Below are 56,473 nucleotides of genomic sequence, written 5' to 3'. Positions count from 1 at the left end.
AAGTGAAACCGGGTTCGCTCGGCTACCGTGAAACTTTTGCAGATATCGCCCAGACCATCGCACACTATTTTGGCCTTTCCGAAATGGAATATGGCAAAAGCATGCTGTAAAACAGCGACCACATTTTTTCCGGGCCGACGCAGGTCGGACCCGGCTTTGATAAGGATAAAGAGTCATGGCAACCCCTCATATTAATGCAGAAATGGGTGATTTCGCGGACGTGGTACTGATGCCGGGCGATCCGCTGCGCGCTAAACACATCGCAGAAACCTTCTTTGAGAATCCGGTAGAAGTGAACAATGTGCGTGGCATGCTGGCGTACACCGGGACCTATAAAGGCCGTAAAGTGTCGGTGATGGGCCACGGTATGGGTATTCCCTCCTGCTCCATTTACACCAAAGAGCTGATCACTGATTTCGGCGTGAAAAAGATTATCCGCGTAGGTTCCTGTGGTGCCGTGCGTGCCGACGTCAAACTGCGTGATGTGGTGATTGGTATGGGTGCCTGCACTGATTCCAAAGTGAACCGCATGCGCTTTAAAGACCACGACTTTGCCGCTATCGCTGATTTCGATATGGTACGTAACGCGGTCGATGCGGCCAAAGCGCTGGGCGTTGATGCGCGCGTGGGTAACCTGTTCTCTGCCGATCTGTTCTATACGCCGGATCCGCAGATGTTCGACGTGATGGAAAAATATGGCATTCTCGGCGTGGAGATGGAAGCGGCGGGCATCTATGGCGTGGCGGCAGAATTTGGCGCAAAAGCGCTGGCGATTTGCACCGTTTCTGACCATATCCGTACCCACGAACAGACCACCGCGGCAGAACGTCAGACCACCTTCAACGATATGATTAAAATTGCGCTGGAGTCCGTGCTGCTGGGCGACAACGCCTGATAGCTTGTTTCCCCTCTCCCGTCCGGGGAGAGGGGAAGATTACCCCCATCCTGATCGCTAAACGCCTCTTCACACGCAACATCCTCCTTCAGATCCCCTTATCCGCTGGATAAATTTTTGTTCAGGTGGCGCATGGGGCTGTTGGTTCTGATGAAGCTAATGACGACCAGATCAGGAATCAGAGAGGGTGGCTTAAGGCGGCTCTCACCGGGTGCTGACGGTCAGAAAAACCGCACCATTGCCGGGTTTTCACCACCTGATCGCGAAGATTGCTGCAAAAGACGGCAATCGCATTTCACCAGGTTGAAAAGCGTTTGACGTAAAACCGGCATTAGGGTTTAATGCGCCCCGTTGCCCGGATAGCTCAGTCGGTAGAGCAGGGGATTGAAAATCCCCGTGTCCTTGGTTCGATTCCGAGTCCGGGCACCACTTACATCGCAGCGCTGGTGAGAAATAAGATTTCTGACGGGCGTCTCAGGGAAAGTGGTGTTCAGGTAGAGCTGGTTGTATAAATAAATACATGGTCCAGTGATGAACAGACTAAAGCCCTGAAAAAAGCATCAGTTAACGCTGATGCTTTTTTTTCGTCTGTATATCTTATCCGCCCGGTTACCGGGTTGCTCGCGGGTAATCGGTGTAGCCACGCGCCCCGCCCTGATACCAGGTCTCCTGGTCTGAGGCTGCAAGGGCAACGCCATGCCGGAAACGTTCAACAAGATCGGGATTGGCGATGTAAGGAGTACCAAATGACACCAGATCAGCCTCACCTCGGTTAAGCACTGCCCGGGCGCTCTCTGCGGTAAAACCCCCGTTCGCCATCAGCAAACCGTCATAGAACGGGCGAAAATATGCCGTTGTGCCCGGGTTAAGCGCGGCAACTGGCGTATCCTGCAGGTCTCCAACCGGATGCTGGAACTGCAGGTATGCAAGCTTCAGGTTTGACACCTGCGAGACCAGATATTGATAAGTGGGCAGCGTTTGTGCCGTCGGCTGCAGTCTGCCAGGACTAACACCAGGGCTCAGCTTGAGGCCGATGCGTCCCGGACGCCATTCAGCAATCATCGCTTCCAGCACCTCGAGCACAAAGCGGGCGCGGTTTTCAATACTGCCACCATAGCGGTCCTCCCGCAGATTGAACTCGTCATGTAAAAATTCCGGGATCAGATAACCCATGGAGCCGTGCAGCTCGACACCATCAAAACCGGCCTTTTGGGCCAGCCGTGTCGCATGTGCATAATCTCCAATCGTGCGCGCAATATCGCCGGGCGTCATTGCCCTGGGGATCGGGGATGTTTTGAAACCGTCCGGCGTGAACACCGGCTGTTCGACGCTGACGGCCGATGGTGCCAGCGGCAACTTGCCGCCATGCAGATCAGGATGCGAAACCGCACCACAGTGACCAATCTGTACGAAAATACGGCCGCCTGCAGCATGTACCGCCTCGGTCACCCGCTTCCAGCCTTCGACCTGCTTCTCGTTGAACAGGCCTGGCACATGAATCGCGCCAATCGCCTCCGCACTCGGCCAGGTTCCCTCAGTCAGAATCAGTCCTGCAGAGGCGCGCTGGCGGTAGTATTCAGCCTGGTACGTCCCGACAACTCAGCGCCCGCTGAGGTCGAACAGGCGCTTTCAGGTAACCTCTACGACTGTATTGTCATCGGTGGCGGCATCCGCCTGGCGCAGAACAGCGTGCCAGTTTTTGAAGCTATTCTCGCTAAGATTCGTCAGACTGCACCCGACACGCCGGTTGCGTTTAACCACTCCCCGGAAACCAGCCTTGCCGCAGCGCAGCGCTGGATTAAAGCTTCCTGACTCTCCCGCAACCGTCCCTGATTACTTTACACCGGGGACGGTTGGTTTTTCCCCCGGTCACAGCAGTTGCGGGCGACCTCAGCCAGGTTAACTATGGACGTTGCAGGTCAGATAGCGCATACATTACTGCCATGCATTTCTTTTCACCCGTCACTTTCTACGCCAGATGATGTCACCTTAGTGCAGCGACAGAGCCGTCTGAAAAACATGACGCGCAGACGCCATCCGGAAGCCGGGCTGTCTGTTTGCGTCAGGTTCGCCGCAGGCGACAGCACAACGAAATCGTGGTAAATCAGAGGAATGGAAGACGGATGAAGGCCCGTGTGCAGTCAGAGGCCAGAGACGTCTTATCACTTACCTTTACCTGAGAGATTGCCGATGCAAAATCCTCAACACCCCCTTATTGCCCAAAAACGCGCGCTGATAGCCGGGTCAGTGGGTAACTTTATTGAGTGGTACGAATTTGCGGTTTATGGTTTTCTCGCCACGCTGATCGCCCAGAATTTCTTTCGTCTGCAGGGCGAGGCGGAGCTGACCGGGATCATCCTGACCTACGCCTCCTTTGCCATCGCCTTTTTCTTTCGTCCGCTGGGCGCCATTGTTTTTGGTCGCATGGGAGACCGGATCGGACGTAAGCCGACCCTGGTGTTCGTGCTGGTGATGATGACGCTGGCCACGGTAGCATTAGGGCTGGTGCCCACTTACGCCAGCATTGGCGTGGCCGCGCCGTTGATCGTTACCGGGCTGCGTATTCTGCAGGGGCTGTTTGCCGGGGGCGAATATGGTGGGGCCGTGTCATTAATGACCGAGTTTGCACCGCGCGGCAAACGGGGCCTGTTCGGCGCCTGGCAATCATTCACGGTGGCGCTCGGGTTGCTGACCGGGGCTGGCATTGTGGCCTTGCTGTCTGCTTTGTTGAGCCATGAGGAGATGCTGAGCTGGGGCTGGCGTATTCCGTTCTTCCTGGCGCTGCCTCTGGGTGGGGTCGCTCTCTGGTTGCGCTTACATATGGAAGAAACCCCCGCTTTCCTGCAGCAGAAAAAAAACGAGGCCACCCGGCCGCAGCAAGAAAAAGCCCCGGTGGGAGATAACGTGAAAACCATCCTGAGCGGTATCTGCCGGGTGATGGTCTGGTCGGCAGCGGGCTATACCTACCTGGTGATTATGCCTACCTATCTTCAGTCTTCACTGCATACCGGATTTAACCAGGCGCTGCTAATCGCCGTTATCTCTAATCTGGGTTTTGCCACGACCATCATACCGGCAGGAATACTCAGTGATAAAATGGGTCGTCGCACGGTAATGATAGCGGCCGCCGTACTTCTGCTGGTGCTGGCGCTGCCCCTGCTTCATATTCTGCAGGCGGAATCGTCGACGCTGCTGACAAAGGGTATAGTTGTCTTTATCGCGGGCAGCCTTGTGGGGCTGCTGGCGGGGCCGGGTCCAGCCATGTTGTCAGAAATGTTTCCTACCCGCGTACGCTATACCGGACTTGGGCTGGCTTATTCACTCTCAAATGCTGTCTTTTCGGGCTGTGCCGGTCTGATTATCACCGGCCTGATTCAGCAAACCGGCAATCTGGATATCCCGGCCTGGTATGTGATGGCGACAGCCGTGGTCAGTATCGTTGCGCTGTTAACGCTGAATAAAGACGATCACCTGCGTGCGCTGGATGAAGAGACTGCCTGACAGGCAGAGGCGATAAAGGCGGCGATGAAGCGCGCAGCGCGGTGGCTGACACGCCCATCGTCACTCTTATTACAGCAACGCGCCGGCTTCCAGCCCCGTCTCAATCCGGGTGGCATCAGTGACCGCTTCTCCTTTGCGCCGCGGCACGATTTTGACTTGCAGGCTGATCGTCAGGAGCTCCTGCGCCTGGAGAGGTTCGTCGGGCGTCACCGTGACGCGCTGCCCGCCCGACAGCCAGCGGGTGCACTCTCTTTCTCTGCCGCGACACCCTTCGCCCGCCGTTGCCCAGCTTACGGGCTGACCCTTCACCATGACCTTCTTCACCGCGACGCCTTCCAGCCGTGACGGCAGCAGAAACCATACCTGCGGGCGTCCGCTTCGATCGCAGTAAACATTAAGCGCCACCTCTTTCTCCAGCGGCTGTTTTGCCTGCTCGCCCTGCAGCGTGCCGAAGTTGATATCGGGCGATGCGAACAGCACTTCGCACTCTGCCAGCACCGGTGCGCTGAGCGTCAGGCTGACCAGCGCAGCTGACATCAGCCGTACAATATTATTCAACATCCATTTTTACCCCTCTGTGGCTGCAAGCCATTCACAGCTGGCCTGCAGAGTTTCAAACATCACGCCTTGCGGCACCTTCTCTGGCAACCGGTAGCGCATCCGGCACGCACGATTTTTTCCGTCCGGGTGTACCACCAGTTCCGGGGTCGTGGTGATGTCACTGATAAACACCATCCCGTTATCCACGGCCGTAGTGACATACTCCCCGGTCGGTGTGGTCACGGCGCTGCCCCGGGTCGCTTCGCTGAGATGCAACATCACGCGCCTGCCGCTGAGCAAACGGAAACGCATTTCAGGCACCGCTGCATAGGCGGGCAGCACGCTGTAGTAGCCGTTCGCCACATCCAGCTGCGGCGGCAGGGAATCTGTATTGAGCTGCACGCTACCGCTCTGCCACGAGGCGATAGTGGGGATCACTGCGTAGCCCCAGGGATCGGTATAGGCGGGCCCCTGCAGGGTTTGTAACTCTACGCCGCTGCGGGGCGGGATTAGTTGAGCGAGACCAAAGGTATCACCAGTGTGATAAAGGGTGGCGGTCACGCCGTGGCGATGGGCTACCAGCCCGCCCGAAAGAGACAGAGAGAAATTATCGCTGTGCGAACCGTTGCGGCCAGCCGCCATACCTGCCTGGATATAGTGCAGGTTACGATTGAGGCCGACACTCAATCCGGGCTGTGCGTTACCTTGTTGCTGCTCCGCAGCGAGCGAATAGCTGCCGTTGCGTCCTGCTGCCCCCGAAACGCTCAGCCCCGTGGCCGCGCTGGCGGCGGCCTGGCGATAATAGCTGTTCACCGCGTGGCCGCCGAACGAACGCGTCCAGTTAATAAACACGCTGTCCGTGTCTGTCCGTTGCCGCGCGCTTCCGCTGTTATCGCGCGCACTGCTCTGACTGGCCACCTGATGCGCCCAGTTTACCGAGAGTGATCCCCCCAGCAGTGCATGTCCCCAGGTCAGGTTATAACTCTGGCTGTCACGGTTGTTGCCGCTGAGGGCCAGACGGCTTTGCGCCAGCGAGGCGGAAAACTGTCCCGCCTCAGGGTGACTCCAGCTGAGCCCGGCTGCATAGGTCTGGCGGCGGTAGTGCGCGACATCTTCAGTCAGCGCCTCGCCGGGATCGCGATAGCCGGAGGAATAGTTGCTCACGCTGGCGGAGAGCGACAGCCCGCGACCGGGTGGCGTCCACTGCACCCTGGCTGAGGCCTGCGTCCCCTGTTTATGATGGCGCAGATCCCGGCTGGCGGAGAGTTGCAGGTTCCACAGCAGTGATGCCTGGGTTGCCAGACTCAGCGAGGCGGCCAGATTTTGATAAGGCGGGGTGAGTACAGTGCCCGCCGAAACGCCTTTATCGGCGGATAACTGATGGCCGCCGCTCAGGGTCAGTACTGGCGGAGTCGCGCCGCGATCGTTCTGGCTGCTGTAGCGCACCTGGCCTAAGCCCAGCGTCAGGCCCGTCTGTGTCGCCGGAGCCTGACGCTGCAGTTCGGCAGCCGGGACGGTGAAATGTTGTACCGGCGCGCCGTCACCGATTACCCTGACCTCCAGGTCACTGGTCAGGCTGTTCACCGGTACATTGGGCAGGGTAAACGCGCCCGCCGGTAGCAGGGTAGAGTAGAGCAGCGCCCCGTTCTGACGTACTTCAACGCGGGAAAAGGCGACCAGTGCGGTGCCGTGAATCGGCACGCCACGCTTCTCGTTCTGCAGCGCCTGCTGAGGCACCAGCTGAAGGCCGCGAAAGGCGGGTGCAGGCACCAGACCGCCTGCCGCGTTAAGATCGCCGATTTGCAACTGCATGCCCGGACCAGGGAGATCGCGCCGGGCATAGAGATCGGTCATGGTGAACTGCCGGCGACCGTCGCTTTCCAGCAGGTTCTGATGACTGCGCACCGCCCAGCCAGCCGCATTAAAACCACTCTCCAGATTCAGATAGCGGCTCTCCAGCCGGTTATCGGCAAAGCGGCTACGCAGGGCATAAAAGTCATAATTGACCAGGGCCGCGCTTCCACCGCTCTCACTGGCGATTACTCCGGCATTGCCTGATCTCAGCGCTTCCGGCGGCACCACCAGTTCAACCCGCGCCTCCGCCGGCAGGGCATTAACCTGCGCCCCCGGATACCAGTCAGCCACGTCCGGACAGCCTTGCGCCTTCTCCGCCTGCGCCGGAACGCGCAGGCCAGCAGCATCCAGCATCGCGGCGCTGGCGCACAACTGGCCGTTCGCGCCGAAGCGCAGTTGATGTTCACCGCGCGCGATGCCGTTAACGCTGAGCTGCACCGGCACGTTACCCGGCAGAAAGCGGTTACCATCAGCAAAGTAGTCGCCCAGTGCCGGGGAGAGTCCCAGCGCGCGCAGGCGGTCAGCGCTGAATCCTGCTGCTGCGCGTGCCGGGGCGTTATTCAGCATGGCCGTGGCGATCATCAGCGCCAGCACTGACAGGGCATTACGCCTGACCATCTTACGGCGCCTTTACATTCAACGGCGCGGTCTGCAGCGGAACGGCGAACCCGTAACGGGTGACGGGCGCGAACTGCACCGCGCTGGCGGAGGCGCTATTTTCCGGCAGGCTGATGCGCACCGTCTCTCCGGGTAAAATATAGCTTTTCTCCAGATCGACCCCCAGCTTCTGCGGCAGCAGCGTCACCCTCGGCTGCAAACGCATCACCTGACGCCCGGCGTTCGTTACCATCAACGTGCCCTGTTGCACTGACCAGCGGGTCTTTTCCCAGGGGGTCTCGCGGGTCTTCATCAGTTCGTCAGGTACGATCACCACCGGCAAGTCCTGGCTGACTGACAAAGAAAACGTATTGCCGCCGGTGTCTCTTTTTTCCGGAATGGTTTCAAACACCACCCGGCTGAAATGTTCCGTTGTCGGCTTGTCGCCTGGAGAATAGAGAAAGCGCACCTTCTGCGTCTGGCCCGCCGCCAGGCGGACCACCGGTTGCGTAACAACCAGACCGGGTTGTGGATCGTCCGGTAACGTCACCAGACGGGTATAGAGCAGTACCGGCATGGGATCGGTATTTTTCACATTGATACTGCCGCCCTGCTGGGCGGCATTAATAATCACCACCGATGTCTCAGGCAGAACGCCGGTCGCTCCGGCTGTCAGTGGCAGGCTCAGCAAAGAGGCGGCCAGCATGCAGGCTGCCCACCGTGGAGAAAGGAGAGAAGTAAGCGATAACATAGGTCACGGACTCAGATTGTGTCCTGCCGGGCGGCAGGACAGTAAAAGAAACGCTGACCGCAGAGCGGTTAAACGTAATGCAAGGTAATGGTGGTGCCGCCGTTAAAGGTCAGCGCATCGGTCATGGTATCAACCGCGCTCTGCGCAAGATTGACATTGACAATAAAGACGCCATTGACCACGTTACCGGCATAGGTACTCCCGTTACGCCCCCAGCTGTAATAGCCGCCACTGTTCTGACGCATAATTTTTTGCGGAGCGAGTTCCCAGTATGTCTGATCTTCTTTGTACATAATGTATTGCTGGCGCGAACCATCTTCCACAACATCGCTTCCTTTCAGCATGATGGTGCCCACGACGGTATCTTTCGCTTGTGCATCCACAGCAAGAGAGATCTGTTCATTTACCTTGTTTGTACTGGCCTCTTTTCCACTGTCATAGGTAGGGTAAGCCGTCAGGCCCGTGGTCGCAGGGGTATCAGCTTTGGCTGACAGCGCGACATAGGTTAAACCGTTGCAGGTCACGTTAAATGGCACGCTTTTTTCTCGCGCGGTATATACGCCGTTGTCTGCATGTAGCTGCAGAGCACCAGCAGTCAGTCCGGTAAAATCTACCGTTGGCGTACTGATCGTGAGTGAACAGGCGCTGGAGATGACGCTGCCCAGAATGGAGAGATGAGAGCTCTCTTGCGCCTGCGCAGAACTTTGAGCAACAGCAGCCAGCAGGCACCATCCGGCAATGTAGCCGGGTATTTTGACTGACATAGAATAAAACTCCTTAGTTACCTTACGCTTTCTGGCGTTATTCCGGCAGTGAATAAACCAGAAACAGATGCTATTTGTTTACCCGGGAATAAACAGAGAGTCGGGTAGTGATGGGTTAATCTTGTTAACGGTGATAATGGCGTTTTTTTTAAAAAACATCCTGATGGATTTATGGGTAAAAATGATGAGGAATAATGACGGAATAATAACCTCCCCACCGCTGAAGGGCTTCCGGTTAAATATTCGATGAGATGAATGATAAGGCGTCTTTTCGAACTGTGAGTGATAACGGTGCAGCCGCTATGCTGTCCCGTAGACAGCATAGCGGTGATAGTGTGAAGCGATTACAGGTAGTGTAAAATAAGCGTGGTTCCGCCGCTAAAGGTAAGTGAGTTTTCCATTCTATCAACGGCTTCATGATCGATATTCACGTTGATAATTAAGGAGCCACTGATGTTTTTCGCCGCCTCAGGCTTAACAGGAGTGCCCCAGGAATAAAAACCTGAATTATCCTGACGCATAATGATCTTTTTGGCCGCGGTCCAGGTCGCCTGGTTATCCGTTGATGTCAGGATAGATTCGGGGGTGTTTTCATCCAGGCGAATCTCACTGGATTTCAGCATAATGGTGCCGACCGCAATATCTTTCGCTTGTGCATCCACGGCAAGCGAGATCTGCTCATTAGCCTTTTGGGTACGCTCGCTACCCGGGCTGTCATAGGTGGGGAATGCCGCCAGCCCGGTTGTGGGCATCTTGTCGGCCTGTGCTGACAGCGCTACCCGGGTTGGGCCGTTACAGGTAATGTTAAAAGGCACGTTTTTTTCCCGCGCGGTATATACACCGTAGCCGGAATGGTCCTGAAACCCACCGACGGTAAGACCGGTAAAATCGACATTTGCATTGGTGATGCTCAGTTCACAGGCGCTGGGGATTACGCTGCCCATAATATACAGATGGGCCCGGTCTTGTGCCTGCGCAGAAAATTGAGCAGAAGCCGCCAGCAGGCACAATCCGGCAATTTTACCCGGTATTTTAACTGACATAAAATACAACTCCTTATTTACACTATTTTCTTCTGATGTTGCCTGTTCAGAAACGCCAGAAATACAGGTCACCTGTTTTTCGCCAGTAAAAAAGCAACAGGATGCCAGTTGTTGATATTTCCATGGCGAATGATGGCGGTTTTATGAAAAGGAATCCTGATATCTTTATGGGCAAATATAATGTGAAATGATAATGCAAAGGCGGGTAGCCTGTGGAATAACGACTACATTCGTTAACTTTTCATCATGCTGTTGATTTTTCTGCCTCTGGCTGGCGAGAGAAAAAAGCAAATATTCAATCAGTTAATGTCAGTTTTTTCACCTGATAAGGAGCGGTAACACCATCATTATTCGCCGTTTCAGTCGATGAATAGCGCTAAAAACGCCATTGCCGCGCATATTAACCCGTGGTTATCGTCATTTCCCGGCAGATATTCACAACGCCCTGCTGGCAGGCATAATAACCCTGCATTTTTTTATTCTGTTTCAAAGCGCTGCGCCTGCTCCGGCAAGGCCGTGCGGCAGAAAGGGCCAGCGGCCAGCACCATTTTCCGCTACGCTGGAGTAACAGAAAAATCACAGCGAGGGCCGACAGAATGGGCACCACCGGTATCATACTGGCCGCTGCAGGCTCAGGTCGCCGCTATCGCGCTGCGGGCGGGCAGGGGAGCAAACTCGCGCAGCGGCTGACGGACGGGGAGACGCTGTTTCATCACAGCCTGGCCAATGCCCGGGCGTCCGGCTTGCCGGTTCAGGTCATCACCCGTCCTGACGATGGCTTTATTCAGCAACACTGCCAGCAACTGGCGATTCCCTGCTGCCCGATCGCCTCAACGTCGCTGGGCGAAACGATCGCAACGGGGGTACGCCTGCGTGATGACTGGCACGGCTGGATCGTCTTGCTGGCGGATATGCCACGGATACCGCCGGAAATCATCCGTTGTGTGGCGCAGGCGCTGCGGCAGCATGCCAGCGCGCGCCCTTTCTGGCGCGGTCAACCCGGTCATCCGGTGGGCTTTGCCGCGCCCGCGCGCGCAGCGCTGCTCCGGCTGGCGGACGAAGAGGGCGCGCGTCGCGTACTGCAATGTTTTCCACCCTTTGCCATTGCCTGCAATCATCCCGGGGTGGTAGAGGATATTGATCTGCCTTTAACCCGTAACGGAACCTCCTGATGCAGAATCTCGACCTTCAGGTTATCGACCAGTGCCAGCAATGGATCCAGACGCAGCCGATCTGGCTCTGTACCGTACTGAATACGTTTGGCTCCTCGCCGCGCCCGCCGGGCACGTTGATGGTGATTAACCGCGCCGGGCAATTTTGCGGTTCGCTTTCCGGAGGCTGTATTGAAGACGACTTTATCGCCCGTATCCGCGACGGCGATTTTCGCGCCGAAAGTCAGGTGGTGCGTTACGGTGATGGCGGCCTGACGCCGAACCGTACGCTGCCCTGCGGCGGGGTACTCGATATTCTGATTGAGTATTTGCTGCCCGATGCGCAAAACGCGGCACGGCTGGCCCAGCTGGCGCAGGCGCTGCGCGGTCATCTGGCGCTGCGTAAAGTGGTGACGCCGCCGCAGCGTTGCGAGACGCTGGAGACCGTAGCGTGGCGCAGCAGCACTCAAATTGAACGCGAAGGCGAGCGTATCCAACTCACCATCGCCGCCGCGCCGCGGCTGATTGTGGCCGGGCTCTCGCCGGTGGCGCTGTTCTGCGCGGAGTTTGCCGTTGCGCTGGGCTTCGAAACCATTATTTGCGAAAGCCGTGAAGAGATGCTGGAGAATTTCCGCCCGCGTCTGCCGCCGCAGTGTCAGCTGGAAATGCAGTTTCCCGCGCGCTACCTTGAGCGGCACGGTTGCCATGCGCATACCGCGATCGTGGCGCTGACCCACGATCCACGTATGGACGATCTGACGATGATGGAAGCGGTACAGACCGAGGCATTCTATCTCGGGGTAATGGGATCACTGCGCAACAGTCAGAACCGGCTGGCGCGCCTGGCGCAGAGCGGCGGCTTAACGGAACAGGAGCTGGCGCGCATTCATGCCCCCATCGGGCTGGATATCGGCAGTAAAACACCAGCGGAAATTGCGCTGGCGGTGATGGCTGATATTGTGCGCTGTAAAAACCGGGCGGCGACCTGAGGCCGCCGCCACGGGTTACTCAAGGAGCTTATCGGGGGAGATCGGCAGGTCGCGAATGCGCTTGCCGGTAGCATGAAACACCGCGTTGCTGATCGCCGCCGCCATGCCGACAATACCCAGTTCGCCGACCGCTTTACCGCCCATCAGAGTAGCATGGTAGTCAGGTTCGCCTACGTCGATAGCGATGATTTCCGGCACATCGGCGTTGACCGGGATCAGGTAGTCCGCCAGGCTGTTGTTGATCACGCGCGCGTTGCGCGGGTCAATCACGCCGCCCTCCAGCAGCGCCTGTCCCAGTCCCATCACCATCGCGCCAATCCACTGGCTGCGCGCCAGCTTCGGGTTATAGAGCAGACCACTGTCAAAGGCGGAAATCATGCGTTTAACGCGCACGGTGCCGAAGTCTTCATCAACACGTACCTCAACAAACTGCGCCCCCCAGCTGTGGGCGGAAACCCCTTCCGGCTCCGTCATGCTGCCCATAGAGTGCACCGCCTCATCACGATCGCTCTGCGAGCTCTCTTTATCGAAGGTACCTGAGACCACTTCCAGCGTCGGCGCGCCGTTCAGCCTGACCAGACGGGCGATAGCGATGCCTCGCTCCGGCTGCTGCGCCAGACGCACCTTACCATCCTGCACCAACAGCTGTTGCTTATCGACCTGATACAGCGGCGACTCCGGATGCTGCACGGCGATGGCGATCAGCGTATCGCGCATCGCCTCGGCGGTTTTGTTCACCGCAGCGGTCAGGTTACCCGCCAGCTGTGAGCCGCCAGCCACTCCGGCACGCGCCAGGCTGCTGTCGCCCAGCTCAACGCGAATACGTTCGGAAGGAAGCTGCAGTACGCCCGCAGCGGTCTGCGCCAGAATGGTGTAGGTGCCGGTACCAATATCCACCCCTGCGCTCTGGACAACCAGACTGCCGTCCGGGTGAAAAATCAGCTTTGCTTCGGCAGGCTGGTTACTGACCGGATAGGTGGCGGTAGCCATGCCCCAGCCGATCAGCTCACGGCCTTCACGCATCGAGCGCGGCGCCATACTGCGCTTCTCCCAGCCAAAGGCCTCAGCCGCCGCGGCATAGGCTTCTTTCAGCCGCCGCGTGCTCCAGGGTTTATTCTGGTGATAGTCGTGATCGGCCCAGTTGCGCAGGCGAAACTCCAGCGGGTCGATATCCAGGGCATAGGCCATCTCATCCATTGCCACCTCAAGGGCAAAGGCGCTGGGATTCTCCCCTGGTGCCCGCATCCAGCCCGGCGTCACGGTGTTGATGGCAGCGGTAAAATGACGGGCATAAATATTGGGCACCGCATAGAGCCGTCCCGTCACCTTATTGGTGGTTTCTGAAAAGTCATCAATCAGCGAGGTATCGCTCAGGCCCTCCTGAATGATGGCGAGGATCTTACCGTCACGCGACGCGCCCATCTGCAGGCTTTGCATGGTGGCCGGGCGTCCGCCGAAGCCGGTAAAGGTCTGGGCGCGGGTTAACGACACTTTCACCGGCAGGTTCAGCGCGCGCGAAGCGACGCAGGCGAGGGCCACGTGGGTATAGGGCACAGGTTTGGAACCAAAACCGCCGCCCACATAGGGCGAGATTACGCGCACCTGGCCGGGATCGATGCCCATCCACTCGGCAATCTCTCTTTGCGCCCCCATTACCCACTGGCTGGGTTCCCAGACCGTGATCTGATTATTCTCCCAGCTGGCGATACAGGCGTGTGGCTCGATGGGCATATTGTATTCACGCGGCGTGGTGTAGTGGCTCTGGATTTTCACTTCCGCCTGCGCCATCGCCTGCTGCGCATTGCCCAGATTGATGGTGTTAGACGCTTTCTCGCGTCGCCCGGCAGCCGGATCGTCCGGAAAAATCAGTGCTGGCGTGGTTTCATACTCTATTTCCACCAGGCTGGCCGCATGGGTCGCCTGTTCAAAGGTCTCAGCCACCACCAGACCAATGTTCTGACCGTTATGAATAATTTTATCGTCCTGGATCGGCGTATAGGTGGTCTGCGCCGCGCCGCCCTCGGAAATACCGGTAGGCTTATTGATTTTCAGCGAGTTGAGATGGGTATAGACCGCCAGTACCCCGGGTGCCTGGCGTGCGCGTGTCGTATCCATGCGCACAATACGGCCACTGGCGATCGTGGACTGGATCACCACCCCGTGTACCGCGTTGGCGACCTGATGCTCCACTGCATAAGTAGCCTGACCGGTTATCTTGGCGCGACCGTCACCGCGATCGCGCTTTGCGCCCAGCGCCTGATAACTGTTTTCTGTTTCCGCCATGTTGTCACCTTTCTTTTTCTGCTGCCGGTTAAAGGGGCGTTACGCCAGTTCTCCCGCCTTCATCAGCGCGCGCGCAATCACGCGCGGTGCCAGCAGCTGTTTATGTTTATTCTGTAGCAGGGGCTCAGCGTCCTGCGTGATCAGTTGCGCCGCCTGACGCAGCTGCTGTTCATCAAACGGCTGATTGCGCAGAGCCGCCTCCACGTTGCGCGCGCGCCAGGGCCTGGTGGCGACGCCGCCCAGCGCGATACGCACATCACGGATGCGGTTGCCATCCAGTTCAAGCCCCACGGCAGCGCTGGCGATGGCGAACTCATAGGAGCTGCGACCGCGTACTTTCAGGTAGTGCGATCGGCGCAACGCCGGGGTCTGACGCAGTTCGATCGCCACGATCAATTCATCCGCCGCCAGATCGTGCTCCAGATGAGGCGTATCGGCGGGCAGCAGGAAAAAATGCTCCACGGGTATGCGCCGCTCACGCTGCGAGGCGTTACGCACAATCACCACAGCGTCAAAGGCGGTCAGCGCCACCGCAAGATCCCCTGGATAGACGGCAATACAGCTTTCGCTGGTGCCCAGAATGGCATGATCGCCGTGGACGCCGCCGCGCGCCGCGCAGCCGGAGCCGGGGTTGCGTTTATTGCAGTCAGGGAAAGTTTGCGCATCGCGGAAATAGACACAGCGGGTGCGCTGCAGCAGATTGCCACCAATGGTCGCCATATTACGCAGCTGCGGCGACGCCGCCTGCCAGAGCGCGTCATAGATCGCCGGCGCCAGCCTGCGACAGTCGGGATGGTTCTCCAGATCGCTCATGCGCGCCAGCGCCCCGATGCGCACCATGCCAACATCAAAGCTGATGTCGTTCATGTCGGGCAGGCGGGTAATATCGATCAGCTGCGTCGGGTGTTCGACGTTGCACTTCATCAGATCGATCAGGTTGGTGCCGCCAGCGAGAAAGCGACTGCCGTCGCGCTGCTTTTTACGTAGCGCATCTTCGGTACGCATGGCGCAAAAATAGCTGAATTCGTTCATGTTGCCTCCCTGCTCAGATCTGCCGCCGCCTGCTGAATGGCCTCAACAATGTTGGAATAGGCGCCGCAGCGGCAGAGATTGCCGCTCATATATTCACGGATTTCCTGCGCGGAACCGGCGTGGCCCTCAGCAATGCAGGCGGCGGCGGACATGATCTGGCCGGGCGTACAGTAGCCGCACTGGAAAGCATCATGTTCCAGAAAGCGCGCCTGTACCGGATGCAGCGAACCGTCGGGACGCGCCATGCCTTCAATAGTGGTGACTGACTGGTTAGCGACCTGAGCTGCCAGCGTCAGACAGCTCAGCACACGCTTGCCGTTAACCAGTACGGTACAAGCCCCGCACTGTCCCAGATCGCACCCTTTTTTGGTGCCGGTCAGCGCCAGGTGTTCACGCAACGCATCCAGCAGCGTCACGCGCGGGTCGATCAACAGCGTCTGAGGCTGTCCGTTGATCTCAAGTTGTAAACGTAAATTTTCGGCCATAACTCTCTTCCAGTATGAAACGGGTTTAAACGGGGAGCGGTATGCACGTTATGAAGGATTATTGGAAAACCCGTGCATCAGGCTTAAGTCTAGTCCGTAACAGGTAAGCCCTGCGGGATGATTGTTTTATGTACGTTCGATCACGTCTCCTGTCCCCACCCTGCGCTTTTTTTTTCTGGTCATGACAATGCTGAAATGTGCCGTGAGTCTGCTCCTCAGCAAAGCAGGCAACAGGAAGGCGATCAGCATCCCGCGTTGCAGAGTGACCGTTTTTGGCTACGCTCAAACTACATAACTTTACATAAATAAGCAGAGCAGCAGGCTGGCAGGAGGCCATTTTGCAATGTCAGATAACAAGGCGGTAAAATGAGTGAACAAACCTGTACCATTGTGTATAACGGTGAGCCTCTGAGCGGTATGGCCAATCAGCCGTTGATTGACTTTCTGCATCAGCACGGGAAAAAACTTCCCCACGTTTGTTACCACCCGGCACTGCAACCGCTGGAAACCTGTGATGTCTGTTGGGTAGAAGTGGATGGCGAGAAGGTGCGCGGTTGTACGCTGAAAACCCGGGAGGGGCTTAGCGTCAACAGCGAAAGCGCCGCAGTACGCACCGCGCAGGAAGAGGGCATGGATCGTATCCTTAATCGCCATGAACTCTACTGTACCGTCTGTGAACACAATACCGGTGACTGTACCCTGCACAATACCGTCGCCGATATGCACATCCCCATTCAGTACTATCCCTATGAGCGTAAGCCTTACGAAAAAGATCACTCTAACCCGTTCTACACCTACGATCCCGACCAGTGCATTTTATGTGGACGCTGCGTCGAAGCCTGTCAGAACGTGGAGGTGAACGAAACCCTCACTATCGACTACAAGGAGGCGCACCCCCGGGTACGCTGGGATGGCGGTACGCAGATTGCCGGATCAAGCTGCGTCAGCTGTGGGCACTGCGTGACGGTCTGTCCCTGTAATGCGCTGCTGGAAAAGACTATGCAGCCCGACGCCGGCCCCCTGACCGCCATGCCGGAGCCGGTAAAACGTCCGCTGATCGACTTTGTGAAAGCGCTGGAAAACAGCATTGGCGCTGAGCCGATCACCGCGATCTCAGTGATGGACACGGCGCTGCGGCAGGCGGAGATCAAACGCACCAAAACCGTCTGCACTTACTGCGGGGTAGGCTGCAGTTTCGAAATGTGGACGCGTGACCGCCATATTCTGAAAGTCCAGCCGGTGGCCGATGCGCCGGCGAACGGCATCTCTACCTGCGTGAAAGGGAAATTTGGCTGGGATTTTGTTAACAGCCCGGAACGACTGACCACGCCGCTCATTCGCGAAAATGGCCGTTTTCACCCCGCCAGCTGGGATGAAGCGCTGGATACCGTGGCGCGCCGCTTGCGTGAAATCGCACAGCAGCATGGCGGCGATGCCATCGGCTTTATCGGCTCCAGCAAGGGAAGCAATGAAGAGGCTTACCTGACACAAAAGATCGCGCGCCTGATTTTCGGCACCAATAATGTCGATAACTCGTCGCGCTACTGTCAGAACCCGGCAACCCAGGGACTGTTCCGCACCGTAGGCTATGGTGGAGATGCCGGTACTATCCGCGATCTGCAACAGGCCGATCTGATCATTATCGTCGGCAGCAATCTGGCGGAAAACCATCCGGTGATCGCCTCGCATATCAAGCAGTCCCATAAGCATCGCGGACAAAAGCTGCTGGTGGTGGACCCACGGCGGCATGAGATGGCGGAGCGCGCCAGTCTCTATCTGCGCGCGAAACCGGGCACCGATCTGGTGTGGGCGTCGGCGATGTCGCGCTATATGTTTGATCATGGCTATGCCGACGAAGAATTTCTCGCTCAGCGCGTTAATCAGGTGGAGGCGTACCGCGCCTCGCTGGCACCTTTTACCCTGGAATACGCCAGTGAGATAACCGGTCTGAGCGTGGCCGAGCTGACTGCGGCGGCGGAGATGATCGGCCAGGCGCAGCGTGTTTGCCTGCTCTGGGCGATGGGTATTACTCAGCACAGCCACGGCGCGGATACCAGCACGGCACTCTCCAACCTGTTGCTGGTCACCGGCAACTATGGTCGGCCCGGGACTGGCGGCTATCCCATGCGTGGTCATAACAATGTTCAGGGTGCCAGCGATTTCGGCTGTCTGAGCAATGTCTATCCGGGCTATGAGAAGGTGACTGACCCGGCGGTGCGCGAGAAATGGGCAAAAGCCTGGGGCGTTGAACCTTCAGCGCTGTCGGGCGAAGTGGGCTCAGATAATTTTATGATGGTCGAACACGCCCATGAAGGCAGCCTGAAGGCGATGTATATCATCGGTGAAGAGACGGCGTTTTCTGACTCTAACTCCACTAAGGTGCATGAAGCCTTCAGCAAGCTGGAATTTATGGTGGTGCAGGATATTTTCATGAGCCGCACGGCGGAGTTCGCCGATGTGGTGCTGCCTGGTTGCCCCAGCGTGGAAAAAGAGGGCACCTACGTTAACACTGAGCGGCGTATCCAGCGGTTTTATGAAGTGATGAAACCGCTGGGTGACAGCCGTCCGGACTGGCGGATTCTGACCGAGCTGGCGTCACGCCTCGGCCACCCCTGGTATTATCAGCATCCCGGCGAGATTATGGCGGAAGCGGCGGGCATTGCGGAGATTTTTGCCGGTGTCAGCTATGAGCGCCTGGCGGGCTGGCAGTCGCAGCTGTGGCCAGTAACGGCGGAGGGGCAGAGCACGCCGCTGCTCTATACCGAGAAATTCAAGTTCCCCGACGGCAAAGCGCGTCTCTATCCCCTTGACTGGCATCCGCCGATGGAGGCGGACGATGAGGAGTACGATCTGCTGCTGAATAACGGGCGCATGCTGGAACATTTTCAGTCTACGAACCAGACTGGCAAAGGCGGGCGTATCACCTCACTCTCGCCCAACTGGTATGTAGAAATTGGGCCGCAGCTGGCGGCCGAACGTCAGTTGCAGGAGGGCGACTGGGTGCGTCTGACCTCACGGCGCGGCTCGCTCTCTGTGCCGGTGGTGATCACCGAACGCATGGCCGGTAACGTGCTGTTTCTTCCTATTCATCACGGCAAGCCGGGCATCAACGGGCTGACCGGCGATCATCACGATCCTGTGGTGCGCACGCCCGCCTATAAAGAGATCGCGGTCAAAATGACCCGACTGGATCAGGCCCCGCTGCGCCATCCACTGCCGGAACAGAACTTCCGTCATGGTCAGCGTACCCCGCTCGATCATGTGCCGGTGGAGGAGAAATGGCAACAGGAGGGATATTGCCTGCCGCCTGAACATGTACAACATCCGGAGAAATTTTAATGGCAGAACGTCTCTCTTATCAGGTGCCGCCAGCGCGTACCGAACCTACGGCGCAGGAAGCGCTCGATACGCTGCTGGAGAGTCTGCATCAGCATGGATTTTTACGTCTGGCGAATGACCTGGTAAAAGCAAACGCGGATATCGGTAAAATTCTGGCCGGAGGCCTGAATAAGCCAGGCACGCAAAATGCGATGCAAAACCTGTCGCTGCTGTTTATGGCGCTGAGCACAATTCCGCCCGAGCGCTTTAACCATCTGCTGCTGGCGGCGAAAGCGGGAATCATGGCGGTAAAACCGGCCAGCGATGAAGCAAAGCGGCACAGCGCGGCGCCCGGTATCCGGGGCGTGATTAAGTTGCTGAGCGACGAGGAGCTCTGGCAGGGGCTGCGCCCCATTTTTGCAGGCGTACAGGCCTTCGCCCGGGAAATGCACCGGCCGGAAACCAAACCGATTACGCGTTATAGCGGTAAAGTGAGCCATGAGTGATGCCGACTGGGTGTTGCTGCTGTCGCGCGGACAGTTTGCCGTTACCATGGGAATGCACATCACCCTGGCAGCCTTAACGCTGGGGCTGGCGCCGTTTCTGGTCTGGTTTGAAGCACGCTGGCTGTGGGGCAAGCGGCCCGCCGCCCGCAATGCGCTGCACTTCTGGCTGAAAATTTTTGCCCTGACGGTGGCGATAGGCGCAGTGTCTGGTGTGGTGATGGAGTTTCAGTTTGGCACCAACTGGGCGCCTTTTTCACAACAGGCAGGCGGGGTCATCGGCCCGTTGCTGTTTTATGAAGTGCTGGTGGCCTTTTTCCTGGAGTCGGGACTTACCGGCGTGATGCTGTTTGGCATGGGGAAAATCAGCCCGCGGGTCCATTTTATTATTACCTGTCTCGTGGCGACTGGCGCGCTGATCAGTGCGTTCTGGATCCTCGCCGCTAACTCCTGGATGCAAACGCCGGTGGGGTTCCTGCGCGAAGAGGAGGGCAATATGGTGCCGGAGAGTTGGCTGAGCGTGCTGGCTGCGCCTTCCTTCCCCTGGCGCTTCAGCCATATGGTCATGGCCTGCCTGATTGCCGTGGCGTTTATGATGGCCGGCGTTGCCGCCTGGCGTCTGTTGCATCGTCCCGGTGAAACCGCGGCACAAACCATGCTCTCAGCGGCGCTCTGGTTTGCACTGTTCGCGCTGCCGCTGCAGATTTTCCTCGGCGACAAGCATGGTGAAAATACCCTTGAGCATCAGCCAGCAAAACTGGCCGCCATTGAGGGAAGCTGGCAGCGACCCGCACCAGGTGACGGCGAACCGTTGCGCCTGTTTGCGCTGCCTGATCAGCAGGCGCAACGCAATCAGCTGGAACTGGCGATCCCCTCACTCGGCTCGCTCTATTTACGTCATAACCTCACCGGGCAGATCAAAAGTCTGAGCGAGTTCCCGGCGGATGCGATCCCGCCAGTGGCACCCGTGTTTTTCGCGTTCCGCATCATGGTAGGTATGGCTCTGCTGATGCTGCTGACCAGCGTGGCGGCGGCGATCCAGCGCGTGCGCGGCAAATTATTCCGTTCTACCCGACTGCTGTGGCTGCTGGTCGTGATGTCGCCTGCCGGTTTTATCGCCCTGCTGGCGGGTTGGGTCGTCACCGAAATGGGCCGCCAGCCCTGGACGGTGTATGGCGTGCTGCGCACGGCTGACAGCGTCTCGCCGCTGCCGCTCGGCTGGATTATCGCCTCCTGTTGCGGCGTGCTGCTGGTTTACGGCATCGCTTTTGGGCTGGGTATGCGCTACTTCCTGCGCTACGTCGCCTCGCCCCTGCCTCAGGAGCCGGAAGTCGTGGTGGCAGTCATCTCCACCTCAACCTGAGGAGTGAAACATGATCTGGCTGGCGGATCTCTCAGCGGCGACCCTGCTGTTTTCTCTGCTGATTTACATGATGCTGGACGGCACCGATCTCGGTGTCGGCATGTTGTTTATCTGTTTTAAACAGGAAGAGCAGAAGCGCCCGATGGTACAGTCGATGCTACCTATCTGGGATGCGAATGAAACCTGGCTGGTGCTGCTGGCAGGGGGCATGCTGGCGCTGTTTCCTGCCGCCTACGGGCTGTTGCTCAGTGCGCTCTATATTCCGCTGTTTCTGATGCTGTTCAGTCTGTTATTACGTGCCATGGCGCTGGAGTATCGGGGAACCGCAACCGGCGGCAGCCGACGCTGGCTCGATCTGCTGCTGCCTTTTACTTCCGCGCTGGCAACATTTTGTCAGGGCGCCTGCGCCGGCGTGGTGGTCAGCGGTAACGTATCGCGCGGGACCTTTGGCTGGCTCGATCTCTACCCGGTGCTGAGTGGCTTTGGGCTGATGTCGATCTATCTGCTGCTCGGCTGTTGCTGGATTCGCTGGCGCATCGGGGCCCGGGTTGAAGAACAGGCCAGTCAGCTGGTCTGGATCTGGCTGGTGTTGAGCCTGGTGCTCTTTATCGGGCTACAGCTGCTGGAGCCCGCCCCCTGGCGGCGCGCCCTGCAGCTTCCGCTGGGCCAGGTACTCAGTGGCGTCATCGCGCTACTCTGGCTGCTGTTGCTGTTCGCGCTGCGGCGTAGCGGTGCGCTGACACAGCTAATCATTACGCTGCTGTTAATGGTATCTGTAGTGCTGTTACTGGCCACCGGGCTTTATCCCTGGCTGATCCCGGAAGTGGCGGAACTGCATTATTCTGCCGCCAGCGCCACCACGCAAAGTTTTGTTCTGGTGGGCCTCGCTTTTGTTATGCCGCTGACGCTGATTTATCACAGCTGGGCATTCTGGGTATTTCGTGGGCAAGTAGAATAGTCTTAATTCCGCTACTTATTTTGGGTTAAATTGATTTCACGCATGTGATAAAAATCACCGGCGTGAAATTACCGCTTCGTTTATTATCAGTGCTGCGATGGATTTTGTCATTGCTCTGTACTTATTCAGGGCCGTTGTTTACTTTAAAAAATCCATAAAACTTTACCGCTGGTTATTATTTTAACCATAACAAAATGCAGGTGGCTGGCTTCTGTCAGCTATTTTTCATTACCCGGGGCAGGCTGGAGAAATTTTTTGAAATAACATTTCCTTGTTGCTTGATAACAGAGAAATCAGGGCTACATTTATTCTTACTTCTGCAACGGCATGAAGTGATTGCTGTGATAGTCGATTATTCATCCATAAAGAGGAAACACGGTATGGAACAACATCGTGGTGGTCGAGGTAATTTCGCTGAAGACAGACAACGCGCAGCTGAAGCAGGGCGTAAAGGTGGCCAGATGAGCGGCGGCAACTTTAAAAACAACCGTGAGAAAGCTGTTGAGGCCGGACGCAAAGGGGGGAAAATTAGCCGTCGCAGCTGATGGAGCAACCTCTGATTCTTGCTGGGTTTGTTAGGCTGGAAAATGAGCAAACCGATTAAGAGGACGTTACAGAAACATCATGTTTCATTTACTCTGACAGGGTAAATATCCATCGCAAAGGTTAATCTATCCGCCGGTTACCGGTGCGCATTTTGTTAACTTTACGTTAATTAAAAACCGGGCATTGGTCAGTCGCCCGGTTTTTTTGTTTTAAATTTTACGGGTGGTATAAACCGCCTGCTATTATTTCATCTGGCATATTGATCCGTAACAAATAAAGCTGGGTTTTCTGCGGATTTTATTTATACAGCTTATTTACAGGCTGTACAGTTTTTATGTTGAACGCTGTACAACAAACTTATGTGGGTTGAAAAAAATATGACAGCTAACTCCTTCTTCTTCTTTAAAAAAACGTTGGGATTAGACTTATTTTTGCCGAAAAGCGCAGGGTTAAGCTAGAAAGCTGCCGAATACCCGCTAGAGTTTTAGTGTGGTTCCAAGAAGTGATTTCACCGCTGTTAAGCAAATACCGCTTCGCTAACACTTTAATGGAGTAGAGGCCCAATGACCGTTAAAACACTTAAAGATCTTTTCATTCACGATTTATCAGACGTTTACAGCGCTGAGAAACAAATTACCCGCGCCCTGCCTAAAATGGCACGTGCCGCCAGCGATGAAAGTCTGAGAACGGCTTTTGAGACGCATCTTGAAGAGACGCAGGGTCAAATCGAGCGTCTGGATCAGCTGATTGAAAAAACGGAAGGCATCAAGCTGAAACGCATGAAGTGTCATGCGCTGGAAGGACTGGTTGAAGAAGCGCAGGAAATCATCGATTCCGTAGAAAAAGGCGAAGTACGCGACCAGGGTCTGATTGGCGCGGCGCAGAAGGTTGAGCACTACGAGATCGCCACTTACGGCACCCTGTATGCGATGGCTGTGAAACTGGGCTATAAAGAAGCCGCTAAGCTGCTACAGGAGACGCTGGAAGAAGAGAAAAATACCGATGTCAAACTGACCCAGGTAGCTGAAAGCATCAGCTAACTGTCAGAAAGGGAGAGAAGCGTATGAGTACTACCGCAATTGAGAACTACCATGACTGGTTACGCGATGCCCATGCGATGGAAGAGCAGGCGGAAACTATGCTCGACAAGATGTCCAAACGTCTTGAAAACTATCCTGAACTGGAAGCGCGCCTTGCTCAGCATCTTGAAGAGACGAAGCAGCAGCAGGCTCTGCTGGAACAGCTGATGGATAGCCACAACATCTCACGTTCAACGCTTAAAGATACCATGGGTAAAATGGGTGCCATGGGACAGGCGATGGGCGGCATGTTTACTTCGGATGAAGTGGTAAAAGGCGCGATCAGTGGTTATGTTTTCGAACAGTTTGAAATTGCCAACTATACCGCGCTGATTAAGGCGGCGGAAATGGTGGGCGACCAGGAAGGCGTACGCATCCTGACGCAAATTCGCGATCAGGAGATCGATATGGCGGAATGGTGCTATACCCATCTACCGCAAACCACCGAAAGGTTCCTGCTGCGCTCAGCGGATCCGGATGCAGAAGCGAAGAAATAACGTCGGTTTTGCCAGGTAAAGTACTGCCGCAACCGGTAGCTTAACTTCGCCCCGCGATTGATAATGAAATGCCCCGCCGGTATGTTCTCCGGCGGGGCATTTTCATCAGGTCATCCGCTACGCGTTAGCGCCGCGTGTTTTGTTACTGATTCTGCTCGGGCTGCCAGCTGCCCACCTGTTGGGCATTAATGCGTTTGGGCAACAGTTTTGCTGCATAAAAGGCATCGGCGATCGCCTGCTGCTCATGCAAATCGTTGAGTGTGACCGGCTCGACCTGATAGCTGCGCCGGGCGTTTGCCTGCTCAACAACCTCAACCGGAAGGTTTCCCCACAGCGGAGAGAGCAGTTTCGCCGCTGCTGTCGGATGGGCTTTCAGCCAGCTCGCCTCTTTATTTAATGCCTGATAGACGGTGTTCAGTACTTCAGGATGCTTGCTGGCATAATCGCTGGAAGCCAGATAGTAGCGCTGATAGCTGGCGAGGCCGCGGCCGCTTTGCAGTACACGTACCTTTTGCTGCAGGCGGGCGCTGGTAACAAAGGGCTCCCAGGTCACCCAAGCTGCTACGCTGCCGTTTTCCAGCGCGGCGCGTCCGTCTGCAGGGGTGAGCCAGGCCGGGGTGATATCGCTAAAGCTTAGTCCCGCTTTTTTCAGCGCAGCAATTAACAGATAGTGACTGCCTGCCGCTTTGGTCACGGCGATTTTCTTCCCTTTTAAATCTGCCAGCTGTTTGACTGGCGAGTCGGCAGGAACCAGAATCGCCTGGGCGTCAGGGGAGGGGGTCTCCCGCGCATAATAGGTCAGACTGGCCCCGGCGGTCTGAGCAAATACCGGCACCGTGTCTGCCACATCGGCAGAGAGATCGACATTATTCAAATTAAGCGCCTCCAGCAGCGGTAAACCGCTGGAAAATTCATGCCAGCTGACTTTGACACCCTGTTCCGCCAGGGTTTTATCCAGATCACCACGCTGTTTGATCAACATCAGCAGGGTTGAAGATTTCTGGTAGCCGATGCGCACCACTTGCTCAGCAGCCTGAAGCGAAAAAGTGCTGGCCAGCGCAGCAAACAGAAGCGTAGCGGAAAGCGAAGAACGCAGACCTGACATAATGTTTTCCCTTAGTAAGTAAAGCAAGCGAGAAGAATCAACAGCAACCGGGTGCATGCATGGCATGTTACCCGTGCTGCGAATCTGAAAGAAAAAGAGTTTTTTGCATAAGCAAATGCGTCAGCTGGCAAACCGGGATGCCAGGCGGTGACAGAGCGAGAAAGCGCTGTGGTTTTGCAGGAAAAAGGGCAAAAAAAAGCCTGAACAGCGTGGTTCAGGCTCTGTATATGCAGGGCTTAATCTGCCAGCAGATGGCCATACATCGATAACAGGCGTCGCGTAACACCATTGGTCCAGCCAAATCCATCCTGCAGCGGATATTCACCGCCGCCGCCCGGACGCGCCCGATCGCCGCTGATATCATATTTTTCTACCAGCTTGTGATGCAGGTTATAGAAGTTGTTGACCGTGGTCAGCCAGTTTACAGCAATCTCTGTCGCCAGCGTCTCTTCGCCATAGTGGTTCAGACCCTGAACCGCCATCCACTGCAGCGGCGCCCAACCGTTGGGTTTATCCCACTGCTCGCCGCTCTCGACCATGGAGGTTACCAGCCCGCCCGGGGTCAGCAACAGCTGGCGCAGGGCGATAGCCTGTAAATGCGCCTGTTCCGGGGTCGCCAGACCCACATACAGCGGCACCACAGCTGCCGCGGTAAAGGCGCCAAAGCGCTGACGACGCCAGTCATAGTCGCGGAAAACGCCCGCCGTTTTATCCCACAGGTAGCGGTTAATGGCACTTTTACGTGACGCCGCTTTTTTCTGCCAGGCGAGCGCGGTCAGTTCTTCACCTTTCGCCCGCGACAGGGTGGAGATCAACACCTCCAGCTTGTAAAGAAACGCATTCAGGTCGATGGGAATAAACTGCGTTGTCCGGATGCTCGCCAGACGCCTGGGATCGCGCAGCCAGCGCGTAGAGTAATCCCAGCCGGAAGCGGCTCCGGCGCGCAGGTCACGATAGACCTCGTTAGCCGGACGGCTCGACAAGCGCGCGGTTTCCACATCTTCCAGCCAGGACTCGTCGCGCGGCGTGTCGCGATCGTCCCAGTAGCGGTTCAGCAGGGAACCATCAGACATCCGTACCACATGGCGATAAGCCTGGTTTGGCATCAGCGCACCCGCGCCATCCATCCAGAACTGGTACTCTTTCATCAGATGATCGAGATAACGTTTGGCGCCACGTATGCCATCTTCTTCAAACAGCTCCACCATCAGCGCAAACACCGGCGGCTGAGAGCGGCTCAGATAATAGGTACGGTTACCATTGGGGATATGTCCGTAGTTATCAATCAGCCAGGCAAAGTTATCCGCCATATTGCGTAACAGATCGTCACGGCCGCTTTCCGCCAGCCCCAGCATGGTGAAATAAGAGTCCCAGTAGTAGGTCTCACCAAAGCGCCCGCCCGGCACTACATAGGGTTTCGGCAGCGGTAATAATGACGAATGCGCAATATGCTGCTGCGGCATTTTGGTCAGAACGGGCCAGAGCTCATCAATATGCTCGCTCAGAGTTTTATCCGGGTTCGACACGTAAGCACTTTCATTACTCTGCGGTAAATAAAAGTGCTCATGCACAAAGCTCACCAGATCAAAGTCGGGTGCGCGTTTACGTCGACGATAGCGGATTAAAATATCCAGCGGATCGAATTTCGGCGCACAGTCGGCAAAAGTTTTACTGTCGGCAAAAATGCGCCCCATCTGAACATGCTCAAACAGCTCCATATAGCGATCGGCAGGGGTCAGGGCGTCCGGCGCAGGCAGACCTTCAATCAGTTCCGGCTCGGGCTCCGAGTCATGCATGCGCTCCAGCTTGAGTTCATGAGGATCGTATTGATACTCAATTTCAGCATCTGCGCGTAGATCATTAACGGCGTGAAGTTGCTGGTTAGAAGTATTAATAACGGCCTCCTGAACGATTCTCGGTTGCTGAGTAATGAGTAATGAAAGAACGTAAGAATTATAGGCTTCTCATAAGTACAGGCAACACTACAAAATATCTATGAGAGTAATAAAAAATGTCTATTAAAAAGCATAAGCACAAAAAAAACAGACAATACAAAGGCATAAATTTAAAGATATGAAAATAGCACAGAAAAAAGGTCATTTAACAGCGGTACAGAATACTCTGGATTCGGGCCAGGTAAGAGGTTTAGACTGCTTCCTGCCGAAAAAACCTTTAGCGAAACATGGCAAGCGTAACGGGAAAGAAATCTTATACTGAAAATCTATTATCTTCTCTGCCGCCTGTGCTTTCAGAAGTTAGCCAGAGCGGGACGCTGGCACATGCCGCGCCCGGAGCGTGCAAAGCGAACCGGGGTAAGAGGTTGTCAGTCCACGGTTAACGCTGTCTGACGAAAATGGTTTACAGGCCTTGTGACGCGCGGTCACGGCTCTTCTCAGCAGGAGAATTTTCTGAAATCGACCTTTTACATGCGTAAGTCACGATCAATGTTTAGATGAGCGTTTATTGAAATAACCGCAGAGATTTTTATTTTATAACATGGCTTTCTGGACTGGAGAAAAAATATGGCATCAGTTAATAGTCTTTCTTCGTTTATTTCCTCAGCGTACTCTGTTTTAAATTTACGTGCAGATAAAAATGAGAAGCAATTAAAAGCATTAAGGTTGCATCTTAAAAACATCAGAAACAGACCCTGTGGCTCGCCGGACTGGGAGAAGGAAAAATTAAAAATACAACAAAAAAGAAAGAGACTGGCTAATTTGTATATTGCTGGTTTAAGTGCAATGGACAAAACGCCAGAAAGCAATTCCCGGATAAGAATGGAATATGTGGCATTATTAAAAGATATCAGAAATGAAGCAAAAACATGCAACTATCGGTTGCCTTATATTATGAAAGCTCATATAAGCAGGCCATAATTTTTTACCTGATATCTCAGGTACTCTGCGGTATCAAAAATTTAGGTATAACCCTTTTCTGTCAGGAAAAGATTGAGCAGGTTGTCAAACAGCACAACCTGCCAGATAAGAAAGCGCTTACGCCAGATAGCGCTTAAACCAGGCCAACGTGCGGCTCCAGGCGAGTTCGGCGGCGGCTTTGTCATAGCGCGGCGTCGAATCATTATGAAAGCCATGGTTCACGCCGGGATAGATCCAGGCTTCATAGGTTTTACCTGCCGCTTGCAGCGCCGCTTCATAAGCTGGCCAGCCTTCATTAATGCGCGTATCCAGTTCGGCATAATGAATAAGCAACGGAGCCCGAATACGTGCTACATCTTCAGCAGGCGGCTGACGGCCATAAAAGGGCACGGCGCAGGCGAGTTCAGGGATCGCCACCGCCGCCGCATTTGCAACCCCGCCGCCGTAACAAAAGCCGGTGATGCCCACTTTGCCGCTGGCCTCTTTATGCTGCAGCATAAAATCTACCGCTGCAAAAAAGTCATTCATCAGTTTGCCGGGATCGACCTTCGCCTGCAGTTCACGTCCTTCGTCATCATTACCCGGATATCCCCCTACGGAACTGAGGCCGTCTGGCGCCAGCGCCAGATAACCCGCCTTAGCCACGCGACGTGTCACATCCTCTATATAAGGATTTAAACCACGGTTCTCATGCACTACCACCACGGCAGGCACTTTACCGCTGACGCCTGTTGGACGTACCAGATAAGCCCGGACATCGCCGTGCCCCTGTGGCGAGGGATAGTGAATATATTCAGGCTTAATGGCGGGGTCGGTAAAATCACCCTGCTGCGCCAGGGCATAGTTCGGGCTCATCAGGGTAAGCAGCGAGGCACCGGGGAGACCGCCGATAGCGAACTTCGCCGCCAGAGAGATAAATTCGCGTTTGCTGATTTTGCCGTGGGCATAATAATCATAAAGCTCAAGCAACTCCCGGGGAAAATCTTGTGCTGTAAGACGCGCCATAACGACTCCTTGAGCAGATTAACAGGATAGTGCTGTCGCTATAACAAAGCACAGCTTGCAGACGCAGGCAAATGGTCTGTGAGCACAGGGTAAAGTTCGTGCTGGCCCTGAAAAGACAAGCGGCTTTCGGGAGAGAAGAAATTAAAGCGTAGTTGATCTGACGCTGAAACGAATCGCCAGGACAGAGGCTAAGACTTAATTACAGCCAGAGGAGCGGCATTATTTAACGCGCTAGACTAAAGACGGCATTTTTTCAATTTCTGCTTATCAACAGAGAATCTTTTTCTCTCTCTTCCGGACGGTGAAAAATCAGAATTGCGGACAGCGCTACTTACCCGGCACTTTTTCTTGTGCAATACCGATAAAAATCAGAAATTATGGTTATCTTATTGAATAATAAGAGTTTTGAATCCTTGTTCAACGGTATTTTCCTGGTGCTGGCGGTCTGATTTACCCGTTATTAACCCGAAAAAAACGCACTTTAGCCACCTGTAAGGTGTTTTTGGATACTTTTTTGTTGTTCTGGCAATATGTGATTTTCCTGCTTCTGTTAACTAACATTACTTTTACATTGATCCAGCTTAATTAACCTTGCATCAGGATTTTTAAATAAGTAATTTCTGATAAAAACAATGATCAAAATCAAAAAAGGCTGCTATAGTTTTTGCACTCCCAACTGTTTCTGATTGTGTGCGCTAAATCTGCAAAGATTTATTGTGACATTTTAATTAAACGCAGCGCAAATATTGCGGCTGCGTTTAACTTGTTAATTATAAGTAAACACAAGGTGTACTATGTGGCAAAGAGGTAAGCAATGTTTGGATTAGATGCCTTTATCCTTGCAAGGATACAGTTCGCATTTACTGTTTCCTTCCATATTATCTTTCCGGCTATTACCATCGGCCTCGCCAGTTTTCTGGCTGTGCTCGAAGGCATGTGGCTACGAACCAACAAGCAAAGCTACCGCGATCTCTATCATTTCTGGTCAAAGATTTTTGCGGTTAACTTCGGGATGGGCGTCGTTTCTGGTTTGGTGATGGCTTACCAGTTCGGCACCAACTGGAGCGGCTTTTCGCAGTTCGCAGGCAGTATTACCGGTCCGTTGCTGACCTATGAAGTGCTGACCGCCTTCTTCCTTGAAGCGGGCTTCCTGGGGGTGATGCTGTTCGGCTGGAACCGTGTTGGCCGTGGTCTGCACTTCTTTGCCACCTGCATGGTCGCGCTCGGTACACTGATCTCAACGTTCTGGATCCTCTCCTCTAACAGCTGGATGCATACGCCGCAGGGCTATGAAATTCAGAACGGGATCGTTGTTCCGGTCGACTGGTTCAAAGTGGTGTTTAACCCGTCATTTCCTTATCGCCTGTTCCATATGTCCATTGCCGCCTTCCTTGCCAGCGCCTTCTTTGTCGGTGCGTCTGCGGCCTGGCATCTGCTGCGCGGTAACGACACTCCGGCTATTCGTAAGATGTTCTCTATGGCGCTGTGGATGGCGCTGATCGTGGCGCCGATTCAGGCCATGGTTGGTGACGCACACGGTCTGAATACGCTGGAACATCAGCCGGCAAAAATTGCTGCTATAGAGGGGCACTGGGAAAACCCGCCGGGTGAGGCGACGCCGCTGCTGCTGTTCGGTCTGCCGGATATGGAAGAAGAGCGCACTAAATATGCCGTAGGCATTCCTTATCTGGGCAGCCTGATTCTGACTCACAGCCTGGATAAACAGGTTCCGGCGCTGAAGAGCTTCCCGAAAGAAGATCGACCTAACGCCACCATCATCTTCTGGTCGTTCCGTGTGATGGTCGCGATGGGCCTGCTGATGATTACACTGGGCGTGCTCAGTCTCTGGCTGCGCTACAAACAGAAGCTGTATCAGTCGCGTCCCTTCCTCTGGTTTGCTCTGTTGATGGGGCCTTCCGGTCTGATTGCTATCCTGGCGGGTTGGTTTACGACTGAAATTGGTCGCCAGCCGTGGGTGGTTTACGGTGTGCAGCGCACCATTGATGCCGTATCTGGTCATGGCGAACTGCATATGAGTATCAGCCTGTTGGCTTTCATTGTGGTGTATTCGTCAGTGTTCGGGGTGGGTTATGTCTATATGATGCGTCTCATCAAGAAAGGTCCGATTACGGGTGAAGGTAATGATGTGCGCCATGGTGGTCCAGGTCAGGGCAAAACGCCGGCACGTCCGCTCTCTGCAGCGCCTGAAAGCCTGAACAATCCGGAAGGGAGAAAATAAGATGATCGATTTTTCCATTATCTGGTTCACGATTATCGTTTTTGCCACCCTGATGTATATCGTTATGGATGGCTTCGACCTCGGTATCGGTCTGATCTTTCCTTTTAACCGGGATAAAGGCGAGCGCGACATGATGGTGAATACTGTCGCGCCGGTCTGGGACGGTAACGAAACCTGGCTGGTTCTGGGGGGCGCCGGTTTGTATGGTGCCTTCCCACTGGCCTACTCGGTGATTGCTGATGCGCTGGCAATCCCGCTTACGGCAATGCTGATTGGCCTGATTTTCCGCGGCGTGGCGTTTGAGTTCCGTTTCAAGGCGACCGAAGCGCACCGTGCGTTCTGGGATAAATCCTTTGTCGCGGGCTCGGTGCTGGCAACCTTTAGTCAGGGTGTCGCGGTCGGCGCCCTGCTGAATGGCATCCCGGTCTCGGGACGTACCTTCAGCGGTTCAGCAATGGACTGGCTGGCGCCTTTCCCGTTATTCTGCGGTGTGGGTCTGGTTGTTGCCTATGCGCTGCTGGGCTGCACCTGGCTGATTATGAAGACCGAAAATGAACTGCATCGTAAAATGTCAGCGCTGGCAACGCCGCTGGTGATTGCGCTGCTGGTGGTGGTCGGAATTATCAGCCTGTGGACGCCGCTCAGTCATGCCGATATCGCCAGCCGCTGGTTCAGCAGGCCGAACCTGTTCTGGTTCCTGCCGGTGCCGATCCTGGTGCTGCTTTGTGCCTGGGGCATTATTCGTGCCATCAAGCGTCAGGCGCACTATTCGCCCTTCCTGCTGACGCTGGCGCTGATTTTCCTCGGCTTTTCCGGCCTGGGCATCAGTATCTGGCCGAATATTATTCCGCCTTCCATCTCTATCTGGGAAGCCGCATCGCCACCGCAGAGTCAGGCCTTTATGCTGGTAGGTAGTCTGCTGATTATTCCGATGATCCTCGGCTACACCTTCTGGAGCTACTATGTGTTCCGCGGAAAAATCAAAGCGGACGAAGGTTACCATTGATTGATTTCCCTGACGATTCGGCATGGCGTGTGTCAGGCGGGTCGGTCAGGGATAATGGAGTTCAGCATGATGAAAACGCAAACAGAAGAAAAATCCCCGCTGTGGAAACGTATTCTTTGGCTGGTGGTCATTTATGCCGCAAGCGTGCTGGCTCTCGGTGTGGTTGCCACGCTGTTCCGCATGATGATGACCGCCGCCGGCATGCGTAGCCACTAAGCGTTATCTCCCACCAGCGGTGAATACCGCTTGCGCAATGCCAGTCTGTGCTGCTGACTGGCATTTTTCATTCTCTTTATTCTGCCGAAATATACTCAGACTCTTTTGTAGTGACAGAGAAATCTGAGCCATTTGTGCCTTTTCAGGCATGAAACAACCGCTCATCTTTACGTTTCCTTACGTTCTTTTGTGGCTTTTGTTATAATTTTGCCTCAAAAAAATCCAGACTAATTAACGCAATGCTGAGCCATACCCTGAAAAAGCAGTACATCAACGACCTGGTGGAGTGGATAGAAGCCAATCTGACTGATGAACTGAATATCGATCTTATCAGTCTGAAGTCGGGCTACTCTAAATGGCACATGCAGCGCATGTTTAAAGAGATGACCGGGCAGACGCTGGCCTCTTATACGCGCAAGCGGCGTCTGACGATGTCGGCGATGGCGCTGCGTCTGACCCGGATGTCGCTTATTGATATTGCGGTACGCTTTGGTTTTGATAATCAGCAGAATTTTACCCGCGTATTTAAAAACCATTTCGCTGTGACCCCCGGCGCGTTTCGCCGTATTCCTGAACTGCAGCTGAAATCCTTTCAGAGCCGCATCGTGGTACAGCCGCGTCTGGTGCAGCCTCAGCTGGTTGAAAAAGCGTCGCTGACACTGTGCGGTGAAATGATCAACTGGGAATGTGCATTTGGTAATTATATTCAGGAAGGTGCGCAGAAAGTGGCTCTCCATGCGCGTGAGTTCGTGGCCTTTGCCGGACAGCAGGTAACCTGCGGCTGGCTGGGATTTCAATACGGGCCCGGCTGCAGTGCCGCTGAACAGCAGCATATCAGCCTGTTTCAGGCGCTGGAAAGTCAGTATGCCGATGTGTTGACCCGCGATGTGGTGAACTGGTCCTCGCCTGCCGGTCTCTATGCATGGCTTCCCTGGAGCGGTACGCCTGAAGAGCTCACCGCGTTTATCGCCGATATCTACTATCTCTATTTACCGCAGATGGGCGTGGCGCGCCGTCAGGGCAAAGATCTGCTCAAGCTGGATATGAAGCTCAGCACGCCGGAGTGGTTGAAAGGGGAATTTTATATTCCGGTCAGTCGGGAATAAGCACGATATGTGCATGGAAGTGTGAGTGAGCGCACGATTTTATAAATAAAAGGTACAGATAAGCGTAAAATTCCTCGCCGAAACCTGAGTGCCGATCAAAAAAACTGCAAGTAACCTCTCAGGCTGGATTTTCATCTGTTTTCCTTGCCCTTATCGGGCGCTTAATGCGAATCTTACTTATTATGCGACTTTCAACATTCTCCTTTGTTGTTGCTCTCGCTGCGCTACCGCTTACCGCATCTGCTCAGCTGACGGAATACGCCACGCCGTCGAATGGTCTTCATCCTCATCAACCATATTGCCATCCGCATGAAATTCTGGGCGATGGTCAGTTAATTCAGCATACCCATGACGATCAGGGCATGCAGATGTGCGGCAACCCTCTCGCCTGATTGCGCTTCATCCTGCCAGATAAAACCTTTCTGCTGCCTGCAGACTTTCCTTGCTCCCGGCTGGCGGTTTATGGCTGAGCATAACCGCCGTCTCACTTTTGTCTTGTGCGTAGCGCAGGCCGATCGCATTTTTCGACATTGCGTGCGGGATATATCATCGCTATCTTCGCGGGAAGATGAGAATGATTCCCGGTTTCATCCGGAACAAGGAGATCCCTTTGCCTGACGAACAAAAAGAGAGTAACTGTCGTGTGCCGCAGCGGGTGCGTAATGCGCTGCGCTTCCGCCACATTAGCGTGGTGAGCAAAAGTAACGTTGCCAACCTTTTCTGGCGTATTACTTTTACCGGCAGTGAGCTGGCGGGCTTTCAGTCACGGGGCTTTGATGATCACATCAAAGTCTTTTTCCCTGATGCGCAAACCGGCGAGCTTCATCTGCCGCAGATCACTGAGGAGGGCATTGTCTGGCCAGAGGGCGCACGCCCGACGGCGCGTGACTATACGCCGTTCGCGTTTGATGGCGTATCGACCCTGGCTCTCGATTTCTACCGGCATGAGGCTGGCGTTGCCAGCGACTGGGCAGCCCGGGCGCAGCCGGGCGATGAGCTGGTGATCGGAGGGCCGCGCGGCTCGCTGCTGGTACCTGACGACTATGCGTTTCAGCTCTACGTTTGTGATGAAAGCGGCTTGCCGGCGTTTAAGCGCCGTCAGGCATCGCTACAGGCAGAGCAGACGTATTTGCTGGCTTTTGTCGATGAGGTGGCCGGTCGGGATTATCTTGGCAATCTGGATGGCGTTAATGTCTGCTGGCTTGGCAGCGGCACCATGCAGCGCGGGAATCTCGGCCCGCTGTTTGCCGCGCTGGAGAATATTGCGTTGCCACAGCACGACTACTTTATCTGGCTGACCGGTGAAGGGGAGGCAGTGAAGGCGATCAGCGACTATTTCATTCAGAATCGCGGATGTGAGGCCACCTGGGTACGCGCGGTTGCCTACTGGCATCAAAAATAAGCTGCACGCCGGTATCGTTTTGAGAAGGCTTAATTTCTCTGACGATACTGGCGCATTATCCAGCCTTTCGACGCAGGGCATTAAATAACAGTGTTTCCCGCCGGGGTATTTCATTATTACAGTGCTGAATGAAAAGAGAGAGCAATTTGATATTCGCTGAATCTGCCGCTCGTGGTACGCAGAAAGCGGGTTTTTCAACCATACTTTAACCTCTTTATATTTAACTGGGGGATTTATGGATAAAGCACTGAGCGACGCAGCGGAAAAAGTGGGTAAGATTTTGCTCGATGCGCAGCTACAAATGACCACCGCAGAATCCTGTACGGCGGGTCTGATTGGCATGGCGCTGGCGGCAGTGGAAAACAGCGGGCACTTTTATACCAGCAGCTTTATCACGTATACCGATAACGCCAAAATTCGCATCTTAAAAGTAAAAGAAGAGACTATTGAACGCTTTACGGCAGTCAGCGAACAAACTGCACGCGAAATGGTGGATGGTGCCTGTGCGCTTTCGGGAGAGCCGGTGAGTCTTTCCATTACCGGCTACGCCGGGCCGGACGGCGGGGAAGATGGCACGCCTGCGGGCACCATCTGGTTCGGCTGGAACCTACCCGACGATAAGCAGTTTGCCGAAGTGCATCAGTTTAACGGCGATCCTAAATCTGTAATGGATCAGGGGGCCACCTTTGCGTTAAATCGCCTCGCTGAATTGCTGCAACAGCACATTAAATAATCATTTTCTCTCCTTTGTGATGAAAGGAGAGAATAATGCCGTCTCTTTCTGCCGGGCGGAAATTATATTTTTATAAGGGTATTGGTTACTTTTCTCTATTTCAGCTTTATATTATTTCAGCCAGTGACCGGGTGACTGATTTTCCTCTTTTATGCTGCTGTTTTCAGCATCGCTAAATTTGATAAACATCCTTCGCTTTTTGTTCCTCTCCTTTCCGCAGGAGAGGAACAAGCCCGACGCTTAACGGCAATCCACCACCAGACGGCCACGTACTTTTCCATCCAGCAGATCCTGGGCCGCGTTTTTCGCCTCGCTTAACGGAATGGTTTGCGTCATCTGTTGTAACTGTTTGCTGTCGACCAGGTCAGCAAGCCGTTGCCACGCCTGTTCGCGCAGTGGTATCGGACACATCACACTGTCAACGCCAGCCAGCGTCACGCCACGCAGAATAAAGGGGGCGACGCTGGCGGGCAGGTCCAGCCCCTGCGCCATACCGCAGGCGGCTACCACGCCGTTACGTTGCGTGCCAGCCAGCACGTTACTCAGCGTATGGCTGCCTATGCTGTCAATGGCTGCTGCCCAGCGCTCCTTCGCCAGCGGTTTGCCTGGCTGCGCCAGTTCAGCGCGGTCAATGACTGATGTCGCGCCCAGCGTACCGATCAGATAGTCGCTGTCGCTGGCCCGTCCGCTCGACGCGATGACCTGATAGCCCAGGCGAGCCAGCAGACTGACGCTGAAGCTGCCAACCCCACCGCTGGCCCCGGTGACCAGCACCGGTCCGCGATCGGGCGTAATTCCCTGTTTTTCCAGCGCCAGTACGCACAGCATGGCGGTAAAACCTGCCGTGCCGATGGCCATGGTCTGCAACGGGCTGAGCGCAGCAGGCACGCCAACCAGCCAGTCGCCCGGAACGCTGGCTTTTTGTGCCAGGCCTCCCCACTCTTTTTCACCCACTCCCCAGCCGGTAAGCAGCGCTACGTCATCTTCGCGCCACTTTGCATGACGACTGGCAATGACCCGGCCAACAAAGTCGATGCCCGGCACCATGGGAAAATGACGCACAATTGGGCCCTGGTTACAAATCGCCAGCGCATCTTTGTAGTTGAGGGTGGAATAACTCACTTCCAGCGTCACATCGTGATCGGGTAACTGGCTTTCATCCAGCGTTTTCAGCGTAGTACGGTAACCCCGTTCGTCGTTATCAATGACCAAAGCCTTAAACATATTGCCTCCGGCAAGGTAAGGAGAGGATGAGCCTGTTGTAACAGGCTGCGTGCTTTATACTAACTGGCCGTTGCCTCTTACGCTAAGCGCAGGATGCGGTAACCGTAACAGGCGGCGTGTGCTGTGGTGTTTTGCATTATTTCGCATAAATCAAGGTAATTTAAGCATTTTTATCCGATTGTGTTTATTAAATATCTTTTAAATCATAGTGTTAACTTTTCGGGTGATGATTAATTAATTACGGTTAGTGGGTTGTGATTAGCAAAAAAAGGTGACATTATTGCGCCAGTTTTGCACTTCCTGACCCTGAGGACGCCGCCATGCCCGGTACAATGCTTGCAATCAGCACTTGTTGCCATGCGCTTCGCCTGTTGCGCAGCGCGCGCGTCTCGCTTTGTTCCCCCGTTTTCCCTCTCACCATGCGGTGAGGCCAGTCTGACGCTCGCTGTTGGGCATGCGTAAAGACAGAGCGTTATCTGGCTTTACTGATGTCTATCGGTTGCGGCGGTAACCAGTTGCTGTTCGCCTCAGCCTGACGTTATTCGCCGGGGAAATATCCTCATTGCTGTGCCTCTGGCACCCACTCATCCTTGCCTGCTGGGGATTTGTGTTATGACACCACTGAAAATTGCAGCCAGCGCCGCCGTGGCGCCCACACTTAACAGCGCGCGCGACGTTGTGACGCTGGATAATACTGACTTCACCGATGTGGCGGCCGTCGTCCTTTCGCTGACGGATTCGCGCAGCGGGATGCTGGCGCTGTTGCGTCATACTGGTTTTAATCTGCCGCTGTTTATCGCTGTGGAAAGTGCGTCCGAGGCGCAGGGGTTACCTGAAGGAACCAGTGCGTACCGCGGCCTGGCGCAGGATAGTGCCGCACTGAATGCCGCCGCCGATCGCTACGAAGCGGAAGTGCTGCCACCGTTTTTTGACACGCTGACAAAATATGTGGCTATGCAGAACAGCACCTTTGCCTGTCCGGGGCATCAGGGCGGAGCCTTTTTTAAAAAGCATCCGGCGGGACGGCAGCTTTATGATTTCTACGGCGAGAACCTTTTCCGTTCCGATATGTGCAATGCGGATGTCAGGCTGGGCGATCTGCTGATCCACGAAGGATCGGCGAAAGATGCGCAAAAATTTGCCGCAAAGGTTTTTAACGCCGACAAAACCTATTTCGTGCTGAACGGCACCTCCAGTGCCAACAAAGTGGTCGCCAATGCGTTGTTAACCCGCGGCGATCTGGTGCTGTTCGATCGCAACAATCATAAATCGAACCATCATGGCGCGCTGATCCAGGCGGGCGCCACGCCGGTTTATCTCGAGGCGGCACGCAATCCCTTTGGCTTTATTGGCGGCATTGATGCGCACTGTTTTGATGAGCGCTATCTGCGTCAGCAGATCAATGCGGTTGCGCCGCAGCGGGCAAATGCGCCGCGCCCGTTCCGGCTGGCGATTATTCAGCTCGGCACTTACGATGGCACCGTGTATAACGCGCGCCAGGTAATCGATCGTATCGGTCATCTGTGTGACTACATTCTGTTCGATTCTGCCTGGCTGGGTTATGAACAGTTTATTCCGTTGATGGCCAGCTGCTCGCCGTTGCTGCTCGATCTTACCCCGGACGATCCTGGCATTTTTGTCACCCAGTCAGTACATAAGCAACTGGCGGGCTTTTCCCAGACATCACAGATCCATAAAAAAGATAATCATATCCGTGGGCAGAAGCGCTTTTGTCCCCATAAGCGTCTGAACAACGCCTTTATGCTGCACGCGTCAACCAGTCCTTTTTATCCGCTGTTCGCGGCGCTGGATGTAAATGCAAAAATGCATCAGGGAGCCGCCGGCCGTCGTTTGTGGCATGAATGCGTGACGCTGGGTATCGAAACGCGCAAAGCAATCCTGGCTCGCTGTGAAATGATTAAACCTTTTCTGCCGGAGCGCGTTGAGGACAAAGCCTGGCAGGATGCGACCACAGCAACGATCGCAGCCGATCCGCGCTATTTCAGTTTTGAACCTGAGGCAGCCTGGCACGGCTTTGCCGGTTATGAACAGGGACAATATCTGGTTGACCCCTGCAAGCTGTTGCTCACCACGCCGGGCATTGACGCCGCCAGCGGCGAATATGCCAGCTTCGGTATTCCGGCGACCATTCTTGCTCATTACCTGCGCGAGAATGGCATTGTGCCGGAAAAATGTGATCTAAACTCGATTCTGTTCTTGCTCACGCCAGCGGAAAGCGCGGAGAAAATGGCGCAACTGGTGGCGATGCTGGCGCAGTTTGAGCAGCATGTGAAAGAGGATGCGCTGCTGGCCGATGTGCTGCCAGGTCTCTTTCGTAAACACGCGGCGCGTTACCAGGGGTACAGGCTGCGACGTCTCTGTCAGGAGATGCATGATTTGTATGTCAGCTATGGCGTAAAAGATTTGCAGAAAGCGATGTTTCGTCAGACGAGCCTGCCGGAAGTAAGGGTGAATCCGCAAGATGCCCATCAGGCTTATATTCGCGGCGAGGTAGAGCTGGTGCCGATAGCCAAAGCTGAAGGGCGTATTGCCGCCGAAGGCGCACTGCCTTATCCGCCAGGCGTGCTTTGCGTGGTGCCGGGCGAAGTCTGGGGCGGGGCGGTACAGCGTTACTTCCTGGCGCTGGAAGAGGGGATTAATCTGCTGCCAGGTTTTTCCCCTGAACTGCAGGGCGTTTATACCGAGACGGATGAGCATGGCGTGAAGCGCCTGGTCGCGAATATGCTGCTGACACAGTAATCACTGGCGGCGCATTTTTTCCTTGCCCTTGCCGTCACCCTCTCCCAAGGGAAGAGGGAATCAGGCTGTGCCCAACGAGAGGCTTTCGCTTAACGGGAGTGCACAGCCGGTTCTGCAACAGGCACACACCTGCAAGGGGGCTGGGACAACCCCCTCTCCCTCCGGGGAGGGCCGGGGTGAGGGGGCAGTGATCAGAACCGGTGATAACTGCGCTGGGCGTTATTCACTTTATACAGATAGCGCCGTGACTCTGCCGACGGGTGCTTGTTGGTCAGCGTCTCATAAACTTCGCCCGGCGACAGGGCATTGATCATCGAAAATGCACGATCTTTATCGCTGGAGAAAACACGCAGGACACTGCCAGCCCCTCCGTTATAGGCGGTAATCACCGCGTAGCGGCGCGAGACCGGGTTAGCAATACCCGCCAGATAGTTACTTTGCAGCAGCGACAGATAAGCAGTACCGGCATCGATATTATTTTCCGGATCGAGCAGATAGCTGCGGCTCGGCTTGCCCCATTTGCCCTTCATGCGGAAAACATCCACACCGGCGGTATGCTGCACTACCTGCATCAGCCCAAGCGCATCGGCATGGCTGACTGCATAGGGGTTAAAGCTCGACTCGATCTGCATAATCGCCAGAATCAGCGAAGCATCTACCCCATACTGCTCGGCCGCTTTGCGCACGATCGGCAGATATTTATGGGCACGCTTGTCGAGGTGGTTTGGCACCATAGGAATAGTTACGGACCAGATCACATGCAGGCCAGAAACGCGGCGCTGCAGCTTATTCTGAATCAGATAATCGGCAAAGCTACTGGCGCGCCCCTGCCAGCGGATCGGCTGCCCGGTGTTATCCAGCACCTGGCCATAAAGCAGCGGCTCTTTACTGATTTTAATATCGTTGGCGTCGGAATAGAGATCGACATTACCAGGATCCTCACCAATCAATAAGGTGGTCACGATCGCCTGACGCAGGCTGGCGGTCGGATCGGTGCCGGAAATGGTTTCAATGGTGATCTTACCGCTTTCGAAGTTAATGTGGCTGCGGGTGTAATAGTTGTCGCTGTACTTGACGTAATCTTTCGGCCCGGCGATCAGGACCTCATTGATACCCCAAATATTCTCAATATTATGGGCAAACTGCCCCATCAGAATGTCAAACCCGTTGGTGTCCTTTACCCATTCTTCATGAAACTGTTCTTTTTTCTTTCCGGAACATGAAACCAAAAGTGGTGCTACCAACAGCAAGGCGATCAGTTTTTTATTCATTTCAAATCAGTGCCAGGACTGGAGTCAGAGGGCCTCAGGATTGAGGCCACAAAATTTACGCTTCGGGTGGCGTGTAACCTTCAATGTGCACATCTTTGCCTTCAAACAAGAAATTCACCATCTCCTTTTCCAGCACTTTACGATCTTCCGGGTTCATCATGTTGAGCTTCTTTTCGTTGATCAACATGGTCTGCTTGGCCATCCATTTCTGCCAGGCTTCTTTGGAAATCTCATTATAGATACGTTTACCCAGTTCGCCGGGATAGAGCTGAAAGTCCTGGCCTTCAGCGTCACGTTGCAGATAAGTACAAAAAATTGTGCGGCTCATTACTCTTCCTCTTGGGTCTCGCGCGTTTGCAGCGTCAGTTGCCGGGGATGCCGCAGTTCATGTAGCAGACGCTCTACCGGCGCGGCCAGACCAACTGACGGGGGTTGCGCTAAGTTATACCAGAGACCGCCCGCTTCATCCATCGCGGCACCGGCTGAATGCCATGCCAGCCACACCGGAACAATATCCAGATGGAAGTGGCTAAAGGTATGGCGAAAGGCGGTCATCTGCTGCGGCTTGCCTTTGATACCGCGCGTATCAAGCCAGACCTGCAGGGCCTCTTCGCTGCTGAACTGCGGAAAGCAGAACAGACCTCCCCACAGACCCACCGGCGGGCGCTGCTCCAGCCAGACCTGGTCGCCGCGCTGCATCATCAGAAACCAGCCACTGCGCTCCGGCAGCGTCTGTTTCGGCTTTTTGCCGGGATAGCTGGCCCAGCTGGCGTTGGCGTAAGCGATGCAGCCATTGTTCAGCGGACAGATGTCACATTTTGGCCGCGAACGGGTACAGACCAGCGCGCCCAGATCCATCATCGCCTGATTAAACTGACTCACGCCCGCGGCAGGGGTGACTTCTTCGCTAATCTGCCACAGGCGATTCTCGACCTCTGTTTTCCCTGGCCAGCCTGCCACTGCATAGCAGCGCGCCAGCACCCGCTTCACATTACCATCGAGAATCGGGTAGTGCTGCCCCAGAGAGAGGGAAAGAATCGCCCCGGCAGTAGATCGCCCCACGCCGGGCAACGCCGCCACGTCAGCATAATTCTGCGGAAATTCGCCCTGATGCTGACTCACCACCTGCTGCGCCGCCTTGTGCAGATTACGCGCACGTGCGTAATAGCCCAGGCCGGTCCAGAGATGCAGCACCTCGTCCAGTGGCGCGGCGGCGAGGTCGCTGACGGTGGGAAAGCGCGCCATAAAGCGTTCAAAATAGGGGATAACGGTGGCCACCTGAGTCTGCTGCAGCATGACTTCAGATAACCAGACTTTGTAGGGCGTTTTGTTCTGCTGCCAGGGCAGGGTTTTGCGGCCAAAGCGCTGATACCAGTCCAGCACCTGTTGCGCGAACTGCGGCGCTTGCATCATAAGAAGGAAATTTTCCGTGTTTACTCTACACTCAGGCAGGAATTCCAGCACAGACGCTGGAGGGTGTAAACCGGAAGATTGCAAAGGCTTGCTTCTGTTTATGAACTTTGCATAATGCCCGTTTCCCCGAACAGGCTAACCAGCAGGCTTTGACATGATAAATGACGTCATCACACCAGAATTTGACGAAAACGGGCGTCCATTGCGTCGCATTCGCAGTTTCGTACGCCGCCAGGGGCGTTTGACTAAAGGGCAGCAGCAGGCGCTCGATCAATACTGGCCGTTGATGGGCGTGGAGTTCCAGCCGGAACCCCTGGATCTGGTGGCGCTGTTTGGTCGCAACGCACCGGTGGTACTGGAAATCGGCTTTGGCATGGGCGCTTCGCTGGTCAACATGGCGCAGAGCAATCCACAGCAGAATTTCCTCGGTATTGAAGTCCATGCGCCAGGCGTGGGTGCCTGTCTGGGCGCGGCAAAAGAGGCGGGGCTCGAAAACCTGCGCGTTATGTGTCACGACGCGGTAGAAGTGCTGGAGAAGATGATTCCGGATAACTCACTGCAGATGGTGCAGCTCTTTTTCCCCGATCCCTGGCATAAGGCGCGTCACAACAAACGCCGCATCGTACAGGTGCCGTTTGCTGAGCTGGTGCTGCGTAAACTGCAGCCGGGTGGCGTTTTCCATATGGCGACCGACTGGGAAGCTTATGCGGAGCATATGCTGGAAGTGATGAACAGCGTAGAGGGCTACCATAACCAGTCCGAACAGGGTAATTATGTACCGCGTCCGGAAACCCGTCCGTTAACGAAATTTGAGCAGCGCGGGCAGCGTCTGGGCCATGGCGTATGGGATTTAATGTTTGAGAGGGTGAAATAATGGCACAACAACGCAGCCGTCGCTTGCGCAAGAAATTACATATCGATGAATTCCAGGAACTGGGTTTTTCCGTTGCCTGGCGCTTCCCGCAGGGCAGCAGCGAGGAGCAGATCGACAATACCCTGAACGATTTTATTAACGAAGCGATCGATCCCAACGGGCTGGCCTACGATGGCAGCGGCTATCTGCAGTGGGAAGGGCTGGTTTGCCTGCAGAAGACCGGCAAATGCACCGATGAGCATCGTGAACTGGTGCGTAAATGGCTGGAAGATCGTCAGCTGGAAGATATTCAGGTCACTGAACTGTTCGACGTCTGGTGGGACTGAGTTTACTCGCAGGCTGGCGGATCCTTTTTAAGGAGAATATATGTTTCGTAAAGCTCTTCTGGCGGCCCTGCTGCTGAGCGCCGCGCAGGCGCAGGCAGCTTATGAGTGCAGCGTTAAGCCGCAGGATGATGTGGTGATTACGCCGCAAAGCGTGCAGGTAGTGGGCAGTAACGGCAATCTGGTGATCTCCCCGCAGGGCGAGGTGCAGCTTAACGGCGAAAAAATCGAGGTGGACAGCGCCACCCGACAGAAAGCGCTCAACTATCAGAACGCACTGCGCCGCGATCTGCCCTGGATCGACAACGGTGCTTCCTCGCGTCTGGAAAAAGGCCGTCTCGCGCTGGATAAGGTGATTGTGGAAAAGCTGGGCAGCAACAGCAATGTGCGTAACCGCCTGACCACGCTGGACAGTCAGCTGAAGCAGCAGATGAACCGCATTATTGAGCATCGCAGCGACGGCCTGACTTTCCATCATCAGGCCATCGATCAGGTGCGTGCTGACGGCGAACGCATTGTGCAGAGCACACTGGGCGGGGTGCTGCAGGATAGCCTGAATGAGATGGGCACCAAACAGAGCAGCAATAGTAATAACCCACTGCAGGCGATCATGGGCAACCTGGGTGGACTGCAGCAGGCGATCCAGACGGAATGGAATAATCAGGAACAGGATTTTCAGAACTTCGGTCGTGAGGTGTGCAACCGGGTGATTGATCTGGAAGGGCAGCGCAAAGCGCTGGTGAGCGGACTGAAGAAATAAACAGCATTGCCGGTCGCGGAAGGTGACCGGCTCTGATTTCTGTTTTTACTCTTATTGAGCGGCACTATACGATTCGCCTTACTTATATTTATAACGTAGCACTAATTTCTGGCTAATCATTGCGAAGTTTTAGTTCTGTGTAAAACGCCTTAATAATCATCCATCTCCATCTCCATCTCCATCTCCATCTCATCTACATCCTCTTCTTTTCCCGGAATAACAGTTCTCCTGTTTGCTCGTAAACCTTTCGGGACATGTCTTATTTAGAGTAAATCCGCTTGTGAGTTATTAATAGTAAAGGTGGCTAAATTAACTCCCATCAAAAATAGCGTCAGGTTAAAAGAGTAACTCCGGATTTATTAATTCAGCTTAAAATTTTCTGATTTTATCTGGATGAGTGAAAAACAAGGAGGTCTTTTAATGTCAGAACCAGAAGAGGGATTGTTAACCTTTCGTGCGGAGGGCCTGAATGTACCTGATAGCTTTTGGTACTCACGTAAAGTTCACTGGCCAGGGAAAAGAAATGAATGTCAAAAATGGAAATCTGGAGTGACAATGGGTAGAGGATACGATTTGGGAAATCCTGGTCAAAATATAAAAGATGCTCGCATTGATATGAAATATCAAGGGGGACTGATCCGTGAAATGATATGGAAATCATGTACATCATTATTTTATTTTTTCTCATGTCTGGCGCTGTTAAGGGGCAACAAGCAGAGCATAAAGAAGAAGATATCTCCTACAAAAAATGCTACTGTCGAAGCGTGTTACAGTCTGGATATGTCTGCTGCGATAGTAAACTTTACGGGCTCTTTAGCTGGCGAAAGTGAAGATCAATACAACAAAGAATATCGTAATTTTGTTGCCAGGAACGCTAAAAACAAAAAAGGCTTTAATAATTATGCTGAATTTATTAAGGAGGCAGAAAAAGCAAAAAAAATATGGGATGCTTATGTTAAGCATGAATGTCTGGCTGCAGCTTATATCGCGATAAAAGGTTCGTGGGCTTTTGACATTTATAATAATGAGTGCCTGCAAAAACGCTATTCAGAACGTGCCAGGTTTTATGAGAAATATCAGGGTTATTAACTGGCCGCGACCGCTGACTGGCAGGTAAGTTCGTAAAAACTCACCGGGGTGACACTGGAGAAATTACAGAAGCCCAACAAGTAAGGCTATTTACGATAGCTTACGAAAAGGTAAAAAAAAGATTCAATGAGACTTTATAATAAATATAAAAAAGAGCCCCGATTAATGCAGTACGAGCTCTCCCAAAAAGAATCAGGCATCTGCAAGGGAATTAATATGATCTTAAAAAAAGGCTTAATAGTCTTAACACTGGCTTATTCAATTTGTCTGCAAGCATCATCGCCATATGAAAACAGAGATAAAGAAGATGTATTTTATGATGCGACTGTGCAGAGCTGCTATGGCATAAGCATGAGTGTTGGGATGGTTAACTGTATGGGGACAGTCGCAAGCCGGTATTACGAGGAATACAATAAAGAATATAAAAAATTCCTTGAAAGGAATCGGGCAAGGAAAAATGGTTACAGTAATTATCATGAGTTTATTAACGCCGCAATGAAGGCGAAAGAAAACTGGGATAAATATGTTGAGCAGGAATGCCTGGTTTCAGCTTACTATTTCATGAAGGATTCGTATGCTTTTTATACTGAAAATTATGCCTGCCAGGCTGGTTTCTATCTTGAACGTGCTAAATATTATAAAGAGAATCCCTACAATTAAAATGAAGGGGTTAATATTTTATGATGGAGTGACAAGAGAATAGTCCTGAGCACGTCAGCTTAGAATGTATCTGGCAGGTTATATTTTTAAATGCGTTGTTCATTATAATCCAGAACGATTATTAAGGTGATATCCTGTGATGATTAAAATAGTTTCGTTGGCTCTTTTATTATGGTCTGGTGTGGTAAGTTCAAAAGAAACACCAGAGGTGTCAGATGAAGAGATATATAAAAACTCCACTGTACAGAGCTGTTATGGCATAACTATGGAAGATAGCGTAGCAAGCTGTATGAGAGCCGTCGCTCTTCGAAGTGAACGGGAATATAATAACGCCTATAAAAATTTTTCAGAAAGAAATGCAGCAAGAAAAGATGGCTTTAATAATTATGAAGATTTTTCGCAGGCGGCTGAGGAAGCAAAAAAATACTGGGATAAATATGTTGAACAGCATTGCCTTGCTTCAGCTTATATGATGAAGTCGGACACCGATGCATTCCATATTGCTGAAGACGATTGTAAAGCTGTTCTTTATGCAGAAAGAGTTAACTTCTATAAAAACTATCATTACTATTAACAGGAAAGAAAAGCAGGCGGTGTTAAATCGCACCACCAGTCAGAGAAAGCTTAATTAAACCGGAGCATCTGTACAGACGTATGCTGCTCCGGTTTGACGTTTACTCCGATTCGTCGAGAAACAGCTCCAGTAACGAATTCAGGAACAATTTACCTTTTTCAGTAATCTGCCAGGTGTCGCTGCTTTCCACCACATAACCGGCGGCAATGGCGGCGTCCATTTGCGGGCGAATGCTCTGTTCTGTCAGACCGGTATAGTGCACAAACTCTGCACGCGGGGCCGCTTCCAGCAAGCGAAAGCGGTTCATAAAGTACTCGAACGGTTTCTCCGCATCGGCCACTTCATACTGCTTATCAAGATAGCTGCCTGCCATAAAACCGCGTGGATGACGGGTTTTCACTGTGCGCAGAATACGACCGTCAGGCTGGGTCAGCTTGCCATGCGCGCCGCAACCAATGCCAAGATAATCACCAAAGCGCCAGTAGTTCAGGTTATGCTCGCAGCGATAGCCCGGTTTGGCATAGGCCGAGGTTTCATATTGTTGATAACCAGCGGCCGTTAACAGTTGATGTCCCTGTTCGAAGATATCCCAGAGCGCATCGTCATCCGGCAGCACCGGCGGCCGTGAACTGAACAGCGTATTCGGCTCAATGGTCAACTGATACCACGACAGGTGAGGTGGGTTCAGCGCGAGCGCCTGGCGCAGATCGTCCAGCGCTTCATTCAGCGACTGATCAGGCAGGCCGTGCATCAGATCGAGATTAAAGCTGCGCAGGCCCAGGCCGGCAGCCAGCTGCGCTGCGCGCCGGGCTTCTTCCGGCCCATGGATCCGCCCCAGCCGCTCCAGCTTTTGCGGACTGAAGCTTTGTACGCCGATAGAGATACGGTTAATTCCCGCCTGCTGGTAGGCGCTGAAGCGATCGGCTTCTATGGTGCCGGGATTGGCTTCCATGGTAATCTCGGCATCGGTCGCCAGCGGCAGGCGCGCGCGTACGCCATCCATTAACATCTGCATCGCAGCACTGCTCAGCAGGCTGGGCGTACCGCCGCCAATGAAGATGGTACGCACCTCGCGTCCCTGGGTCAGCGGCAGATCCTGTTCAAGATCGGCCAGCAGATGCTGCACATACTCGATATGCGGCACCTCGCCTTTCAGCGCATGGGAATTGAAGTCGCAATAGGGGCATTTCTGTACGCACCACGGAATGTGGATATAAAGGCTCAGCGGCGGAAGATTACGCATTACGCATGGCATCCAGCAGCAGCGTCAATGCTTTCCCACGATGCGACTGCGCGCGTTTTTCCTCTTTGCTCAACTCCGCCGCTGTTTTGCCCAGCTCGGGAAGATAAAAGATTGGGTCGTAACCAAAGCCCCCTGCGCCAGCAGGTGCACGCGCGATTTCGCCAGCCCAGCTGCCATGAAACACCAGCGGCGTGGGATCTTCGGCGTGACGTAAATAGACCAGCACACAGTGGAACTGAGCCTGACGCTTATCGTCCGGCACCTGCTCCAGCGCCTGCAGCAGTTTTTCCAGATTCTGCTGATCAGTAGCCTCTTCACCGGCATAGCGCGCGGAATAGATCCCCGGCGCGCCACCCAGCGCATCTACCGCCAGACCGGAGTCATCAGCAATTGCGGGCAGGCCAGTCACCTGCGACGCATGACGCGCTTTGATCAGCGCGTTTTCAATAAAGGTCAGACCGGTCTCCTCTGCGGACTCCACACCGAGATCGGTCTGCGCCACGATATCCAGACCAAAGGCGGCCAGCAGATCGGCCAGTTCACGCACTTTGCCAGGATTACCGGTAGCGAGCACAACTTTTTGCATAACCATTCCAGAATTCATCAGTTACAGCAGATACCAGAGGCCTGGAAAAAGATCCATGCCGAGGAAATTCAGGGCGTACAGCACCAGGATAACGATCATCGCGGAGAAATCGATGCCGCCCATCGCAGGCAGAAAACGGCGAATCGGTGCCATCAGCGGTTCGGTCAGCTGAATCAGCACATAATCGACCGGGCTGCGGCCCTGGCTAATCCAGCTCATCAGTGAACGAATAATGATCACCCAGAACACCAGATAACCCGCTGATTTCAGCAGTGACAACAGCCCCACCAGCAGATTGGTTGGATCGACAGAGAAGACCCCCACCTGAATCAACAGCAGGATCGGATATTTTAACGTGGTCAGCACAAAGGCCAGCAGCAGGGAGGCGGTATCAATCGGCCCCAGAGCCGGCAAAATACGGCGCAGCGGCTTGACGATCGGCTGGGTGATTTTAACCACAAACTGCGACAGCGGATTGTAAAAATCACAGCGCGACCACTGCATCCAGATGCGAAGCAGCAGCACCATGACGTAAAGATCGATCAGGGTTTTGACTAAAAAAGTCAGAGTTAACATGGTGTTCCTCAGTTATTGTTGTGAGTGCTGCGCGTAGTCTCGCGCACCAAAAATAGCCGTGCCAATACGCACCAGGGTGCTGCCCGCCGCAATCGCGGCTTCCAGATCGTCGCTCATTCCCAGAGACAGTGTATCGACGTCAGGATAGTACGCTTTCAGCGCATGAAACGCGGCGGCCATCTGCTGACACACGGCAAGCTGCCGTTGATAATCGCTTTCAGGGGCCGGTATCGCCATCAGTCCACGCAGTCGCAGTCGCGGTAAGGCCGCCACCGCCTGCGCCAGTTCAGGTAACGCCTCCAGCATGATGCCAGATTTGCTGTTTTCGTCACTGATATTTACCTGAATTAACACGTTGAGCGGCGCTAAGCACTCCGGTCGCTGATCATTCAGGCGCCGGGCAATACGCAGCCGATCAATGGTATGACACCAGGCGAAGTTTTCCGCCACCAGACGGCTTTTATTGGATTGCAAAGGCCCAATGAAATGCCATGCCAGAGTGGGATATGCGGCCAGCGTCTGGATCTTTTCAACTCCCTCCTGCACGTAATTCTCACCGAAAGCGAGCTGACCGGCGGCGACAGCTTCTTCGACATCGCTCGCAGGTTTGGTTTTGCTGACGGCAAGCAGCGTAATTTCTTCTGGATCGCGTCCGCAACGCTGCGCTGCCGCTGAGATACGCTGGCGGACTTGCTGTAGGTTGTGCTGAATTGAGGTCATAGTCAGGAGAATGAATATGGAGCTGGATGAAATAGTGGCCCTTAGTGTAAAGCATAACGCAGCAGATCTGCACCTGTGCAGCGGACATTTCCCGCACTGGCGCAAAGAGGGAGAGCTGGAAAGGATCCCGGCGCAGCCGGTTGTCACTGCCGCATGGCTGGAAGCCTTTATGATGCAGCAGCTGGACAGCAGCCAGCGCAGCCAGCTGGAAAGCGAAGGGCAGGTGGATTTTGCGGTTACGCTGCCCTGTGGAACCCGCGTGCGCGCCAACCTGTTTATTCAGCGACACGGTTTATCGCTGGCGCTGCGCACTATCGCCAGCAACGCACCGCTGCTGGCGGCGTTGCAGCTGCCTGCCGTGGTGCCTGCGCTGCTGCAGCTGGATGCTGGACTGATCCTGATTGCGGGCGCAACCGGCAGCGGCAAATCCACCACCCTGGCGGCGATGATCGATGCGCTTAATCGCGAGCAGCAGCGGCACATTATCACCCTGGAAGATCCTATCGAGTTTATCCATCAGAGTCAGCGCTCTCTTATCCAGCAGCGCGAGATTGGTCAGCACTGTCATTCCTTCAGGCTGGGGCTGAAAGCGGCGCTGCGGGAAGATCCCGATGTGATTTTGCTCGGCGAACTGCGCGACAGCGAAACCATCAGTCTCGCGCTGACGGCGGCTGAAACCGGCCATCTGGTGCTGGCAACGCTGCACACGCGTGGCGCGGCGCAGGCGGTGGACCGCCTGGTGGATGTCTTTCCCGCTGGCGAGAAAAATCTGGCGCGTACCCAGCTGGCGGGCAGCCTGAAAGCGGTGCTGGCTCAACGGCTGGAGAAAGGGCGTAACGGAAAACGTATCGGGCTGTTTGAAGTGCTGATTAACACGCCTGCGGTGGCCAATCTGATCCGCGAAGGCAAAATGCACCAGATACCCGGTCTTCTGCAAACCGGGGCGCAGGCGGGGATGCAAACCTTTGAGCAGAGCCGTGCGGCGCGTCAGCAGGCGGGGTTACTGTAGCCGCGCCATGCGCTCTGGTAGCAGATCTGTCATGCAGCGGACAGAGCATCGGTTAATCAGTGATTGTCGAACCAGTCCTGGAGAATAATCACCGCGGACTGAGAGTCCACCTGGCCCTTATTCAGCGCGCGATAGCCGCCACGCTCAAACAGCGCCGCGCGGGCTTCAACAGTGCTCAGACGCTCATCCTGTAGCTCAACCCGGATGCCAAAACGGCCATGCAGACGATTAGCAAACTTACGGGCGCGAGCCGTCAGCGGCTGTTCCGTGCCGTCCATGTTTAATGGCAGACCCACCACCACGAAATCGGGCTGCCACTCTTTCAGCAGTCGTTCGATCAGCGTCCAGTCTGGTGTGCCCTCCTGGGCTTTCAGGGCGGTCAGCGGACGAGCTGTGCCGGTTAATTGCTGCCCGACCGCAACGCCAATACTCTTCGTGCCGAAGTCAAAACCTAACAGCGTTTGGGTTGTCATCAGGCGTGTCCGGCAGCGCTGGTCATGTTGTGAATATCGATACCGATACTTTTCGCCGCTTCGCGCCAGCGTTCGGCAATCGGCGTCTGGAAAAGAATATTGCTGTTGGCGGGCGTGGTAAGCCAGGCATTTTCCAGCAGCTCATTTTCCAGCTGCTCTTTTTCCCAGGCGCAGTAGCCCAGCGCCACCAGCACTTGCTCCGGCTGCGCAGGCGTACCTATCGCCTCCAGTACATCGCGTGAAGTGGTGATCACGGTATTGTCTGAGATACGAATACTGGAAGCATAGGTTTTTTGCGCGGAGTGCAAAATAAAGCCCCGATCTTCGGACAACGGGCCGCCAGAGAATACCGGTTTATCCAGCTTGATAGCCGGATCGCGCTCACCCGGGGTGATTTTTAATTTTTTCAGAATGCCTTCAACCGTCAGATTTTCCAGCGGCTTGTTAATAATCAGGCCCATTGCCCCCTCATCATTGTGCTCACAGATATAGACTACCGAGCGCTTGAAAAGGGGATCCTGCAGTGAAGGCATCGCAATCAAAAAATGATGCTGTAAATTCATTCTCACTCGATTTAGCAGTAGTTACCGACGCTATCCGTCACAGCGTCGGTAAATGGGTTGATGACGGTATGAGCCGTCTCTGTACTCAGCCCAGACGCTTCTCAATGGCGTCCATCAGCATACCGGTGATGGAGATCGGAAATGCGGCTTCAATTTCACGTACACAGGTCGGGCTGGTCACGTTAACTTCAGTAAGTTTATCACCGATAATATCCAGGCCGACAAATATTAGCCCTTTCGCTTTCAGCGTCGGGCCTACGCGGCGCGCAATTTCCCAGTCGCTTTCGCTCAGTGGGCGCGCTTCGCCACGTCCGCCAGCCGCCAGGTTGCCACGGGTTTCGCCCGACTGTGGAATACGCGCCAGACAGTAAGGTACCGGCTCGCCATCCACCATCAGTACGCGCTTATCACCCTCTTTGATGGCGGGCAGATAGTTCTGCGCCATGCAGTAGAAGCTGCCGTGATTGGTCAGGGCCTCGGTAATCACCGAAAAGTTAGGATCGTCCTGCTTAACGCGGAAGATAGAAGCGCCGCCCATACCGTCCAGCGGCTTGAGGATAATATCGCCATGCTCCTGCCAGAAAGCGCGCAGTTTCTCTTTGCTGCGCGTAACCAGCGTATCCGGTGTCAGTTCGGCAAACCAGGCGGTGTAGAGTTTTTCATTGCAGTCGCGCAGGCTCTGCGGTTTGTTCACGATCAGCGTGCCCAGCTCTTCCGCGCGCTCAAGAATATAGGTCGCGTAGATAAATTCGGTATCGAACGGCGGATCTTTGCGCATCAGCACCACGTTAAGATCGGCCAGTTTGATTTCCTGCTCGCTGCCGAACTCATACCATTTGTCATAGTTTTGTTCCACGCTCAGCAGACGGGTGCGTGCCATCGCGACCCCGCCACGCAGGGAGAGATCGGCCATCTCCATATAGTGAATTTCATAACCACGGCGCTGTGCTTCCAGCAACATGGCGAAGCTGGTGTCTTTTTTAATATTAATGGACGCGATTGGGTCCATAACGATGCCAAGTTTAATCATTATTCTCTCCTCAAAGAGGCGGACGATTATCCACCCCGTTCCGTGCGGGCAGCCATGGCTGACCAGTCAGGACGCCGTTGTATACTGCGCGCGTCTCTTATACAGCCTGGATTATCCTTTAACCTAAGTCGCCAAACCTCACCTGAAGTGCCGTAATCGCCGTCAGGGCCGTGGTTTCAGTGCGTAAAACGCGTGGGCCGAGCAAAATGTCCGTAAAACCGTGCGTCCCGGTCATGGCGATCTCCTCCGCTGACAGCCCGCCTTCCGGACCGATCAGCAGGCGTACGCGCTCAACCGGTTGCGGCAGCGTATTGATGCTGTGGCTGGCGCGTGGATGCAGATTGAGTTTTAAGCTCTCATCCGCTTCCGCACACCAGGCTTCCAGCGTCATCGCCTCACGAATTTCCGGCACGCGATTGCGGCCGCACTGTTCGCAGGCGGCGATCGCAATTTTTTGCCATTGCTGAATCTTTTTCGCCAGGCGCTCAGCATCCAGCTTTACGCCACAGCGTTCAGAAAACAAGGGCGTGATGACATTTACACCCAACTCAATCGATTTCTGGATGGTAAATTCCATTTTTTCGCCACGTGACATCACCTGGCCCAGATGGAGATACAGGGGCGATTCACGATCGTCCAGCTGACTTTCAAGGACAGTTACTTTTACACGCTTTTTGTCTGCCTGGGTGATCTCAGCCACAAAAGTCAGATTACTGCCATCAAACAATTCCAGGCGCTGGCCGCTGGTCATGCGCAGGACTCGGCCTACATGATTGGCTGCGTCTTCATCAAGGAAAACGTCGCTGCCTGCTTGTAATGGTTCGGGATGATAAATGCGAGGTATACGCATGCGGATCCTGCCGGCAATAGGCCGTGTAGTGTTACACGGCAAGATGAAGAAAGAGCATAGTGTAGGGCAGCGATTTTAGCGCTGGCAAGCGCGCTGCACCCAGGGATTATGGTTACCCTGTATTTTGGCGATGCGTGCGTCGCGTTCACACTCCCAGGGCGTAACCGGATACTGTTTATCCCACACGGTGAACAGCTGGGTTTGCTGGCGGGACAGGCGCAGCTGGTATTGATCGCGCATATAAAAATAAGTGCGGGCAATCGCGCCACGCGCGCGGGCAGGCGGCTCAGCCTGTTTGTTTTTAAAGTCGACTTTCATCGCGCACTGGCCGTACTGCTTTTCACTGCCGTTCCACTGGCTGTACTGAAAGTTACCGCGATCGCCATTCACTTCGCCAATTGCAGGCTGCAGGTTATGCAGATCAGATTCGATGCGGCGATAGCCTGCATCCTTGCTGCAGTTTTTCCGGCCACCGTTCTGCCAGCACTGACGCTGATGACCAAACTCCCAGGCGGGGACCACATGTTCCCATTCAATACGGCTGGCGCGGTTGGCATTTTTACGCACCTGGTAACCGCACGCGCTGAGGTCAGGCACACCCTTTTTGCCTTGCCAGTTGATTTTGCAGCCGCAGTAGAACGAACCTGGCGCGTCACTATTGATGTTGACCGCGTAAGTTTTGGCCTGCTGAAAACTGTTCTGGTGAAAGTTATTCATGCTCAGACTGTGAGCGGCAAGCGGTGAAAGTAACAATGAAAAAGCGATAACAATTTTGCGAGACATATTCCACTACCCGGGCGTCAAAAAGGCGGCAGGGTATCAGAATGCGTTTAGCGGCGAAATGAGAATTGCGGCCTATGTAGCGGGGAATTCGCCCGGCTGTAGCAGGGTGCCGCACTGCACGCAGCGGTATTCACTTTCGCCACGCAGCACACGGTTATGGCGGCGCACCGTAAGATGATGCTGCTGACAGCGGCAGCGATAGGCAAAGGTCTGGGAGCGTACCGAGGCAAGGGCAAACTGATGTGTACGACGCGCCGGAACGCCAAGCACGCTCTCCATCATCCATTTCCACTCTTTGCCGTGAGGCGGTACGCGGCCAAAGTGTTTCCAGGTCAGCAGATGCGCCAGCTCGTGAGGCACCACTTCGCTAATAAATGCCTGTTGGTTTTCCAGCAGCAGCACCGGATTGAGGCGGATTTCCCATTTCTCCAGCCAGGCGGTGCCTGCCGCTGTGCCGCGCTGCTGATAAAGCAGGGTGGGTTCAGGATAGTTACGTTCCAGATGATGGTTGGCCCGCTGCAGATTTTCACGCAGGGCGCGCATCACGGCTTGCTGTAGGGCAATAGGGAGACGAGGTGCTTTCATGACGGCAAGCATAAGCCGGACAGACAGGGAACTCAACGGGGGAGAGCGGAGAAATAAAAACGGCGGGAAAATCCCGCCGTTTTCACCGTTCAGGGAGTTGCCGATTAATCGTGTGAACCGATGTCGCGCAGTTTTTTGCCCGCCATCAGGTTACGTTCGATATGCTCCAGCGAGACGTTCTTGGTCTCCGGGATCAGCGCCAGCGTCAGCACAATAAAGAAGACGTTGAGTGCAGCGTAAACCCAGAAGGTTTCGGCATTACCCAGCGTATTCAGCATGGTCAGGAAGGTAGCGCCCACGATCATGTTCGCGATCCAGTTAGTGGTGGTTGACACGGTAATTCCGAAATCACGCCCTTTCAGCGGCTGAATCTCCGAGCAAAGCACCCAAATCAGCGGACCGGCGCTCATGGCGAAGCCAACAATAAACATCAGCAGCATGGCGATAGCGAAGTATTGCGCGCCTTCGGAGTTGATACCCATGTTCAGCATGGTGCCGAGGATACCCATACCGGCGGCCATCACCAGGAAGCCCAGCACCAGCGTAGGTTTACGTCCCCAGCGGTCAACCAGGCCGATAGCGATAAAGGTCGCCAGCACATTGACCAGACCCACAATCACCGTACCCCACATCTGCTCGGTGGTATTGCTGAAACCGGCGATTTCAAAGATTTTCGGCGCATAGTACATGATAACGTTCATACCGGTGAACTGCTGCATCACCTGCAACAGAACACCGAGGAACACCGCACGGCGGAAATTGCTGTTGCTGCGGAACAGGCCCCAGCCGCTCTGTTTCACCTTCAGGCTTTCACGGATTTCATCCAGCTCGCGTTTCGCCTGCTCGCTGGTATCACGCAGACGATCGAGTACGCGTTGCGCATCGCGGAAGTTACCTTTTGCCGCCAGCCAGCGCGGGCTGTTGGGCAGGAAGAAGACCCCGACCAGCAACAAGGCTGCCGGAATCGTGATGATGCCGAGCATCCAGCGCCAGTTACCGGTAAAGCTGAAGGCGGTATCGGAGAGGTAAGCACCGAGAATACCGATGGTGATCATCAGCTGATAGAGAGAGATCATACTGCCACGAATTTTTTCTGGCGCGATCTCAGAGAGATAAAGCGGTGCGGTATAAGAGGCGATGCCTACTGCCAGACCAAGCAGAACACGCGCGGCGATCAACATCTCCGGATTCGGCGCCATGGCGGACCAGAGCGAACCGATAACAAACAGAATAGCGCCTGCCATCAGGCTCTTTTTACGGCCGAGGCGGG

Annotated in this window: 56 protein-coding genes and 1 tRNA gene (2 of these 57 cut by a window edge); 30 read left to right on the top strand and 27 right to left on the bottom strand. The window is 54.6% G+C overall.

The window, feature by feature from the left end:
• From deoB to E0E17_RS03900, 3 genes are all read left to right on the top strand, one after another.
• Window positions 1–110, top strand: the 3' end of a protein-coding gene (gene deoB, locus E0E17_RS03910; RefSeq protein ID WP_130831729.1) for a phosphopentomutase. Its footprint begins 1,114 nt before the window's first position; 110 of the gene's 1,224 nt are visible here — the last part of the coding sequence; its start codon lies beyond the left edge, outside the window; its stop codon occupies window positions 108–110.
• A 65-nt stretch (window positions 111–175) separates the two neighbouring features.
• On the top strand, window positions 176–895 hold the full coding sequence (gene deoD / locus E0E17_RS03905) for a purine-nucleoside phosphorylase (RefSeq protein ID WP_130831727.1): 720 nt from the start codon (window positions 176–178) through the stop codon (window positions 893–895).
• A 353-nt stretch (window positions 896–1,248) separates the two neighbouring features.
• A tRNA-Phe gene (locus tag E0E17_RS03900) sits at window positions 1,249–1,324 on the top strand.
• A 180-nt stretch (window positions 1,325–1,504) separates the two neighbouring features.
• Here E0E17_RS03900 and E0E17_RS03895 read toward each other — a convergent pair.
• Window positions 1,505–2,437, bottom strand: coding sequence for an oxidoreductase (locus tag E0E17_RS03895; RefSeq protein WP_237680815.1), 933 nt, complete (start codon window positions 2,435–2,437; stop codon window positions 1,505–1,507).
• Here E0E17_RS03895 and E0E17_RS03890 point away from each other — a divergent pair.
• Window positions 2,390–2,707, top strand: coding sequence for a hypothetical protein (locus E0E17_RS03890; protein WP_130831723.1), 318 nt, complete (start codon window positions 2,390–2,392; stop codon window positions 2,705–2,707). The two genes, E0E17_RS03895 and E0E17_RS03890, sit on opposite strands and share 48 nt — an antisense overlap.
• Window positions 2,708–3,085: 378 nt before the next feature.
• Window positions 3,086–4,396 (top strand): MFS transporter, encoded by a 1,311-nt coding sequence (locus E0E17_RS03885; protein ID WP_130831721.1) that lies wholly within the window; start codon window positions 3,086–3,088, stop codon window positions 4,394–4,396.
• A gap of 69 nt (window positions 4,397–4,465) precedes the next feature.
• Here the strand turns inward: E0E17_RS03885 and E0E17_RS03880 are convergent, their stop codons facing one another.
• The 5 genes from E0E17_RS03880 to E0E17_RS03860 form a co-directional block, all read right to left on the bottom strand.
• Window positions 4,466–4,957 carry a hypothetical protein gene (locus tag E0E17_RS03880; RefSeq protein WP_130831719.1) on the bottom strand — a complete coding sequence of 164 codons (492 nt, stop codon included), beginning with the start codon at window positions 4,955–4,957 and terminating at the stop codon, window positions 4,466–4,468.
• 6 nt (window positions 4,958–4,963) lie between these two features.
• Window positions 4,964–7,408: a fimbria/pilus outer membrane usher protein gene (locus E0E17_RS03875; protein WP_130831717.1), complete on the bottom strand. Its 2,445-nt coding sequence runs from the start codon at window positions 7,406–7,408 to the stop codon at window positions 4,964–4,966.
• A 1-nt stretch (window position 7,409) separates the two neighbouring features.
• Window positions 7,410–8,138 carry a fimbria/pilus chaperone family protein gene (locus E0E17_RS03870; protein WP_130831715.1) on the bottom strand — a complete coding sequence of 243 codons (729 nt, stop codon included), beginning with the start codon at window positions 8,136–8,138 and terminating at the stop codon, window positions 7,410–7,412.
• A 68-nt stretch (window positions 8,139–8,206) separates the two neighbouring features.
• Entirely contained in the window at window positions 8,207–8,902 is a 696-nt protein-coding gene (locus E0E17_RS03865; RefSeq protein WP_130831713.1) for a hypothetical protein, read from the bottom strand.
• 344 nt (window positions 8,903–9,246) lie between these two features.
• Window positions 9,247–9,945, bottom strand: coding sequence for a DUF1120 domain-containing protein (locus E0E17_RS03860; RefSeq protein WP_130831711.1), 699 nt, complete (start codon window positions 9,943–9,945; stop codon window positions 9,247–9,249).
• 596 nt (window positions 9,946–10,541) lie between these two features.
• On the opposite strand from E0E17_RS03860, the gene E0E17_RS03855 reads away from it, so the two are divergent.
• Complete coding sequence (locus tag E0E17_RS03855) at window positions 10,542–11,117, top strand: nucleotidyltransferase family protein (protein WP_130831709.1); 576 nt, start codon at window positions 10,542–10,544, stop codon at window positions 11,115–11,117.
• On the top strand, window positions 11,117–12,085 hold the full coding sequence (locus tag E0E17_RS03850; RefSeq protein WP_130831707.1) for an XdhC family protein: 969 nt from the start codon (window positions 11,117–11,119) through the stop codon (window positions 12,083–12,085). The genes E0E17_RS03855 and E0E17_RS03850 overlap by 1 nt, the downstream gene beginning before the upstream one ends.
• A gap of 15 nt (window positions 12,086–12,100) precedes the next feature.
• Here E0E17_RS03850 and E0E17_RS03845 read toward each other — a convergent pair whose 3' ends face one another.
• The 3 genes from E0E17_RS03845 to E0E17_RS03835 are packed head-to-tail and all read right to left on the bottom strand — an operon-like array spanning window position 12,101 to window position 15,885.
• Window positions 12,101–14,368 (bottom strand): xanthine dehydrogenase family protein molybdopterin-binding subunit, encoded by a 2,268-nt coding sequence (locus E0E17_RS03845; protein WP_130831705.1) that lies wholly within the window; start codon window positions 14,366–14,368, stop codon window positions 12,101–12,103.
• Between the two features lie 39 nt (window positions 14,369–14,407).
• Window positions 14,408–15,400, bottom strand: coding sequence for an FAD binding domain-containing protein (locus tag E0E17_RS03840; RefSeq protein WP_130831703.1), 993 nt, complete (start codon window positions 15,398–15,400; stop codon window positions 14,408–14,410).
• Complete coding sequence (locus tag E0E17_RS03835; protein WP_130831701.1) at window positions 15,397–15,885, bottom strand: (2Fe-2S)-binding protein; 489 nt, start codon at window positions 15,883–15,885, stop codon at window positions 15,397–15,399. The genes E0E17_RS03840 and E0E17_RS03835 overlap by 4 nt, the downstream gene beginning before the upstream one ends.
• A gap of 366 nt (window positions 15,886–16,251) precedes the next feature.
• On the opposite strand from E0E17_RS03835, the gene fdhF reads away from it, so the two are divergent.
• The 7 genes from fdhF to E0E17_RS03800 all read left to right on the top strand — a co-directional run bounded on the left by fdhF (window position 16,252) and on the right by E0E17_RS03800 (window position 24,149).
• Entirely contained in the window at window positions 16,252–19,224 is a 2,973-nt protein-coding gene (gene fdhF / locus E0E17_RS03830; protein ID WP_130831699.1) for a formate dehydrogenase subunit alpha, read from the top strand.
• Window positions 19,224–19,709 carry a DUF1641 domain-containing protein gene (locus E0E17_RS03825; protein ID WP_130831697.1) on the top strand — a complete coding sequence of 162 codons (486 nt, stop codon included), beginning with the start codon at window positions 19,224–19,226 and terminating at the stop codon, window positions 19,707–19,709. Before fdhF ends, E0E17_RS03825 begins: the two co-directional genes overlap by 1 nt.
• Window positions 19,702–21,069, top strand: coding sequence for a cytochrome ubiquinol oxidase subunit I (locus E0E17_RS03820; RefSeq protein WP_130831695.1), 1,368 nt, complete (start codon window positions 19,702–19,704; stop codon window positions 21,067–21,069). The genes E0E17_RS03825 and E0E17_RS03820 overlap by 8 nt, the downstream gene beginning before the upstream one ends.
• A 10-nt stretch (window positions 21,070–21,079) precedes the next feature.
• Window positions 21,080–22,027: a cytochrome d ubiquinol oxidase subunit II gene (locus tag E0E17_RS03815; protein WP_130831693.1), complete on the top strand. Its 948-nt coding sequence runs from the start codon at window positions 21,080–21,082 to the stop codon at window positions 22,025–22,027.
• Between the two features lie 380 nt (window positions 22,028–22,407).
• Entirely contained in the window at window positions 22,408–22,572 is a 165-nt protein-coding gene (locus tag E0E17_RS03810; protein ID WP_130835458.1) for a con-10 family general stress protein, read from the top strand.
• A 564-nt stretch (window positions 22,573–23,136) separates the two neighbouring features.
• Window positions 23,137–23,613 (top strand): YciE/YciF ferroxidase family protein, encoded by a 477-nt coding sequence (locus E0E17_RS03805; RefSeq protein WP_130831691.1) that lies wholly within the window; start codon window positions 23,137–23,139, stop codon window positions 23,611–23,613.
• A gap of 23 nt (window positions 23,614–23,636) precedes the next feature.
• On the top strand, window positions 23,637–24,149 hold the full coding sequence (locus E0E17_RS03800) for a ferritin-like domain-containing protein (RefSeq protein WP_130831689.1): 513 nt from the start codon (window positions 23,637–23,639) through the stop codon (window positions 24,147–24,149).
• 142 nt (window positions 24,150–24,291) lie between these two features.
• Here the strand turns inward: E0E17_RS03800 and E0E17_RS03795 are convergent, their stop codons facing one another.
• Window positions 24,292–25,254 carry an aliphatic sulfonate ABC transporter substrate-binding protein gene (locus E0E17_RS03795; RefSeq protein ID WP_130831687.1) on the bottom strand — a complete coding sequence of 321 codons (963 nt, stop codon included), beginning with the start codon at window positions 25,252–25,254 and terminating at the stop codon, window positions 24,292–24,294.
• 236 nt (window positions 25,255–25,490) lie between these two features.
• Window positions 25,491–27,092, bottom strand: a complete 1,602-nt coding sequence (treF, locus tag E0E17_RS03790; protein ID WP_237680814.1) for an alpha,alpha-trehalase TreF — start codon at window positions 27,090–27,092, stop codon at window positions 25,491–25,493.
• Window positions 27,093–27,776: 684 nt separating this feature from the next.
• Here treF and E0E17_RS03785 point away from each other — a divergent pair.
• On the top strand, window positions 27,777–28,130 hold the full coding sequence (locus E0E17_RS03785) for a hypothetical protein (protein WP_130831683.1): 354 nt from the start codon (window positions 27,777–27,779) through the stop codon (window positions 28,128–28,130).
• A gap of 117 nt (window positions 28,131–28,247) precedes the next feature.
• Here the strand turns inward: E0E17_RS03785 and yghX are convergent, their stop codons facing one another.
• Complete coding sequence (yghX, locus tag E0E17_RS03780) at window positions 28,248–29,135, bottom strand: YghX family hydrolase (RefSeq protein WP_130831681.1); 888 nt, start codon at window positions 29,133–29,135, stop codon at window positions 28,248–28,250.
• Window positions 29,136–29,949: 814 nt separating this feature from the next.
• On the opposite strand from yghX, the gene E0E17_RS03775 reads away from it, so the two are divergent.
• The 7 genes from E0E17_RS03775 to E0E17_RS03745 all read left to right on the top strand — a co-directional run bounded on the left by E0E17_RS03775 (window position 29,950) and on the right by E0E17_RS03745 (window position 35,837).
• Complete coding sequence (locus tag E0E17_RS03775) at window positions 29,950–31,374, top strand: cytochrome ubiquinol oxidase subunit I (RefSeq protein ID WP_130831679.1); 1,425 nt, start codon at window positions 29,950–29,952, stop codon at window positions 31,372–31,374.
• A 1-nt stretch (window position 31,375) separates the two neighbouring features.
• Window positions 31,376–32,380, top strand: coding sequence for a cytochrome d ubiquinol oxidase subunit II (gene cydB, locus E0E17_RS03770; RefSeq protein ID WP_130831677.1), 1,005 nt, complete (start codon window positions 31,376–31,378; stop codon window positions 32,378–32,380).
• A gap of 69 nt (window positions 32,381–32,449) precedes the next feature.
• On the top strand, window positions 32,450–32,596 hold the full coding sequence (locus E0E17_RS03765) for a DUF2474 domain-containing protein (protein ID WP_130835457.1): 147 nt from the start codon (window positions 32,450–32,452) through the stop codon (window positions 32,594–32,596).
• Window positions 32,597–32,835: 239 nt separating this feature from the next.
• Complete coding sequence (locus E0E17_RS03760; protein ID WP_130831675.1) at window positions 32,836–33,702, top strand: helix-turn-helix domain-containing protein; 867 nt, start codon at window positions 32,836–32,838, stop codon at window positions 33,700–33,702.
• A gap of 182 nt (window positions 33,703–33,884) precedes the next feature.
• Window positions 33,885–34,094 carry a hypothetical protein gene (locus tag E0E17_RS03755; RefSeq protein WP_130831673.1) on the top strand — a complete coding sequence of 70 codons (210 nt, stop codon included), beginning with the start codon at window positions 33,885–33,887 and terminating at the stop codon, window positions 34,092–34,094.
• 218 nt (window positions 34,095–34,312) lie between these two features.
• Complete coding sequence (locus E0E17_RS03750; RefSeq protein WP_237680756.1) at window positions 34,313–35,104, top strand: siderophore-interacting protein; 792 nt, start codon at window positions 34,313–34,315, stop codon at window positions 35,102–35,104.
• Between the two features lie 235 nt (window positions 35,105–35,339).
• Window positions 35,340–35,837 (top strand): CinA family protein, encoded by a 498-nt coding sequence (locus E0E17_RS03745; protein WP_130831668.1) that lies wholly within the window; start codon window positions 35,340–35,342, stop codon window positions 35,835–35,837.
• 240 nt (window positions 35,838–36,077) lie between these two features.
• Here E0E17_RS03745 and acuI read toward each other — a convergent pair whose 3' ends face one another.
• Window positions 36,078–37,061 carry an acrylyl-CoA reductase (NADPH) gene (gene acuI, locus E0E17_RS03740; RefSeq protein ID WP_130831666.1) on the bottom strand — a complete coding sequence of 328 codons (984 nt, stop codon included), beginning with the start codon at window positions 37,059–37,061 and terminating at the stop codon, window positions 36,078–36,080.
• Window positions 37,062–37,673: 612 nt separating this feature from the next.
• On the opposite strand from acuI, the gene E0E17_RS03735 reads away from it, so the two are divergent.
• Window positions 37,674–39,821, top strand: coding sequence for an ornithine decarboxylase (locus tag E0E17_RS03735; RefSeq protein ID WP_130831664.1), 2,148 nt, complete (start codon window positions 37,674–37,676; stop codon window positions 39,819–39,821).
• 191 nt (window positions 39,822–40,012) lie between these two features.
• Here E0E17_RS03735 and mltC read toward each other — a convergent pair whose 3' ends face one another.
• Genes mltC through mutY form a run of 3 tightly spaced genes read right to left on the bottom strand, consistent with a single transcriptional unit; the run spans window position 40,013 to window position 42,505 of the window.
• The gene (gene mltC, locus E0E17_RS03730) at window positions 40,013–41,092 is read right to left on the bottom strand and encodes a membrane-bound lytic murein transglycosylase MltC (RefSeq protein WP_130831662.1); all 1,080 of its coding nucleotides are present in this window, start codon (window positions 41,090–41,092) and stop codon (window positions 40,013–40,015) included.
• Between the two features lie 55 nt (window positions 41,093–41,147).
• On the bottom strand, window positions 41,148–41,420 hold the full coding sequence (locus E0E17_RS03725) for an oxidative damage protection protein (RefSeq protein ID WP_130831660.1): 273 nt from the start codon (window positions 41,418–41,420) through the stop codon (window positions 41,148–41,150).
• The gene (gene mutY / locus E0E17_RS03720) at window positions 41,420–42,505 is read right to left on the bottom strand and encodes an A/G-specific adenine glycosylase (protein WP_130831658.1); all 1,086 of its coding nucleotides are present in this window, start codon (window positions 42,503–42,505) and stop codon (window positions 41,420–41,422) included. The genes E0E17_RS03725 and mutY overlap by 1 nt, the downstream gene beginning before the upstream one ends.
• Window positions 42,506–42,659: 154 nt before the next feature.
• Between mutY and trmB the strand changes: the two genes are divergently transcribed.
• From trmB to E0E17_RS03690, 6 genes are all read left to right on the top strand, one after another.
• Window positions 42,660–43,379 (top strand): tRNA (guanosine(46)-N7)-methyltransferase TrmB, encoded by a 720-nt coding sequence (gene trmB, locus E0E17_RS03715; protein WP_130831656.1) that lies wholly within the window; start codon window positions 42,660–42,662, stop codon window positions 43,377–43,379.
• Complete coding sequence (locus E0E17_RS03710) at window positions 43,379–43,705, top strand: YggL family protein (RefSeq protein ID WP_130831654.1); 327 nt, start codon at window positions 43,379–43,381, stop codon at window positions 43,703–43,705. The genes trmB and E0E17_RS03710 overlap by 1 nt, the downstream gene beginning before the upstream one ends.
• A gap of 40 nt (window positions 43,706–43,745) precedes the next feature.
• The gene (locus E0E17_RS03705) at window positions 43,746–44,462 is read left to right on the top strand and encodes a YggN family protein (protein WP_130831652.1); all 717 of its coding nucleotides are present in this window, start codon (window positions 43,746–43,748) and stop codon (window positions 44,460–44,462) included.
• Window positions 44,463–44,882: 420 nt separating this feature from the next.
• Complete coding sequence (locus tag E0E17_RS03700; RefSeq protein WP_130831650.1) at window positions 44,883–45,551, top strand: DUF8812 domain-containing protein; 669 nt, start codon at window positions 44,883–44,885, stop codon at window positions 45,549–45,551.
• Window positions 45,552–45,767: 216 nt separating this feature from the next.
• On the top strand, window positions 45,768–46,211 hold the full coding sequence (locus E0E17_RS03695; RefSeq protein ID WP_130831648.1) for a lysozyme inhibitor LprI family protein: 444 nt from the start codon (window positions 45,768–45,770) through the stop codon (window positions 46,209–46,211).
• Between the two features lie 139 nt (window positions 46,212–46,350).
• Window positions 46,351–46,785: a lysozyme inhibitor LprI family protein gene (locus tag E0E17_RS03690; RefSeq protein WP_237680813.1), complete on the top strand. Its 435-nt coding sequence runs from the start codon at window positions 46,351–46,353 to the stop codon at window positions 46,783–46,785.
• A gap of 100 nt (window positions 46,786–46,885) precedes the next feature.
• Here the strand turns inward: E0E17_RS03690 and hemW are convergent, their stop codons facing one another.
• The 4 genes from hemW to E0E17_RS03670 are packed head-to-tail and all read right to left on the bottom strand — an operon-like array spanning window position 46,886 to window position 49,910.
• A complete protein-coding gene (hemW, locus tag E0E17_RS03685) occupies window positions 46,886–48,028 on the bottom strand; it encodes a radical SAM family heme chaperone HemW (protein ID WP_130831644.1) in 1,143 nt (380 codons plus the stop codon).
• Complete coding sequence (locus tag E0E17_RS03680) at window positions 48,021–48,614, bottom strand: XTP/dITP diphosphatase (protein WP_130831642.1); 594 nt, start codon at window positions 48,612–48,614, stop codon at window positions 48,021–48,023. Before E0E17_RS03680 ends, hemW begins: the two co-directional genes overlap by 8 nt.
• Before the next feature lie 21 nt (window positions 48,615–48,635).
• Window positions 48,636–49,190 carry a YggT family protein gene (locus E0E17_RS03675; RefSeq protein WP_130831640.1) on the bottom strand — a complete coding sequence of 185 codons (555 nt, stop codon included), beginning with the start codon at window positions 49,188–49,190 and terminating at the stop codon, window positions 48,636–48,638.
• Window positions 49,191–49,202: 12 nt separating this feature from the next.
• On the bottom strand, window positions 49,203–49,910 hold the full coding sequence (locus tag E0E17_RS03670; RefSeq protein WP_130831638.1) for a YggS family pyridoxal phosphate-dependent enzyme: 708 nt from the start codon (window positions 49,908–49,910) through the stop codon (window positions 49,203–49,205).
• Window positions 49,911–49,926: 16 nt separating this feature from the next.
• On the opposite strand from E0E17_RS03670, the gene E0E17_RS03665 reads away from it, so the two are divergent.
• Window positions 49,927–50,919, top strand: a complete 993-nt coding sequence (locus E0E17_RS03665) for a type IV pilus twitching motility protein PilT (RefSeq protein ID WP_130831636.1) — start codon at window positions 49,927–49,929, stop codon at window positions 50,917–50,919.
• Window positions 50,920–50,975: 56 nt separating this feature from the next.
• Here the strand turns inward: E0E17_RS03665 and ruvX are convergent, their stop codons facing one another.
• The 7 genes from ruvX to E0E17_RS03630 all read right to left on the bottom strand — a co-directional run.
• Window positions 50,976–51,392: a Holliday junction resolvase RuvX gene (ruvX, locus tag E0E17_RS03660; RefSeq protein ID WP_130831633.1), complete on the bottom strand. Its 417-nt coding sequence runs from the start codon at window positions 51,390–51,392 to the stop codon at window positions 50,976–50,978.
• The gene (locus tag E0E17_RS03655; RefSeq protein WP_130831631.1) at window positions 51,392–51,955 is read right to left on the bottom strand and encodes a YqgE/AlgH family protein; all 564 of its coding nucleotides are present in this window, start codon (window positions 51,953–51,955) and stop codon (window positions 51,392–51,394) included. The genes ruvX and E0E17_RS03655 overlap by 1 nt, the downstream gene beginning before the upstream one ends.
• 85 nt (window positions 51,956–52,040) lie before the next feature.
• Window positions 52,041–52,985, bottom strand: coding sequence for a glutathione synthase (gene gshB, locus E0E17_RS03650; protein WP_130831629.1), 945 nt, complete (start codon window positions 52,983–52,985; stop codon window positions 52,041–52,043).
• A gap of 118 nt (window positions 52,986–53,103) precedes the next feature.
• Window positions 53,104–53,835: a 16S rRNA (uracil(1498)-N(3))-methyltransferase gene (rsmE, locus tag E0E17_RS03645; RefSeq protein ID WP_130831627.1), complete on the bottom strand. Its 732-nt coding sequence runs from the start codon at window positions 53,833–53,835 to the stop codon at window positions 53,104–53,106.
• A gap of 75 nt (window positions 53,836–53,910) precedes the next feature.
• The gene (gene endA / locus E0E17_RS03640) at window positions 53,911–54,618 is read right to left on the bottom strand and encodes a deoxyribonuclease I (RefSeq protein WP_130831625.1); all 708 of its coding nucleotides are present in this window, start codon (window positions 54,616–54,618) and stop codon (window positions 53,911–53,913) included.
• A 72-nt stretch (window positions 54,619–54,690) separates the two neighbouring features.
• Window positions 54,691–55,203 (bottom strand): SprT family zinc-dependent metalloprotease, encoded by a 513-nt coding sequence (locus tag E0E17_RS03635; RefSeq protein WP_165446201.1) that lies wholly within the window; start codon window positions 55,201–55,203, stop codon window positions 54,691–54,693.
• Between the two features lie 104 nt (window positions 55,204–55,307).
• A protein-coding gene (locus tag E0E17_RS03630) for a sugar porter family MFS transporter (protein WP_130831621.1) crosses the window boundary here: on the bottom strand, window positions 55,308–56,473 show its 3' portion. 232 nt of this gene lie beyond the right edge of the window; the window shows 1,166 of its 1,398 coding nt (coding positions 233–1,398); its start codon lies off the right edge, out of view; its stop codon occupies window positions 55,308–55,310.

This window comes from [Erwinia] mediterraneensis (assembly GCF_900604315.1).
Lineage (GTDB): Bacteria > Pseudomonadota > Gammaproteobacteria > Enterobacterales > Enterobacteriaceae > Pantoea > Pantoea mediterraneensis_A.
Note: the sequence above shows the minus strand (reverse complement) of the source record. Positions and strands in the feature narration are given on the sequence as shown.

Bases quoted from the DNA above. Each gene is read 5' to 3' on its own strand.
- E0E17_RS03795 (WP_130831687.1), bottom strand. From the start codon at position 25,254: ATGTCAGGTCTGCGTTCTTCGCTTTCCGCTACGCTTCTGTTTGCTGCG.
- trmB (WP_130831656.1), top strand. From the start codon at position 42,660: ATGATAAATGACGTCATCACACCAGAATTTGACGAAAACGGGCGTCCA.
- endA (WP_130831625.1), bottom strand. From the start codon at position 54,618: ATGTCTCGCAAAATTGTTATCGCTTTTTCATTGTTACTTTCACCGCTT.
- E0E17_RS03880 (WP_130831719.1), bottom strand. From the start codon at position 4,957: ATGTTGAATAATATTGTACGGCTGATGTCAGCTGCGCTGGTCAGCCTG.
- E0E17_RS03755 (WP_130831673.1), top strand. From the start codon at position 33,885: ATGCGACTTTCAACATTCTCCTTTGTTGTTGCTCTCGCTGCGCTACCG.
- mltC (WP_130831662.1), bottom strand. From the start codon at position 41,092: ATGAATAAAAAACTGATCGCCTTGCTGTTGGTAGCACCACTTTTGGTT.
- E0E17_RS03800 (WP_130831689.1), top strand. From the start codon at position 23,637: ATGAGTACTACCGCAATTGAGAACTACCATGACTGGTTACGCGATGCC.
- E0E17_RS03785 (WP_130831683.1), top strand. From the start codon at position 27,777: ATGGCATCAGTTAATAGTCTTTCTTCGTTTATTTCCTCAGCGTACTCT.
- E0E17_RS03735 (WP_130831664.1), top strand. From the start codon at position 37,674: ATGACACCACTGAAAATTGCAGCCAGCGCCGCCGTGGCGCCCACACTT.
- rsmE (WP_130831627.1), bottom strand. From the start codon at position 53,835: ATGCGTATACCTCGCATTTATCATCCCGAACCATTACAAGCAGGCAGC.
- yghX (WP_130831681.1), bottom strand. From the start codon at position 29,135: ATGGCGCGTCTTACAGCACAAGATTTTCCCCGGGAGTTGCTTGAGCTT.
- gshB (WP_130831629.1), bottom strand. From the start codon at position 52,985: ATGATTAAACTTGGCATCGTTATGGACCCAATCGCGTCCATTAATATT.
- E0E17_RS03835 (WP_130831701.1), bottom strand. From the start codon at position 15,885: ATGGCCGAAAATTTACGTTTACAACTTGAGATCAACGGACAGCCTCAG.
- E0E17_RS03805 (WP_130831691.1), top strand. From the start codon at position 23,137: ATGACCGTTAAAACACTTAAAGATCTTTTCATTCACGATTTATCAGAC.
- E0E17_RS03845 (WP_130831705.1), bottom strand. From the start codon at position 14,368: ATGGCGGAAACAGAAAACAGTTATCAGGCGCTGGGCGCAAAGCGCGAT.
- cydB (WP_130831677.1), top strand. From the start codon at position 31,376: ATGATCGATTTTTCCATTATCTGGTTCACGATTATCGTTTTTGCCACC.
- hemW (WP_130831644.1), bottom strand. From the start codon at position 48,028: ATGCGTAATCTTCCGCCGCTGAGCCTTTATATCCACATTCCGTGGTGC.
- E0E17_RS03675 (WP_130831640.1), bottom strand. From the start codon at position 49,190: ATGTTAACTCTGACTTTTTTAGTCAAAACCCTGATCGATCTTTACGTC.
- E0E17_RS03865 (WP_130831713.1), bottom strand. From the start codon at position 8,902: ATGTCAGTCAAAATACCCGGCTACATTGCCGGATGGTGCCTGCTGGCT.
- E0E17_RS03815 (WP_130831693.1), top strand. From the start codon at position 21,080: ATGATCTGGCTGGCGGATCTCTCAGCGGCGACCCTGCTGTTTTCTCTG.
- E0E17_RS03655 (WP_130831631.1), bottom strand. From the start codon at position 51,955: ATGAATTTACAGCATCATTTTTTGATTGCGATGCCTTCACTGCAGGAT.
- E0E17_RS03885 (WP_130831721.1), top strand. From the start codon at position 3,086: ATGCAAAATCCTCAACACCCCCTTATTGCCCAAAAACGCGCGCTGATA.
- deoD (WP_130831727.1), top strand. From the start codon at position 176: ATGGCAACCCCTCATATTAATGCAGAAATGGGTGATTTCGCGGACGTG.
- E0E17_RS03725 (WP_130831660.1), bottom strand. From the start codon at position 41,420: ATGAGCCGCACAATTTTTTGTACTTATCTGCAACGTGACGCTGAAGGC.
- E0E17_RS03670 (WP_130831638.1), bottom strand. From the start codon at position 49,910: ATGACCTCAATTCAGCACAACCTACAGCAAGTCCGCCAGCGTATCTCA.
- E0E17_RS03665 (WP_130831636.1), top strand. From the start codon at position 49,927: ATGGAGCTGGATGAAATAGTGGCCCTTAGTGTAAAGCATAACGCAGCA.
- E0E17_RS03860 (WP_130831711.1), bottom strand. From the start codon at position 9,945: ATGTCAGTTAAAATACCGGGTAAAATTGCCGGATTGTGCCTGCTGGCG.
- E0E17_RS03810 (WP_130835458.1), top strand. From the start codon at position 22,408: ATGGAACAACATCGTGGTGGTCGAGGTAATTTCGCTGAAGACAGACAA.
- E0E17_RS03875 (WP_130831717.1), bottom strand. From the start codon at position 7,408: ATGGTCAGGCGTAATGCCCTGTCAGTGCTGGCGCTGATGATCGCCACG.
- E0E17_RS03820 (WP_130831695.1), top strand. From the start codon at position 19,702: ATGAGTGATGCCGACTGGGTGTTGCTGCTGTCGCGCGGACAGTTTGCC.
- ruvX (WP_130831633.1), bottom strand. From the start codon at position 51,392: ATGACAACCCAAACGCTGTTAGGTTTTGACTTCGGCACGAAGAGTATT.
- E0E17_RS03705 (WP_130831652.1), top strand. From the start codon at position 43,746: ATGTTTCGTAAAGCTCTTCTGGCGGCCCTGCTGCTGAGCGCCGCGCAG.
- acuI (WP_130831666.1), bottom strand. From the start codon at position 37,061: ATGTTTAAGGCTTTGGTCATTGATAACGACGAACGGGGTTACCGTACT.
- E0E17_RS03775 (WP_130831679.1), top strand. From the start codon at position 29,950: ATGTTTGGATTAGATGCCTTTATCCTTGCAAGGATACAGTTCGCATTT.
- E0E17_RS03760 (WP_130831675.1), top strand. From the start codon at position 32,836: ATGCTGAGCCATACCCTGAAAAAGCAGTACATCAACGACCTGGTGGAG.
- E0E17_RS03765 (WP_130835457.1), top strand. From the start codon at position 32,450: ATGAAAACGCAAACAGAAGAAAAATCCCCGCTGTGGAAACGTATTCTT.
- E0E17_RS03710 (WP_130831654.1), top strand. From the start codon at position 43,379: ATGGCACAACAACGCAGCCGTCGCTTGCGCAAGAAATTACATATCGAT.
- E0E17_RS03635 (WP_165446201.1), bottom strand. From the start codon at position 55,203: ATGAAAGCACCTCGTCTCCCTATTGCCCTACAGCAAGCCGTGATGCGC.
- E0E17_RS03695 (WP_130831648.1), top strand. From the start codon at position 45,768: ATGATCTTAAAAAAAGGCTTAATAGTCTTAACACTGGCTTATTCAATT.
- E0E17_RS03700 (WP_130831650.1), top strand. From the start codon at position 44,883: ATGTCAGAACCAGAAGAGGGATTGTTAACCTTTCGTGCGGAGGGCCTG.
- E0E17_RS03855 (WP_130831709.1), top strand. From the start codon at position 10,542: ATGGGCACCACCGGTATCATACTGGCCGCTGCAGGCTCAGGTCGCCGC.
- mutY (WP_130831658.1), bottom strand. From the start codon at position 42,505: ATGATGCAAGCGCCGCAGTTCGCGCAACAGGTGCTGGACTGGTATCAG.
- E0E17_RS03890 (WP_130831723.1), top strand. From the start codon at position 2,390: ATGAATCGCGCCAATCGCCTCCGCACTCGGCCAGGTTCCCTCAGTCAG.
- E0E17_RS03870 (WP_130831715.1), bottom strand. From the start codon at position 8,138: ATGTTATCGCTTACTTCTCTCCTTTCTCCACGGTGGGCAGCCTGCATG.
- E0E17_RS03825 (WP_130831697.1), top strand. From the start codon at position 19,224: ATGGCAGAACGTCTCTCTTATCAGGTGCCGCCAGCGCGTACCGAACCT.
- E0E17_RS03745 (WP_130831668.1), top strand. From the start codon at position 35,340: ATGGATAAAGCACTGAGCGACGCAGCGGAAAAAGTGGGTAAGATTTTG.
- E0E17_RS03840 (WP_130831703.1), bottom strand. From the start codon at position 15,400: ATGAACGAATTCAGCTATTTTTGCGCCATGCGTACCGAAGATGCGCTA.
- E0E17_RS03850 (WP_130831707.1), top strand. From the start codon at position 11,117: ATGCAGAATCTCGACCTTCAGGTTATCGACCAGTGCCAGCAATGGATC.
- fdhF (WP_130831699.1), top strand. From the start codon at position 16,252: ATGAGTGAACAAACCTGTACCATTGTGTATAACGGTGAGCCTCTGAGC.
- E0E17_RS03690 (WP_237680813.1), top strand. From the start codon at position 46,351: ATGATTAAAATAGTTTCGTTGGCTCTTTTATTATGGTCTGGTGTGGTA.
- E0E17_RS03680 (WP_130831642.1), bottom strand. From the start codon at position 48,614: ATGCAAAAAGTTGTGCTCGCTACCGGTAATCCTGGCAAAGTGCGTGAA.